This is a genomic window from Achromobacter animicus, assembly GCF_040775605.1.
GTDB classification, from domain to species: Bacteria; Pseudomonadota; Gammaproteobacteria; order Burkholderiales; family Burkholderiaceae_B; genus Achromobacter; species Achromobacter animicus.
Map to the genome: position 1 here is coordinate 6,069,721 of NZ_JAYGJK010000001.1, position 56,583 is coordinate 6,126,303.

A 56,583-nucleotide genomic window follows, 5' to 3' on the forward strand; every position below is an offset into this window, starting at 1 on the left:
GCCATCGCCAACCACGGTCAGCGCGGCAAAGCTCATGGTGCGACCACCCTTGACCACTTTGCTCACGCGGTTGACCGCGATCATCTTTTCGCGGAGGCCGTCATCGTTCTCTTTTTCCGCGGCGTTCTTGCCTTGTACTTTAGCCATTTGACAGATCCTCGCTTAGAACTTCAGGCCGGCTTCACGCGCGGCATCGGCCAGCGCCTTGACGCGGCCATGGTAACGAAAGCCCGAGCGATCGAAAGCGACCAGTTCGATACCGGCAGCCTTGGCCTTTTCGGCCACGCGCTTGCCAACCAGCGTCGCAGCGGCTTTGTTGCCACCCTGACCGGTTTGGCCGGCCAGTTGCGCACGCACTTCGGCTTCCACCGTCGAGGCGCTGACCAGAACGCGATCGCCTTCCGGCGAAATGATGTTGGCGTAGATGTGCTGGTTCGAGCGGAAAATCGAGAGGCGATGAACGCGCAGCTCGTTGATCTTCCGGCGAGTCGGAACCGCACGACGCAAACGGGAAACTTTTTTGTCCATGATTCGTCCTTGCGTGCGCCGTTATTTCTTCTTGGTTTCTTTGATGACGACGCGTTCGTCCGAGTAACGCACGCCCTTGCCCTTGTAGGGTTCGGGTTCGCGGTACGCGCGGATTTCAGCGGCCACCTGACCGACGACTTGCTTGTTGGAGCCCTTGATGACGATTTCCGTCTGGGTGGGGCATTCGGCCTTGATACCGGCCGGCAACTGATGCAAAACGTCGTGCGAGAAACCGAGCTGCAGCTTAACGGCGTCGCCTTGAACCGAGGCGCGGTAACCCACGCCGACCAGGTTCAGCTTGCGCTCGAATCCCTTGCTCACGCCGTTGACCATGTTGGCCACGAGCGCGCGCACGGTGCCCGACATGGCGTTGGCGTGACGGGAATCGTTGGCAGCGGCAAACGTGAGCTTGCCACCGTCCAGCGAGATCGTGACGTCGCCAGTCAGGGGTTGGGTCAGGGAGCCCAGCGGGCCCTTGACAGTGATCTGATCCTGCTTGATGTCAGCTTCGACACCCTTGGGCAGTTCGACCGGATACTTAGCGATACGTGACATTCGAATTTCTCCTTAGGCCACGTAGCACAGCACTTCGCCGCCGACGCCGTTGGCGCGAGCCTTACGGTCGGTCATGACGCCGCGCGAGGTCGAAACGATAGCCACGCCCAGCCCGTTCATGACCTGAGGAATGCTGGTACGGCCCTTGTAGATACGCAGACCAGGGCGCGAGACGCGTTCGATGCGCTCGATGACCGGACGGCCAGCGTAGTACTTCAGGGTGATCTCGAGCTCAGGCTTGGCCTGGGTGCCCTTGATTTCAAAGCTGTCGATGTAGCCTTCGTCTTTCAGCACAGCGGCAATGGCCGCCTTCAGCTTCGAGGAGGGCATGCTCACCGTAACTTTGTCCACTTGCTGCGCATTGCGAATGCGGGTCAGCATATCGGCGATGGGATCGCTCATGCTCATATTGTTTCTCCTACCAGCTGGCCTTGGTGATGCCGGGGATTTCACCCTTCATCGCCATTTCACGCAGTTTGTGGCGCGTCAGGCCGAACTTGCGGAACACGCCGCGAGGACGACCGGTGACCACGCAGCGGTTGCGTTGACGCGTCGGGTTGGCATTGCGCGGCAGCTGTTGCAGCTTGAGCCGAGCTTGGTAACGTTCTTCGTCGGTCTTCGACTGGTCGTCGATGATCGCCTTCAACTCAGCGCGCTTGGCAGCGAACTTGTCAGCCAGCTTGGCGCGCTTGATGTCGCGATTGATGAGGGAAAGTTTAGCCACGTCATCAGCCCCTTAGTTACGGAACGGGAAGCTGAAGGCCGTCAACAGCGCCTTGGCTTCTTCGTCGGTCTTGGCGGAGGTGGTGATGCTGATGTTCAGCCCACGCAGCGCGTCGATCTTGTCGTACTCGATTTCGGGGAAAATGATCTGCTCTTTCACCCCGATGTTGTAGTTGCCACGGCCGTCGAACGCACGACCCGAGATACCGCGGAAGTCGCGCACGCGAGGCAGCGCAACCGCCACCAGGCGATCCAGGAATTCGTACATGCGTTGACCACGCAGCGTGACCATGCAACCAATCGGGTAGTTTTCGCGGATCTTGAAACCGGCGATAGCCTTCTTGGTCTTCGTCACGACGGGCTTCTGGCCGGCGATCTTGGTCAGATCCGACACAGCGTGCTCGATGACTTTCTTGTCGGAGACCGCTTCCGAGACACCCATGTTCAGGGTGATCTTGGTGATGCGCGGCACTTCCATTGCGCTCTTGTAGCCAAACTTGGCCTGCAGGTCGCCAGCGACCTTGCTCTTGTAGAAATCTTGCAAACGAGACATGTCTATCGCCCCTTACGCCTTGGCGCCGACAACGGCACCATTGGAACGGAACACGCGGACCTTGCGACCTTCGACTTCTTGAACGCCCACGCGGTCGCCACGACCGGTTGCGGGGTTGAAGAGCGCCACATTCGAGATGTGGATCGGCATGGTCTTTTCGACAATCCCGCCCGGGTTGTTAGCCATCGGGTTGGCTTTCACGTGCTTCTTGGCAACGTTGACGCCTTCGACCAGAACGTGGTCGGCGCCAACGCGGGCCAGCACCGTGCCACGACGCTTCTTGTCGCGGCCGGTCAGGACGATGACTTCGTCGCCTTTACGAATGTTGTTCATCGTAGGGCTCCTTACAGCACTTCCGGGGCCAGCGACACGATCTTCATGAACTTCTCGGTACGCAGTTCACGCGTAACGGGTCCGAAGATGCGGGTGCCGATAGGCTCCAGCTTGGCGTTGAGCAACACGGCGGCATTGCCACCGAAACGAATCAGCGAACCGTCTTTACGGCGCACGCCCTTGGCGGTACGAACCACCACGGCATTGTAAATTTCGCCTTTCTTGACGCGTCCGCGCGGAGCCGCATCTTTGACGCTCACCTTGATGATGTCGCCGATACCGGCATAACGGCGCTTGGAGCCACCGAGCACCTTAATGCACATGACATGACGCGCACCAGTGTTATCGGCCACGTCCAGCGTGGTCTGCATTTGGATCATGATTTTTCCTGTTCCAACTTAACTGGAAATACGGTTTTCCCAACAAGGGAACACTGCAATTCCTGCCAGTTTTGGTCCCGTCAGGTCAGCCGCCCTGCTTTTTTGTCGGCAAGTCCGTACTACTGGACCAGCAACTGGTGGCAACGCAACGACCCTGGGTTGAAATCCTGCGGGTATTCCCCCCGACGCGCTCACCTAACCTTCGGCTAAGTGAATCGACAATCTGGGAAAGCTGATAATTCTAACGTGGTTAATTTTTGAGCGCAAGCACTTTGTTGGGATTGCGCACAAAAGACCACGCCCCCTGTCAAGGGGGTCGGTTTGTCGGGCCATCCGCCCCTATTTCTGGCGGTAGTAGCCCTTCTCCCAGGCGTCATGATTTGCCTTGCCGCGACGGATTTCGTCCGTGAACGGCGCGGCCATGAGCACAAGGCGATTTAGCCATTTTACAGGAGCTCGGCAGGGACGCTCGAAATCCACGAAAAGCACGGCTCTGACGCCGCCGGTGTCATTGTGCACCTCGTGGGGATACAGGTCGTCAAAGACCACCGCCTGTCCTTCGCGCCAGCTATAGCGCTGGCCGCCGACTTCTATCCAGCAGCGTTCGGGCGGGTCGGGGACGACCAGGCCGAGGTGCAGGCGCAGCACGCCGTTGTATGGCCCCGTGTGCAGCGGGATGCGCTTGCCGGCTTCGAGGATGGAGAAGAAGGCGGTGCGCAGGCCCGGGATGTCCTGCAGGGCGCGCGCGGTGGACGGACATCGGGCAAGGTTGCGTTCAGAGCGCAGGCCATAGCCCAGGAAGACGAACGTCTTCCATCGGTCGTCGGAGGTGATCATGCCCACATCCGGGGAGAGTTCGTGGAAGGCCGGAAGCGCCTGGCGGTCGGCCAGCAGGCTCATCAGTTCGGCCCGAATGGCAGGCGCCCGCGCTTCGAGGGTGGCAACCCACGGGAACTGGCTGTTCTGGAATATCGGCTTGTCGCCGACCAGCGAGGCCTGCGCAATGCGCTGACGCAGCCAGTCAATGAAGCGGAAAACAACCCGCGAATAGAGGCTGGGCTTGGCGGCCGGACGCGCATCGATGGGTTGCACGATGGATATACGGATGACAGCCGAAGATTCCTCATTTTTGTCCACGGCGATGCGCTTGTCCACGGTGGCACGCGTGCCGGCACTTGGCACGCCAATGGACCCAAGCCCGCGGCGGGGATTGGCTCCTTCCACTGCGGGGAAGCTGGTTTAGACTGCCGTGGGCGACAGCGGTCGCTCTCGCCCTTGGCTACCCATTCCTATTACGCAAGGAACGACAGGCATGTATGAACAGTTGGCGCTGTATATCGACGGCGAATTCGTCGCCGGCGAGGGCAGGCGCACCCAGGACGTCATCAACCCCGCCACGCTCGAGGTGCTGGGCCAGCTGCCTCACGCCACGCAAGCCGATCTAGACCGCGCCCTTGCCGCTGCCCAGCGCGCCTTCGAATCGTGGAAGAAGTCCTCGCCCATGGACCGCTCGGCGATCCTGCGCAAGGTCGCCACGCTGTCGCGAGAGCGCGCCCAGGAGATCGGCCGCAACATGACGCTGGATCAGGGCAAGCCGCTGGCCGAAGCCGTGGGCGAAGTCACCTCCTGCGCGGAACATGCCGACTGGCACGCTGAGGAATGCCGCCGCATTTACGGACGCGTCATCCAGCCGCGCAATCCGGATGTGCGCCAGATCGTGGTGCGCGAACCCATCGGCGTCTGCGCCGCCTTCACGCCCTGGAACTTCCCGTACAACCAAGCCATCCGCAAGATCGCCGCCGCCATTGGCGCCGGCTGCACGGTCGTGCTCAAGGGTCCCGAGGACTCGCCCAGCGCGGTCATGGCGATTGCGCGCATGTTCCACGATGCGGGTCTGCCCAAGGGCTGCCTGAACATCGTCTGGGGCGAACCCGCCACCATCTCCGATTACCTGATCCGTTCGCCGATCGTGCGCAAGGTGTCGTTCACCGGCTCCGTTCCGGTCGGCAAGCAGCTTGCGGCGCTGGCAGGCGCGCACATGAAACGCGTCACCATGGAACTGGGCGGCCACTCGCCCGTGCTGGTGTTCGACGACGCGGACATCGACCGTGCCGCCGAGATGCTGGCCAAGTTCAAGGTGCGCAACGCGGGCCAGGTCTGCGTATCGCCCACCCGCTTCTACGTGCAGGACGGCGCGTACGAGCAGTTCCTGGCGCGGTTCTCTGAGGTCCTCAAGAACATCAAGGTCGGCGACGGCCTGGAAGCCGGCACCGAGATGGGGCCGCTGGCGCATGAACGCCGCGTGCCCGCCATGAGCGCCTTTATCGACGACGCCAAGAAGCACGGCGCCAAGGTGGTGGTGGGCGGCGGTCCGCTGGACCGCAAGGGCTTCTTCTTTGCGCCGACCGTGGTCACGGAACTGCCCGACAACGCCATGCTGATGACCGAAGAGCCGTTCGGCCCCGTGGCGCCCGTCGTCCGTTTCAAAGACACTGACGAGGTGCTGCGCCGCGCCAACAGCCTTCCCTTCGGCCTGTCCTCGTACGTGTTCACGAATTCGCTGAAGACCGCGACCAAAGTGTCCAACGGCCTGGAAGCCGGCATGGTCAACATCAATCACTTCGGCAGCGCCCTGGCCGAGACCCCATTTGGCGGCATCAAGGACAGCGGCATCGGCAGCGAAGGCGGCACGGAGACCTTCGAGGGCTATCTGGTCACCAAGTTCATCACGCACGTCTGATCCTGCGGCCATCGCAAAGCAAAGCCCCGCACCTGGCGTGCGGGGCTTTTTTTTGTCTGTCGTGTGGCGCGGACCGGTCAGGGATTCATGACGCTGTCATGCGGCTCAGTGAGCATTGGGCCCGCTTACAAGCAGCTGACCCCAGCAGCTGACCCAAATCGCTTAACCGCGGCTGCCGCTTCCGCATGGCCAACGCCCATGCGCGACCGCCGCCGCACTGACCCGTGGATTCCGCCCTCGATGACGCTTCGCCCTTCCCGCCCCGTCCGCGCCGCAGCCTCCCTGCTGCTCGTTGCCCTGCTCGCCGCTTGCGGCGGCGACAAGGACGACGACAACACGCCACCGCCCGTCGCCGAGACGCCGCCACCGGCCGAAACGCCCGCGCAGCCGCCCACCCCCGTGCAGGTCGCGTTCATGCCCGACATCCACTTTCACGACGTCTACGCGGACTTCAAGGACGGCTCGTTCCCCGGCATCCCCAACCCGAAAGCGGGCGACAACGCGACCATCCGCACGATGTACGCGCAGCTGACGTCCACGCGCCTCTTCAACGAAAACTACTTCGCTTTCCTGGCCGCGCTGGACGACGCCGTGAAACGCGGCGTGAAGTACATCGCACTGCCGGGCGACTTCTCGGACGACGGCCAGCCTGTGCACATGCGCGGCCTGGTCAAGATCATGGACGACTATTCGAAGAAGCACGGCATCCAGTTCTTTGCCGCGCCCGGCAACCATGACCCCAACCGCCCCTTCAACCAGCCCGCGGGCAAGGGCGACTACCTTGGCCTGGATCCGGTAACGGGCGCGATCGGCTTTTCGCAGCCGATCTACAGCCGCGGCGCGAACGTATGCAACACCGCCTACAGCGGCGACTGGACGCGCATCGGCAACACCTATTGCACCGAGGAAGTGCTGCACATGGGCTACTCGGGCATTACGACCGCGCTCGAGCAGCATGGCTTCATGCCGCAGCCGCAGAACGTGTATTACGAAACCCCGTACAGCACCTACAAGTACGAAGACTACGATTACGCGACGGCGGTTTCGCAAGCCAACTGGATCAACCGTCAGTACGAGATCTGCGCCGAAGGCACCGGCGGTCCGAACAAGCCGCAGAACTACACGCTGTGCAAGATGGTGCCCGACACGTCGTACGTGGTCGAGCCCGTCGAGGGCGTGTGGCTGGTGGGCCTGGATGCCAACGTCTACGTGCCGACGGGTCCGGGCGCCAACGACTTCACCGGCTCGGGTGACCAGGGCTACAACAAGATGCTGACCCACAAGGCGCACGTCATCACGTGGCTGACCGACGTGGTGGCGCGCGGCAAGGCGCAGGGCAAGCAGGTCATCGCCTTCAGCCACTTTCCGATGTCCGAGTTCTTCAATGGCGCGTCCGACGACATCGAAGCGCTGCTGGGCGCGAACAAGATGCAGATGATCCGCCGTCCCGCGGAGAACACCACGCGCGCGCTGGCCGAGACCGGTTTGAAGGTGCACGTGGGCGGCCACATGCACTTCAACGACATGGCGCTGCGCAACTACGGCGGCGACCACGCGCTCTTCAACATCCAGGCGCCCTCCATGGCCGCCTATGTGCCCGCGTACAAGCTCATGACGCTGCAGAGCGCCGATGAGATCGAAGTGCAGACCATCCGACTGGACAAGGTGCCGCGCTTCGATGAGCTGTTCGACCTGTACCGCGCGGAAAACGCCTACACCGTGCCGCCGCGCTGGGACGTCTCCATCCTGGACGCCAAGGACTACGGCGATTTCACCTACCGCTACATGAGCGAACTGGTGCGCCTGCGCCTGCTGAACGACGACTGGCGCTGCGAGATGCGCGAGCTGGTCAAGAGCCCGCTGACGGGCGCCGACCTGCTGGCGTTGTCGCAACTGCAGACGACGGTCACGCTCAAGGAATTGGCGAACACCGGCGATCAGAACAATCTGACGCCCGCGTTCTTTGCATGCCTGTCTGACGGTGGCGGCAGCAGCGCCAGCAATCCGGCCTATGCCGCGGATGCCGCGAACGCGCAATCGCGCGCGCAAGCCTTGGCCCAGGCCAACGGCATGCAACTGGCGGACTTCGCGCAGTGGACGGCGCTGGAGATGGCCGGGGACTTCGTGCGCCTGGCCAATGCCGGCGACCTCGCGTTTACCGATATCCCGGCGCAGCGCGCCAGCCAGTACAAGCTGCTGGCTCAAGCACTGAACCAGACCAACGCCGCCGTGCAGATGAACGGCAACAACGTCAGCGACGCCAACACGCCCGCAGACCTGTTCAAGGCGCGCTTCAAGCCGCTGATGGCGATCATGCTCAAGCTCGCCAACGGTGCGCCGTCCGAGCACATCCGCCTGGACCTGACGACCAACAGCATCGTCAACCTGTCCAACCAGCCTTCGCCGTTCTAAGCCTGATTCGAAGGTTCCGAAAGGCCAACGGCCCGCTGATCAAGCGGGCCGTTTTTGTTTGGCGGCATTGCCTGGCGCGCAACGTTCCGCGTTCACGCCTACAAGGCGCGCCCGCCCGCGCGCAGGTCCCGCGGCGTCATGCCGAAGCGCTGCTTGAACAGCCGGCTGAAATGCGAAGGATGAGAGAAACCCACCTGATACGCCAGCTCGGCGATGCCGCGATGGCGGTGCCGCACGTCCAGCAGCAGTTCGCGGCACCGGTCCAGCCGCTGCTCGAAAATGAACGACTCCACCGACAACCCGCCCGCGCGCAGGATGCGGTGCAGATACGCGACCGAGACCCCACAGCCCTGCGCCACCCGCGCGGGCGACAGATCCGGATCGGCGAGATGCTGGCGGATATAGGCCAGCACACGCGCTCTGTGCGCCACTGTGACGCTGCTGTCCGCCTCCGAAACCTGTCCCTGTCCCGGCTGCACCAGGAAGAGCACGATGAGGTCGATCAGACGCTCGCCCAGTTCGGCGGCCTCGGTCTCGGACCAGCCGTCCATGCCTTTGAACAGGTGATCCATGTAGCCGGCCAGCAGCGCGCCGCGGGGCGACCCGTCGTCGGTGCGCAGCTTGTAGAAGGCGCCGATGCGTGAGTCCCGCTGCGACAGTGCGCTGCGCGGGAACGAGACGCTCAGGCTGCGGTAGCCCGCCGCGCCGTTCGCGGTTGCCTGATACGGCAGGCTCTGGTTCATCAGATACACGCAACCCGGTTCCACCTGGAATTCCCGGCCCGCTTGTCGCACTGCCAGCGGACCGGCCAGCGGCAGGCCAAAGGTGTAGAACTCCTGATCCAGCCGCGACACGTTGCCCGGCGTGCGTTCCAGCCGCTGGCCCTGGTAATGCAGATCGTTGAATTGAAGGCTGGCGCGTCGCGCATAGCGGACATGGCCCGCGAAATGACCGGGTTTGCCGCCATGCACCTCGAACGGCCCGAAAGCATCGGCCAGCGCGGCGCGCCACGCATCGCGCCGGTCGGCGCCGGCGCTGGCCGAAATGGCGAATTCCGTATCTGGCATGGCACGGTCTCCTGGGGGCTGCGCAAATTGATCTTGCGTCTACATATTGTTGACTCACCCTGCTGTGGGGTGGCCGGCGCATTGTGGGCGCGCTTGCCGCAAGTCTATATTCAGCCCGATAAGCACACAACCTGGACAAACCGGGAGGAGACGCATGGACGAGGCAGGGTCGGCAACCGCGCGCCATACGCCGGCGTCGCGCTATCTGCGCTGCGCAGGGCGCGAGTTGCACTACACGGACTGGGGCGCTTCTGACGCGCCGCCCATCATCATGTGGCATGGCCTGGCCCGCACCGGCCGAGACTTTGACGAGCTGGCGCAGGCACTGGCCGGCGACTACCGCGTGATCTGTCCCGACGCGATCGGGCGCGGCCTATCGCAATGGAGCCCCGATCCGGTCGCCGAGTACCGGCTCGACTTCTACGCCACGTTGGCGCGCGCCCTGCTGGACGGCCTGTCGCTGGCGCGCGTGCGCTGGGTGGGAACGTCCATGGGCGGCGCGACCGGCATGCATGCGGCCGCGACCACGTTGCGCGATCGCATTTCGCACCTGGTCGTCAACGACATCGGACCGGAACTGCCGCAGCCTGCCATCGAGCGCATCCTGGCCTATGCCGGCAACCCGCCGGCCTTCGACACGGTGACGGAACTCGAAGCCTGGCTGCGCGCCGCCTACAAACCCTATGGCTGGCAGAGCGACGATCAGTGGCGCCGGATGGCGGAAACGTCGGTGCGCCGGCTGCCCGACGGCCGCGTCACCGCCCATTACGATCCGGCCATCGTCGGGCAGTTCAGCCATCACCCGAACGACTATGACCGGTGGGCCGGCTACGACACGCTGCGCATGCCGACGTTGCTTTTGCGCGGCGCCGAATCGGACCTGCTGCTGCCCGACGTTGCGCACGCCATGACGCAGCGCGGCCCCCGCGCACAGCGCATCGACTTTCCCGATTGCGGGCACGCCCCCGCGCTGAACGTGCCCGCCCAGATCGAACCCATCCGTCAATTTCTCGCCAGGCCGGACGACACGGCCGCGCGCGCCCACTGACACCAGGAGACTTCCATGAAACGCATTCTGCTCGCCGCCATGGCCAGCCTGTGCATGAGTTCCGCGCTGGCGGCAAAGGACTTCGTTGTCGCCCATGTCTATGACAAGACCGGCCCGCTTGAGGCTTACGCCAAGCAGACCCAGAACGGGCTGATGCTGGGGCTGGAATACGCCACGCAGGGCACCATGACGGTGGCCGGGCGCAAGATCCGCGTCATCGAGAAAGACAACCAGGGCAAGCCCGACGTGGCCCGCGCGCAACTCGCGTCCGCCTATGCCGACGACAACGCCGACATCGCCGTCGGTCCGACGTCGTCGGGCGTGGCGCTGGCCATGCTGCCGATCGCGGAGGAATACGAAAAGATCCTGCTGGTGGAGCCGGCGGTGGCCGATTCCATTACCGGCGAGAAGTGGAACAAGTACATCTTCCGCACCGGCCGCAACTCCTCGCAGGACGCCATCGCGAACGCCGTGGCGTTCGACCAGGAAGGCACGTCGATCGCCATGCTGGCGCAGGACTATGCCTTTGGCCGCGACGGCGTAAAAGCCTTCAAGGGCGCGCTCAAGAACGCCAAGATCGTGCACGAGGAATACCTGCCGGCCAACGCGACCGACTTCACGGCCGGCGCGCAGCGGCTCTTCGACGCGCTGAAGGACAAGCCCGGCCGCAAGATCATCTTCATCCTGTGGGCAGGCGCCGGCAATCCGTTCAAGATCGCCGACCTTGACCCCAAACGCTACGGCATCGAGATCGCCACGGGCGGCAACACGCTGACCGCCATGACGCCGCTCAAATCCCTGGCGGGCATGGAAGGCGCCACGTATTACTACTACGGCATCCCCAAGAACCCGGTCAATGATTGGCTCGTGGCCGAGCATCAGAAGCGTTTCGGCCAACCGCCTGATTTCTTCACCGCGGGCGGCATGGCGTCGGGCATTGCGATCGTTGCCGCGTTGAACAAAACCGGCGGCGATTCAGATACCGACAAGCTCATCAAGGCGATGGAAGGCATGAGCTTCGATACGCCCAAAGGCAAGATGACCTTCCGGCCCGAGGATCACCAGGCCATGCAGTCGATGTACCACTTCCGGATCAAGAACGATCCCTCGGTGCCGTGGGCAGTCCAGGACCTGGTCAAGGAAATCACGCCGGACCAGATGGCCGTGCCTATCCAGAATAAGCGCTGATTCCCGCCGCTCATGCTTGAGACCCATTCGCTCACCGTTCGCTTCGGCGGTCATGTGGCGGTCAATGATGTCAGTTGCGCCTACGCGCCCGGCACCTTGACCGCCATCGTCGGCCCGAACGGCGCCGGCAAGACGACATACTTCAATCTGATTTCGGGGCAGTTGCGCGCCAGTGCCGGCACCGTGACATTGAACGGACGCGATCTGACCACGCTGTCCGCGCCGGCCCGCATGCACGCGGGGCTAGGCCGCGCATTTCAGCTGACGCAGCTATTCCCCCGGCTGAGCGTTCACGAAAACGTGCGGCTTGCCCTGCAGTCTCGGCAACAGGGCATGGGTTGGCGCCACATCCGATTCTGGCGCACGTGGCGCGACGATCACGGTCTCATGGAGCGTGCCGATGCCCTGCTCGCACGCACACGGCTGACCGCCCGCCGCGACCAACCCGCCGCCGACCTGCCCCACGGCGACCAGCGCAAGCTGGAGATCGCCATGCTTATCGCGCTGGAGCCTTCGGTGTTCATGTTCGACGAACCTACCGCCGGCATGAGCGTGGATGACGTGCCCGTCGTGCTGGACCTCATCCGCGAGCTGAAGGCCGACGCGTCCAAGACCATTCTGCTCGTCGAGCACAAGATGGATGTCGTGCGCGAGCTGGCGGACCGCATCGTCGTGCTGCACAACGGGCGGCTGATGGCCGACGGCGATCCGGCCACCGTAATTGCCTCGCCCATCGTGCAGCAGGCCTACCTGGGCATCAGCGCGCAGGAGGCGGCATGACGGCGCAACCGCTTCTGGAATTGAAGGACGTGCACACGCACATCGGCGCGTATCACATCCTGCACGGCGTGAACCTGTCGGTGCCGGCATCGGCGGTCACCATGCTGCTCGGGCGCAATGGCGCGGGCAAGACGACGACGCTGCGCACCATCATGGGATTGTGGCGCGCATCGCAGGGCCAGATCTGCCTGGACGCCAAGCCGATCGGTGGGCCCGGCACGCGCACGTCACCACCCGACATGGCGCGCATGGGCATGGCTTATGTGCCCGAGAACATGGGCATCTTCGGCGACCTGTCCGTGAAGGAGAACATCCTGCTCGCGGCACGCCTTGCCAGAAATGCCGCGCAACTGGACACCGCCCGGCTGGAATGGATCTTCGGGTTCTTTCCGGCGTTGAAGAAGTTCTGGCTGCACCCCGCCGGCAAACTGTCGGGCGGGCAGAAGCAGATGCTGGCGATGGCGCGCGCGATCATCGAGCCGCGGCGCCTGCTGCTGGTGGACGAACCCAGCAAGGGTCTGGCGCCGGCCATCATCCAGAACATGATCGACGCGTTCATCGAACTCAAGCAGTCCAGCACCACCATCCTGCTGGTCGAGCAAAACTTCAACTTTGCCCGCCGCGTTGGCGACTACGCGGCAATCATGGACAACGGCCAGGTCGTGCACGCAGGCGCCATGGCCGACCTGGCCGCGGACGAGGCGCTGCAGAGACGCCTTTTGGGCCTGTCACTGGGAAGCCACCAATGAGCACGCTGGACATCGAAGCGCCGCTGCCGCGCGCACGCGCCGACCTCATGCCTGTGCTGCTGGTGCTGGCGCTGGCGGTCATCGCATTGCCCCTGGTCGGGTCGTTTTCCACCTGGGTCACGCTGACTTTCGCCGGGCTGGCGATGGGCATGATCATCTTCATCGTGGCGTCGGGCATGACGCTCGTCTTCGGCCTGATGGACGTGCTCAATTTCGGCCACGGCCTGTTCATTGCCATCGGCGCCTACATGGCGGCCACCGTGCTGGGTTCCATGACTGACTGGACGCAGTCCGGCAGCCTGTGGACCAATCTGGTCGCCGTGCTGCCAGCCTTGATCGTGGGCATGCTGGTGGCGGGCGCCGTGGGCCTGGCATTTGAGCGCGTGATCGTGCGGCCGGTCTACGGCCAGCATCTGAAGCAGATCCTCATCACGATGGGCGGCATGATCATCGGCGAAGAAATCATCAAGATGATGTGGGGACCGCAAACGATCACGTTGCCGTTGCCCGAATCCCTGCGCGGCGCGTTCCTGCTGGGCGACGCCGCCATCGAGAAGTATCGCGTGGTGGCGCTGGTGGTCGGCCTGATCGTGCTGGGCGGCATGCTGTGGGTGTTGAACCGCACCAAGCTTGGCCTGCTGATCCGCGCCGGCGTCGAAGACCGTGAGATGGTCGAAAGCCTGGGCTACCGGATCCGGCATCTGTTTGTCGGGGTGTTCGTTGCCGGGTCGATGCTGGCCGGATTGGGCGGCGTGTTGTGGGGGATGTACCAGCAATCCATCGTGCCGCAGTTGGGCGCGCAGGTAAACGTGCTGATCTTCATCGTCATCATGATCGGCGGCCTGGGCTCCACGGTGGGCTGCCTGATCGGCGCGCTGCTGGTCGGGCTGATGGCCAACTACACCGGCTTTCTGATGCCGAAGGCCGCCCTCTTCTCGAACATCGCGCTGATGGTCGCCATTTTGCTGTGGCGCCCGCAAGGCGTGTACCCCGTCACGAACCGCTAGGAGCCGCCGACATGTCGTTTCGCCTGCTTTCCGGCGATCCTCCGCGCAGCGCGATCCTGGCGCTGCTGCTCATGGCAATCGTGGCCGCGCTGGCCGCAGCGCCCTTCCTGTTTCCCGGCCCCAAGGCATTGGCCGTCGCGGCGAAGATCCTCGTCTTCATCGTTCTGGTTGCCAGCTACGACCTGCTGCTGGGATACACGGGCATCGTCAGCTTCGCGCACACCATGTTCTTTGGCATCGGCGCGTACGGCGTGGCGATCGCCAGCATACGCATGGAACCCGGCTGGACGGCGGTGTTTGCCGGGACCGCGGCCGGACTGGCCGTGTCGCTCGCCTTCGCCTTGCTGATCGGCCTGGCCAGTCTGCGCGTGCGCGCCATTTTCTACGCGATGATCACCTTGGCCGTCGCTGCGGCGTTTCAGACGCTGGTGTCGCAGTTGTCGGAATTGACCGGTGGCGAGGATGGCCTGAACTTCAAGGTTCCGCAGATGTTGCGACCGGCGTTCCGTCCGCTTTCCGAACCCCTGTTTGGCGTCACAGTCGACGGACGGATCATCACTTACTACCTGATCGCGGCGGTCTGCGTGGTGCTCTTCCTGATGTTGATGCGCATCGTGAATTCGCCATTCGGCCGCGTGCTGCAGGCGATTCGCGAGAATCCTTTCCGCGCCGAAGCGATCGGCTACCGCACGGTGCTTTACCGCAGCCTGTCGAACCTGCTTGCGGCGGCGTTCGCGACGCTGGCGGGCGCGCTTTACGCGCTTTGGATGCGCTACAACGGCCCGGACACGACGTTGTCGTTCGAGATCATGCTCAACATCCTGCTGATGGTCGTGATCGGCGGAATGGGCACCATGTACGGCGCAGTGGTCGGTGCGAGCCTGTTCGTGTTCGCGCAGAGCTATCTGCAGGACGGCTTGCATGCCGTGCATGAGGTCGTGGCGGGCATCCCCCCGCTGGCCCTGCTGTTCGAGCCGGACCGCTGGCTGCTCTGGCTCGGAATTCTGTTCGTGCTGTCGGTGTATTACTTTCCGACTGGCGTCGCCGGACGGCTGCGGGAGTTTGCTCGGCGCCCATAGGCAGTGCCGCGGAACAACATCGAGTTCCGCGCGTCTGTCGTCCGGCCTAAGGCCCTGGGCTAGCGTCCGCTCTGCCTGAGCGCATCGGCACCACGCCTCAACTCATCGACGCGCCGCTGCATGTCGTCCACGCTGCGCTGCGTCTGAGTGCTGGTGCGATTCAGTTGAGAACCCGACGGCGTGGGCATCAAGGGCGGCATGGTCATCTGACCGCCGGGGATCAGCGGAATCATGGCCGGTGGGTGCGGATCCGCATTTGGCGGCGGGGCGTTCAGCACGCGCTCCAATACCTTCAGCTGGTCTCGCTGCGCCTGCAATGCGCGTTCCTGGTCCAGCAAACCCTGCTCGTCTTCGTCTTCGGTACCGAAGATGGCGGCATGATCTTTGGATCTTCCATCCAATTGAACCCGCGGATCCGGCCCGGCATTGAGCAGTTGCTTGCCGAGCGTCGTCGTATCCGTCGGCGGTGGCGTGGAACCGCGCGCCGCAGGCGGTGCACCCTCGGTTGCGTTCGCGCCACGTACGCCGGCAGTGGAGCTTGGCAACATCGGAGCGGGAAACGTGCCGGCAATGGCAGCCTCGCCCGCACCAGGCGCGGCGCTGCCGGCGGACGGCATGGGCGCGCCTCGCTCCTGCGCGAACGCGGCGCCGGCGGCCATTGCCATCAAGCACGCGATGGCGACGGCAAGCCCGGCTGATTTGCGGACGATGACCATGCTTCCCTACAGAATTCCCAAATGCGAGACATAAAAAAACGGCAAGGGTTTTGGCCCTTGCCGTTTTATATCAGAACGGCGAACCGTTCCGAGGTGCAGCTTTCACTTAGATAATACGTGCGGCTTCAACCAGACGCACCACACGCCACGACTTCGAGCGCGAGATGGGACGGCCTTCAGCGATTTCAACCGTATCGCCTTCGTTGTACTGGTTCGATTCATCGTGCGCCTTGTACTTCGCGGAACGCATGATGATCTTGCCAAAGATGGGGTGCTTGACGCGGCGCTCAACCAGAACGACGACAGTCTTGTCCATCTTGTTGCTGACGACCTTGCCAACCAGCGTGCGCTGGCGCTTGGCCACTTGGGTGTTTTGAGTTTCGCTCATCTTTATTTCCCTGCCTTCTCGGTCAGCAAGGTGCGGACGCGAGCGATGTCGCGGCGCACGTTGCGCAGCTGGCTGGTGTTGGCCAGTTGCTGCGTGGCTTTCTGCATGCGCAGACCGAATTGGGCCTTCAGCAGGCTTTCGAGCTCTTTGCCGAGCTCGGCGGCGTCTTTCGAACGGAGTTCGCTAGCTTTCATGTTAGTACTCCTTAAGCACCGATATGACGCGCGACGAACGTGGTCGAAATCGGCAGCTTGGCAGCGGCCAGGCGGAAAGCTTCACGCGCGAGCTCTTCGCTAACCCCTTCCATTTCGTAGAGCACCTTGCCGGGCTGGATTTCAGCAACCCAGTACTCCGGGTTGCCCTTACCGTTACCCATACGGACTTCGGCAGGCTTCTGCGAGATGGGCTTATCCGGGAAAATGCGAATCCAGATACGGCCGCCACGCTTGATGTGACGATTGATGGCGCGACGAGCAGCTTCGATCTGACGGGCGGTCAGACGGCCACGGCCGGTAGCCTTCAGGCCGAACTCGCCGAACGACACGTGGGTGCCACGAGTCGCCAGACCGGTGTTGCGGCCCTTCTGCTCTTTGCGATACTTTCTGCGGGAGGGTTGCAGCATGGTTATTCTCCTTCAGGCGCCGGAGCAGCGTCCGCCTTGCGGGGAGCGCGGCCACGACCACCCGGACGACCGGTGCGAGCACCGTCCGGACGATCACCACGCGGAGCGCGGCGCGGACGACGTTCTTCTTCACGCGGGGCTGCGGTTTCCGGCGGCAATTCGCCGTTGGCCAGCATGTCGCCCTTGTAGACCCAGACCTTGATGCCGATCACGCCGTACGTGGTGTGGGCTTCCGAGGTGCCGTAGTCGATGTTGGCCTTGAGGGTGTGCAGCGGCACACGGCCTTCGCGATACCACTCGGTGCGAGCAATTTCGATACCGTTCAGACGGCCCGAGCTCATGATCTTGATGCCTTGGGCACCCAGACGCATGGCGTTCTGCATCGCGCGCTTCATGGCGCGGCGGAACATGATGCGCTTCTCGAGCTGTTGCGAGATCGAGTCGGCGATCAGTTGAGCATCGGTTTCCGGCTTGCGGATTTCTTCGATGTTGACGTGCACGGGCACGCCCATCAGACGCTGCAGATCAGCCTTCAGGCTTTCGATGTCCTCGCCGCGCTTGCCGATCACCACGCCCGGACGAGCCGAGTAGACGGTGATGCGGGCATTCTTGGCGGGACGCTCGATGATCACGCGACCAACGGAGGCGCTCTTGAGCTTCTTCTTCAGGTACTCGCGAACGCGAATGTCTTCGGCCAGCATCGAGCCGAAGGCCTTGTCGTCGGCGAACCAACGCGAGGACCAATTACGGGTGACCGCGAGACGGAACCCAGTGGGGTGAATTTTCTGACCCATCGTGACTCCTTAAGCTCCGACCTTGACCGTGATGTGGCAGGTCTGCTTCTCGATACGGTTGCCGCGGCCCTTGGCGCGAGCGGAGAAGCGCTTCATCGACTGAGCCTTGTCCACGAAGATCGTGGTGACTTTCAGTTCGTCGATGTCGGCGCCGTCGTTGTGCTCGGCGTTGGCGATGGCGGACTCGACAGCCTTCTTCAGGATGACGGCAGCCTTCTTCGGCGAGAAGGTGAGGATTTCCAGCGCACGGCCGACCTTCTGGCCACGGATCAGGTCCGCAACCAAACGGGTCTTCTGAGCGGAGATGTGAACCCCACGGATAATGGCAGTAGTTTCCATCGCTTACCTCTTCGCCTTCTTGTCCGCGGCGTGACCCTTGAACGTACGGGTCAGCGCGAACTCGCCCAGCTTGTGACCGACCATGTTCTCGTTGATATAAACGGGAACATGCTGCTTGCCGTTGTGCACAGCGATCGTCAGACCGATGAACTCGGGCAGGATCGTGGAACGACGCGACCAGGTCTTGATCGGCTTCTTGTCTTTGCCCGCGACGGCCGTGTCCACCTTTTTGATCAGGTGAGCATCGACAAACGGGCCTTTCTTGATCGAACGTGACATAGTGTTCGCCTCTTACTTGCGCTTGCGCCGTTGGACGATCATATTGTTCGTCCGCTTGTTGCGACGGGTCTTGTAACCCTTCGACGGAGTGCCCCACGGGCTGACCGGCTCGCGTGCTTCACCGGTACGGCCTTCGCCGCCACCGTGCGGGTGATCCACCGGGTTCATGGCAACGCCACGAACGGTCGGGCGGACACCGCGCCAACGCATTGCACCGGCCTTGCCGATTTGGCGCAGGCTGTGTTCTTCGTTACCGACTTCACCGATGGTGGCGCGGCATTCGATGTGCACACGGCGGACTTCACCCGAGCGCAGACGCACCTGAGCGTAGATGCCTTCGCGAGCCAGCAGGACGGCGGAAGCGCCAGCCGAGCGGACCATCTGGGCACCCTTGCCGGGGAGCATTTCGACGCAGTGGATCGTCGTACCGACCGGGATGTTGCGGATCGGCAGCGTGTTGCCAGCGCGGATCGGAGCATCGGTGCCCGACAGCACGGTCGCACCGACTTCCAGGCCACGGGGAGCGATGATGTAACGACGTTCGCCGTCGGCGTAGCACAGCAGAGCGATGTGCGCCGTACGGTTGGGGTCATATTCCAGACGCTCGACCTTTGCCGGGATGCCGTCCTTATCGCGACGGAAGTCGACGATACGGTAGTGCTGCTTGTGACCACCGCCACGATGACGGATCGTGATGTGACCGTTGTTGTTACGGCCAGAACCACGGGTCTTCTTTTCGAGCAGCGGCGCGTAGGGCTCACCCTTGTGCAGGTTCGGGCTGACAACCTTCACCATGCCACGGCGGCCTGCCGAAGTCGGCTTAACTTTTACGAGGGCCATTTACTTCACCTCCGCAAAGTCGATTTCCTGGCCGTCCTTGAGCGAGACGTAAGCCTTGCGCTCATTACGGCGACGGCCAACGAATCGGCCAAAGCGCTTGACTTTGCCCTTACGGTTGAGGACCTGCACGGACTCGACCTGCACCTTGAAGAGCAGTTCGACGGCAGCCTTGATTTCCGGCTTGGTAGCGTCAGCCACGACACGGAAAGCGACTTGCTGATTCTTCTCAGCGACGAACGTGGCCTTTTCGGTCACGATCGGAGCCAGAATGACTTGCATCAAGCGTTCAGCGTTCATCCCAGCATCTCCTCGAGTTGAGCGATGGCCGGCTTGGTGATCAGCACTTTCTTGTAGTGGACCAGCGACAACGGATCGGCATAACGGGGCTCGACAACGGCAACGTGCGGCAGGTTGCGGGTGGCGAGGTAAACATTTTCATCGACGCTGTCGGTGATGATCAGGACCGAGTCCAGGCCCAGGCTCTTCAGCTTTGCAGCGGCAGCCTTGGTCTTGGGCGATTCCAGATCAAACGATTCAACGACGGCGATGCGGTCTTCGCGAGCGAGCTGCGACAGGATCGAACGGATCCCGGCGCGGTACATCTTCTTGTTGACCTTCTGGCTGAAGTTCTCTTCGGGCGAGTTCGGGAAAGTCCGACCACCACCACGCCACAGCGGCGACGAAGTCATACCAGCGCGAGCGCGGCCGGTACCCTTTTGACGCCAGGGCTTCTTGGTGGAGTGCTTGACTTCCGTACGGTCCTTCTGAGCACGATTGCCGGAACGCGCGTTGGCTTGGAAAGCCACGACGATCTGGTGAATCAGCGCTTCGTTGAAGTCACGGCCGAAGATCGTGTCCGGCGCGCTGAACGTAGCAGCGGCCTGACCTTGGTCGTTCAGGAGCTTGAGATCCATTTACTTACGCTCCCTTCTTGGCCGGGGCCTTGATGGCCGGGCGCACAACGATGTCGGCGCCAGCGTGGCCGGGGACAGCGCCCTTGACCAGCAGCAGGCCGCGCTCAACGTCAACGCGAACGACGTCGAGGTTTTGAACGGTGCGGGTGACGTCACCCAGGTGACCGGCCATGCGCTTACCCGGGAAAATGCGGCCCGGATCTTGTGCTTGACCAATCGAGCCCGGAACGCGGTGCGAACGGGAGTTACCGTGCGACGCGCGCTGCGAACCGAAGTTGTGACGCTTGATGGTACCGGCGAAGCCTTTACCAATGGTCGTGCCCGTGACGTCGACCTGTTGGCCGGCTTCGAACACGGATTCCACGGCGATCACGGAACCGGCCGCAAATTCAGCGGCGCGAGCGGGATCAAGGCGGAATTCTTTGAGGATGCTACCGGCTTCAGCGCCGGCCTTGGCGTAGTGGCCCGTTTGCGGCTGAGCCACACGCGAGGCACGACGAGTGCCATAAGCCACCTGGATGGCGGCGTAGCCGTCGGTTTCCAGCGACTTAACTTGGGTCACGCGGTTGTTGGACACGTCCAGCACGGTCACCGGGATGGATTCACCTTCCTCGGTAAAAATGCGGGTCATGCCGACCTTGCGACCCACCAGCCCCAGCCGGTGAGCGGCGGGCGTGGGTGTCGAATTCGACATCGTTTTCTCCATTCCCGACTGCGATTGGTCGGGGCTAATCAGGCAAAAGGTAACGGCCTTTGCCCTACGACTATGTTCAACCTGGACTAGGCGCAGCGCCCTCAAACAGCAAGGTGGCCTGGGCTTTGTCCATAGTTAGACTTGCCACAAAATGGCAAGCTTCGCATATTAGCATGTTTTTTCTAAGCGGCACAAGCACTTAGCGGATTCAAGCCATGCCTCGGTGGGCATTTTTGCCACGGTTTGCGCGGCCTGGCGGGCACGCTGCCTTCCAGCGTCGTTTGAGCAGGTAGTGAGCACATGCTTACATGCTGGTCCGGGCCGGAACGCCAAAACAAAATGGCCGCAATCCCGAGGGAGTGCGGCCATTTTTTTTACGAACCTGCCGGCGAAGGTAGCAGGCCCGGAGCGTCTTACTGCAGCGCGATTTCGACGTCGACGCCGGCCGGCAGGTCCAGACGCATCAGGGCGTCAACGGTCTTGTCGGTGGGATCAACGATGTCCATCAGGCGCTGATGGGTACGGATTTCGAACTGGTCACGCGACGTCTTGTTGACGTGCGGCGAACGCAGAACGTCGTAGCGACGGATACGCGTGGGCAGCGGCACCGGACCGCGGACGACAGCGCCCGTGCGCTTGGCGGTGTCGACGATTTCGGCGGCCGATTGATCGATCAGCTTGTAATCGAAGGCTTTCAAGCGGATGCGGATCTTTTGGTTTTTCATGGCGTTTCCTAAAGAACGAGACGCGAGGGCGGGATCACGCCCTCGCTGGTTGGGTGCTGCTTAATAGATCCGAATTACTTCAGGATCTTGGCGACGACGCCGGCGCCGACGGTACGACCGCCTTCACGGATGGCGAAACGCAGACCTTCTTCCATGGCGATCGGGGCCAGCAGCTTGACGGTCATCGTCACGTTGTCGCCCGGCAGAACCATTTCCTTGTCGGCCGGCAGGTCGATCGTGCCGGTCACGTCCGTCGTGCGGAAGTAGAACTGGGGACGATAGCCGTTGAAGAACGGGGTGTGGCGTCCGCCTTCTTCCTTGGACAGGATGTACACCTCGGACGTGAAGTCCGTGTGCGGGGTGATCGAGCCCGGCTTGGCCAGAACTTGACCGCGCTGGACGTCTTCACGCTTGGTGCCGCGCAGCAGGATGCCCACGTTGTCGCCGGCTTGACCTTGGTCCAGCAGCTTGCGGAACATTTCCACGCCCGTGCAGGTCGTCTTGACCGTCGGAACGATACCGACGATTTCGATTTCTTCGCCGACCTTGATGATGCCGCGTTCGATACGGCCGGTCACCACGGTGCCGCGCCCCGAGATCGAGAACACGTCTTCCACGGGCATCAGGAACGCGCCGTCGATGGCACGCTCAGGCGTCGGGATGTACGAATCCAGCGCAGCAGCCAGCGACAGGATGGCCTGTTCGCCCAGTTCGCCCTTGTCGCCTTCCAGCGCCAGCTTGGCCGAACCCTTGACGATCGGGGTGTCGTCGCCCGGGAAGTCGTACTTGGACAGCAGTTCGCGAACTTCCATTTCCACCAGCTCGAGCAGCTCGGCGTCGTCAACCATGTCAGCCTTGTTCAGGAAGACGATGATGTACGGCACGCCAACCTGGCGGCTCAGCAGGATGTGCTCACGCGTTTGCGGCATGGGGCCGTCAGCGGCCGACACGACCAGGATCGCGCCGTCCATCTGGGCGGCGCCCGTGATCATGTTCTTGACGTAGTCAGCGTGGCCCGGGCAGTCAACGTGCGCGTAGTGACGCGTTTCCGTTTCGTACTCGACGTGAGCCGTGTTGATCGTGATGCCGCGGGCCTTTTCTTCAGGAGCTGCATCGATCTGGTCGTAGCCCTTGGCTTCGCCGCCGAACTTGGTCGACAGAACGGTCGTGATCGCCGCCGTCAACGTCGTTTTGCCGTGGTCAACGTGACCAATCGTACCCACGTTCACGTGCGGCTTGGTACGTTCAAACTTGCCTTTTGCCATGATCTCTATCCTTTGACTTTCAAGGAAACTTGATTTCTGCCGGGGCCGTCCGGATGGACGGACCCGGCAAGGGTTATTTACTTGGCCCGAGCGGCGATGACTTCGTCAGCGACGTTCTTGGGAGCCTCGGAGTAATGCTTGAATTCCATCGTGTACGTAGCACGGCCTTGCGTCAGCGAACGCAGGTTCGTGGCGTAACCGAACATCTCGGCCAGGGGCACTTCAGCCTTGATGGTCTTGCCACCGCCAACCATGTCGTCCATGCCTTGGACCATGCCGCGACGCGAGGACAGATCGCCCATCACGGTGCCAGCGTAGTCTTCCGGCGTTTCGACTTCGACGGCCATCATCGGTTCCAGCAGCACGGGGCTAGCCTTGCGCATGCCTTCCTTGAATGCCATCGAACCGGCCATCTTGAACGCGTTTTCGTTCGAGTCGACGTCGTGGTACGAACCGAAGAACAGCGTGACCTTGACGTCCACGACCGGGTAGCCGGCCAGGATGCCCGAAGGCAGCGTTTCCTGGATGCCCTTGTCCACCGCGGGGATGTATTCGCGAGGAACCACACCGCCCTTGATGGCGTCCACGAATTCGTAGCCGCCGCCAGGAGCCAGGGGCTCGACCTTCAGGACAACGTGACCGTACTGACCACGACCGCCCGACTGCTTGACGAACTTGCCTTCGACTTCTTCGCAGACCTTGCGGATGGTTTCGCGGTAGGCCACTTGCGGCTTGCCGACGTTGGCTTCCACGCCGAATTCGCGCTTCATGCGGTCGACCAGAATTTCCAGGTGGAGCTCGCCCATGCCGGAAATGATGGTTTGGCCGGATTCTTCGTCGCTGCGCACGCGGAACGACGGATCTTCCTGAGCCAGACGCGACAGCGCCAGACCCATCTTTTCCTGGTCAGCCTTCGACTTGGGTTCGACGGCCTGCGAAATCACGGGCTCCGGGAAAATCATGCGTTCGAGCAGGATGTGGGAGTCGATGTCGCACAGCGTTTCGCCGGTGGTCACGTCCTTCAGGCCGACCACGGCGGCGATGTCGCCTGCCAACACTTCCTTGATTTCTTCGCGGTTGTTCGCGTGCATCTGCAGAATGCGGCCGATACGTTCCTTCTTGCCCTTGATGGGGTTGTAGACCGTATCGCCCGACTTCAGGACGCCCGAGTACACACGCACGAAGGTCAATTGACCCACGAACGGATCGCTCATCAGCTTGAATGCCAGGGCCGAGAACTTCTCGGTGTCGTCGGCATTGCGCTTGATGGCGTTGCCATCGTCGTCCTGACCGTCGACCGGGGGGATGTCCACGGGCGAAGGCAGGTAGTCGATGACCGCGTCCAGCATGCGCTGCACGCCCTTGTTCTTGAAGGCGGTGCCGCACAGCATCGGCTGGATTTCGCCAGCGATGGTGCGTTGACGGATGGCCAGGTTGATTTCGGCTTCTTCCAAGGAACCCGTTTCCAGGTACTTGTTCATCAGCTCTTCCGACGACTCAGCGGCGGCTTCAACCAGCTTTTCACGCCATTCGTTCGCCAGACCTTCCAGCTCGGCCGGAACGTCCTTGTAGTCGAACTTGGTGCCTTGGCTGGCTTCGTCCCAAATGATCGCCTTCATCTTGACCAGGTCGACCACGCCTTGGAACGTGTCTTCGGCGCCAATGGGAATGACGATCGGCACGGGATTGGCGCGCAGGCGGTTCTTCAGCTGGTCATAGACCTTGAAGAAGTTGGCGCCGGTGCGGTCCATCTTGTTGACGAAGGCCAGACGCGGCACGCCGTACTTGTTGGCTTGACGCCACACGGTTTCGGACTGGGGCTGAACACCGCCCACCGCGCAGTAGACCATGCAAGCACCATCCAGGACGCGCATGGAACGTTCCACCTCGATGGTGAAGTCCACGTGTCCCGGGGTGTCGATGATGTTGATGCGGTGCTCGGGGTAGTTGCCGGCCATGCCACGCCAAAACGCCGTCGTAGCAGCCGACGTAATGGTGATGCCACGCTCTTGCTCTTGCTCCATCCAGTCCATGGTGGCTGCGCCATCATGCACTTCGCCAATCTTGTGATTGACGCCGGTGTAGAACAGGATACGTTCGGTCGTGGTGGTCTTCCCTGCATCGATGTGCGCAGAGATACCAATGTTGCGATAGCGCTCGATCGGGGTTTTGCGGGCCATGGTGGATTAGTCCTTAAATTACCAGCGGAAATGGCTGAAGGCCTTGTTGGCCTCTGCCATCTTGTGCGTGTCTTCGCGCTTCTTCATCGCGGCGCCACGACCTTCGGAGGCGTCGATCAGTTCGCCAGCAAGACGCAGATCCATCGACTTCTCGCCACGCTTCTTGGCGGCTTCACGGAGCCAACGCATAGCCAGGGCCAGGCGGCGCACGGGGCGCACTTCAACCGGCACTTGGTAGTTGGCACCGCCAACGCGGCGGCTCTTGACTTCGACGATCGGCTTGATGTTGTTGATCGCCAGGCTGAAAACCTCGATCGGCTCTTTGCCGGTCTTGGTGGCGACTTGCTCGAGGGCGCCGTAAACGATGCGCTCGGCGACGGCCTTCTTGCCGTCCAGCATGACGACGTTCATGAACTTGGCGAGCTCGACGCTGCCGAACTTGGGATCGGGCAGAATCTCGCGCTTGGGTACTTCGCGACGACGGGGCATTGTTGCTTCCTTGTGTCTGTTCAGTTGAACCGTGTTTCGTTACACGGCCATGGCCGTCCATTGGGACGACCCCTTACGTGCCGCGCACCTTCCCATCATCTGGACGGCGCGGTCGCACTTCCCGGGTGACGGACTTCCGTCACGTGGGGGTACTGCCGACTTGCTATTAAGCCTTCTTCGGGCGCTTGGCGCCGTACTTCGAGCGGGCTTGCTTACGGTCCTTGACGCCTTGCAGGTCAAGGGAACCGCGCACGATGTGATAACGCACACCGGGCAAGTCCTTCACACGGCCGCCACGCACCAGAACCACCGAGTGCTCTTGCAGGTTGTGGCCTTCACCGCCGATGTACGAAATGACTTCGTAACCGTTGGTCAGACGCACTTTGGCAACCTTACGCAGAGCGGAGTTCGGCTTCTTGGGGGTGGTGGTGTACACGCGAGTGCACACGCCGCGGCGTTGCGGGCAGTTTTCGAGCGCGGGGCTCTTGCTTTTGATGATGCTGACTTCGCGCGGCTTGCGCACGAGTTGGCTAATGGTAGGCATGACCTTTGAAATCCCTTTTACGTACCACTGGTAAGTACTTACGTACTCGTCTCCTGGAGCGGGTGAGCTTTCGGAGAAGGCAGTTCGCGCAAAACCGCCTCAAACGTTCAAATACGTAAAAGAGCGGGCTTGCCAACAAACCATGACAAACGCACAAAATCGGGTGCAGCCAGAAAAACAGTTGGTGCTAGCTGGGCCAAGGACAAAGGTTCGTGACGCGCCTTTGGGCCCTGATCCTGAACTGTCTGCCTGAGCGTGCGGATTTTGCGCGCGAAATAAAGCAGTAAGCCCTTTAGCATAACTGAGATCAAGGGCTACTGTCAAAGTTTTTTGTAAGTGTCGCGCAGCGGCGAGTTGGCGCGAAAAGCGGGGCATTTGAGCGCCGCTGGCGAAAATTGGGGCCACGTAGCGGGCAGATCGAGGACCGGCAAGTGCGGCCGGCCGTGACGCCCTATCCGGGCAATCCCTGCCCTCCGGCATGGATCCGCGGAGTGTACAGCGTGCGCGTTTAGCGGTCTGTAAAAAGATAGCCGCTGCCGTATACCGTGCGGATCGGCAACACCACGCCTGCCTGTTCGGCCTTGCGCCGCAGCCGGCTGACGATAACGTCGATGCTGCGCGCGCTGCTGGCTCGTGCAGCGCCCCCCTCCACCTGCAATTCGTTCCCCAGGGCTTCCCGGTCGACCGCCTTTCCCGCCACGTTCAGCAGGGCGCGAACGATGAGGCGCTCGTTGGCGGACAGCGACAGCGTGACGCCATTCGGGGCGGCCAGCGTCCAGCCCTGGTCGTGGAGCTCCCAGCGGCCGCTGCCGGCGTCCTGCGGCTCGGCGGGATCGGCGGCCGCCGGCAGGCGGCGCGCCAGCGCCAGCAAGATGCAGACGAGTTCCCGAGGATCCTGGGGATCGGGCAGGCAGGCATCGGCGCCGCTCTGCAGGCAGCGCAAGCGGCTGTCCACCGGCATGCCCTTGCCGACAACCACGATGCCCAGCGGTGCGGAGCCATGCAGCCGCGCAATGAGGGCGTAACCGATTTCGCCCGACGCGCCGATGTCCAGAACCACGGCGTCGTGGTGGCCGCTGCTGAGCAGGCCGAACAATTCCAACGAGGTCGAGCACCCGCGAGCCGAGATGCCGGCCTGCAACAGCGTGGACACGGACGAACCGCGCACGGTTTCGTCCGGTGACATCACAAGTATGCGCAATTGATTCATATCTGTTCCGGTCTGCATTCCCTCCCCTTGCACCGCCTGCTGTGCCGCGGCTGGTGACATCGTTGGAACAGTTTGGCTTCGCCCTATGCAACAACTCCAGTCAAGATTCGTCAACTTTGCAATGTTTGACAGTTCTTGCCATAACGTAGCCGCCGAAGGGTTTTCCCGAGTTATCATTCGTTTACATAAATCTCCCCTTCGTTTTGCTAGGTCGCCACACGCGCGCCTGCGCAGCCAACTTTCGCGAGAACTCGTCTAATGAAAATCGCGTCGCTGGAAGACGACCTGGACCAGGCTCGGCGCATCCAGCAAGTTCTGACCGCCGCCGGCTATGCTTGCACCAGCTATCACCAGAGCCGGGATCTGCTCGCCGCCCTTCGCACTGAAACGTATGACCTGGTGCTGCTGGACTGGCACCTGCCCGACATCGACGGCGACGACGTCGTCCGCTGGCTGCGCACACACATCGGCGCGCGCATTCCCGTGATTTTCCTGACCAACCGGTCGGCCGAGGATGATCTGGTCGAAGGCCTGCGTGCAGGCGCGGACGACTACATCGTCAAGCCGATGCGTCCGCTCGAGCTTCTGGCACGGGTCGCGGCGCTGCTGCGCCGCAGCCAGATCGCCGAGTCCGTCGACCAGACCATTGAAGTCGCGCGGTATCGGGTCGACCCCGCGGCGCGCGCCATTTCGCTGGACGACGTCGCGATTTCGCTGGCCCCGAAGGAATTCGAGCTGGCGCTGCTGTTCTTTCGCAATGTCGGCCGGCTCATGTCGCGCGACGTGCTCGCCGAGTGCGTCTGGAACCGCGAAATCCCCGCCACCTCGCGCACGTTGGATACGCACCTGTCGAACATCCGGCAGAAGCTGCAGCTCCGTCCGCAGCACGGCGTGCGCCTGACCTCCTCTTATGCGCTTGGCTACCGGCTCGAACTGGTCAGCCCGTCCGACGACGGCCAGAACCTCTCGCCGTAACGGCGTCGCCCGAATCCCTGGAGAATCGTTTGCCATGAGCCGCTTCCGCGCGCTTTCTCTGCTTGTCCTGGCTTCCTGCATGATGCTGGCCGCCCCCGCGCACAGCCAGCCCGCCGGCGCATTGGGCGACGACTTCATCCATCGCGTGCGCCAGGGCGAGACGCTGATCGAACTGGCCACGCAGTACACACGCAACCAAGGCAACTGGAACCGGTTGCAGACGCTCAACAAGGTCACCATCCCGGAACTGCTGCCAATCGGGCTGGAACTGCACATCCCGCTGGCGATGATTCCGGTGCGCGACGCGCAGGCGCAGGTCGTGCACGTCAGCGGTCAGGCCAGCCTGAATGGCAAGTCCGTGCAGCCCGGAACGCCCGTGTCCGAAGGCAGCACGCTGGAAACCGCCCCCAACGGTTTCGTCACCCTGCAGCTTGCCGACGGATCGCGGCTCACGTTGCCGTCCAACGGCGCGGTGGACCTCACACGCCTGCGCCAGTTCGAAGGCACTGCGCTGACGGATTCGGTGATCAATGTGCGGCGCGGCAGCGTGGAATCCAGCGTCGCGCCAGCGGGCCAGGGCGTGGGCCGTTTCGAGATCCGCACGCCGGTCGCCGTGACGGGCGTGCGCGGCACGCGATTCCGCGTGCAGAGCAGCGCGCAAGGCGTCCATAGCGAAGTCCTGGAAGGCAGCGTGCGCTTGCAGGCGCACGCGCCCGGCGATTCGCCCGCCAAGCCGGTCGCGGTGGCGCAAGGTTACGGCGCCGCGGTGGGCGCCGACGGCGCCATGTCCGCCCTGCGTCCGCTGCTCGCCGCGCCGCAATTGGGCGATCCGGTACGCGCCGGCGGCACGTGGTCGGTGCCGTTTGCGCCGGTCCAAGGGGCGCAAAGCTATCTGGTTCGCGTCTCGCGCGATGCCGATGGCGCGCTGCCCGTGTCGTCCGCCAGCTTTCCCGCCAACGACATCCGCTTTTCCGCGCCGGGCCCCGGCACGTTCTACGTGTCGGTGCGCGCCGTCGATGCGCTTGGCCTGCACGGGGCTGATTCGGTCCGATCCTTCGAGGGCGCGAACATGTTGATGACGTCGTACGGCCTTGGCGTTGGCAGCGGCTCTGGCGGGCTTGTGACGCTGACCGCGTACTAGGACAGGCGCCATGGCCGCCCCCGCCGACTCGCTCGACCGGTCCTGGCGGTCCGGATTGTGGCTGACGTTGGCGTTGGCGGCGCTGGCCGCTTTCCTGGGCACTTTCAACGGGCTCGGCCGTCTTGATCAGGTCTTCTACGACCGCGCGGTGATGATGACGGGCCGTCCGGCTGATCCGGACATCCTGGTCGTGGCGATCGACGACGCGAGCATCGACGCGCTGGGACGCTGGCCGTGGCGGCGTGCCATCCACGCGGCCTTGCTCGACCGGCTGACGGGCGCGCGGGCTGTGGGGGTGGATCTCATCTTTGCCGAGCCAGACAAGATCAATGCCGCAGACGATGCCATCCTGGCGGACAGCATCCGGCGCAACGCGCACACCGTGCTGCCCGTGGTTCTGGACCGTCTGAAAAACCCGACGGCCATCGGCCTGCCGATCCCCGAATTGGCGCAGGCATCGGCCTCCACCGGCTTCATCAATGCAGTCATCGACCCGGACGGCGTCGTGCGCGAAGCCGCCCTCACCGCGCAATTTGCCGGCGACCGCAGAAATCATCTGGCCATCTCGATGCTCGAGGTCGGCGGCGAAGCTGATCGCGCCCAACGGTTGCTCAAGCGTGCAAACGCCGACGGACGGATCCTGATCCCGTACGCAGGCCCGCCCGGCCACGTGCGGACCGTCTCCTATCTTTCGGTGCTGCGGGGCGATTGGACGCCCGAGGAGCTGCGCGGCAAGTACGTGCTGGTGGGCGCCTGGGCGACGGGCCTGGGCGACGAATATCCGACGCCGGTGTCGCACGACGTCAGCGGCATATCGGGCGTGGAGATCATCGCCAACGTTCTGCAGGCCGCGCGGGACGACATCGCCTTCCAGCGGCCGCCTGCCTGGTGGAGCGCGCTTTTCGCGCTATTGCCGGTGTTGCTCGCCAGCCTGGCCTTGTGGCGCCTGTCGCCCAAGAAGGCGCTGCTGGTCAGCCTTGCGCTGCTGGCCGCCATCCCGCTTGCATCGTGGCTGCTGCTTGCCCAGGCCTATCTGTGGTTTGCACCGACCGCAGCGTTGGCAGGCGTGGCCTTGTGCTATCCGCTCTGGAGCTGGCGCAATCAGGAAGCCGCGCTGCGCTATATGGATACGGAACTGCAACGCCTGCAGCGCGAATACCCCCCGATCCTGAACGAAGCCCGCGTGCAGCTTGCCAATCCCAATGCGTCGCTGGAGAGCCGGGTCGGCGAACTTCGGCGTGCGCTGGCGCGAGTGCGCAACCTGCGGCGGTTCCTGGCTGACGGGCTGGACGGCATGCCGGATGCGACGTTGGTGTTCGACCAGGAAGGCCGCATGCGATTCCGCAACCAGGCCGCCATCCTGTTCTTCCAGCGGCTTGGCATCCGTCCGCCTCGGATCGGCCGGCCGGCAGCGCACCTGCTGGAACATACCCTCGCCGACGAGGCGGCGCGGACACGCGTGGCAGAGGCATTAAGCGGCCGTCCGCCCGCCGACGCCGCCTCGCCTTGGAGCGCGGACGTCGAAGTGCGCGACCGCGCCGGCCGCGACCTGATCCTGAAATGCGCCCCTATCCACACGGCCGAGGGCCAGTTCGCAGGCACGGTCGCCACGCTGACCGACATCTCAAGCATTCGCCAGGCCGAGCGTCAACGCGAAGAAACGCTGCGCTTCATCTCGCACGACATGCGCGCGCCGCAAAGCTCGATCCTTGCGTTGGTGGAGCTATCGCGGGAAGGCGGGCAGCAGGAAGTGCGGCCCGACACGCTCGAGCGCATTGCGATGCTGGCCAATCGCACGCTCACGCTGGTCGATGACTTCGTGCATCTGACACGTGCCGAATCGATGCCGATCAGCACCATCGAGCTGGATCTGGGCAGTTTGCTGCAGGACGCCGTCGACGATCTCTGGCCGTCTGCCAACAAACGCGGCATCGCATTGGAGACCCGGATGCCGCTCCCGGTTGCCTACACCCGCGGCGAACAGACGCTGCTGATACGCGCGCTCTGCAATCTGGTCGACAACGCCATCAAGTACAGCGCCAGCGGCACGCGGATCGAATGCGGCATTGATGAACAGCCCAGCTTCTGGCGCGTGCGCATCAAGGATCAAGGCCAGGGAATCGCGGCCCAGGACGTAGCCCGGTTGTTCGAACCGTTTGCGCGAGTGGGCGTTGAAACGCGGGGGGATGTGGGCGGTGCCGGGTTGGGACTGGCTTTCGTGCACACCGTCGCCAAACGGCATGGCGGGCGCATCGAGGTGCAGAGTGAACCGGGCGTCGGCTCCGAGTTCATCCTGCACCTGCCGAAGGTGTAGTCCGCCTTATTTACTGGAAGGTGTGCGAGATGACCGCCGGCTTGCCCGGCTTGACCTCGAGCGTCATGCGCAACGGCGGCAGGTCGGCGTTGCGCACGACCACCTGGTACTTGCCCGGAATCAGCTTGAGGTCCTTCACGGGCGGGCTGATGCCGCGCGCCACGCCGTTGATCCAGACTTCACCCCATGGACGGATGTCCAGCCGCACGGTGACCGGCACCGGCTTGGGCTTGGGCGCTTCTTCAGTCGCGGCGGGAGGCGCCGGTCCCTGCACTTCGGGGGTTGGCGGCGCCTCGGCGGTACTCGCCGGATTTGACTGCGCCCCCGCGGATGAGGCGGCGGCCGTCGCGGCAGACCCGGCGGCGGCTGGCTGGCCGGATGCGGCGCCGCTGGCCGTCAACGACGGCAGATCCGCAGGCGCCTGGGTGGCCGCTGGCGCCGGCGGTGGCGCGGGCGGCGGAGTCTGCGGCAACGGATGCACGACGGGCGGATTCGGCTGCACGACTTCCGAGCGCGTGATGAGGGCGTTGGGCGTACCCTTGCCCCACTGAAACCACGCGTAGACGCCTGCGCCGATGAGCGCCAGGATCAACAGCCAGAACAGCAACGGTCCCCGCCGGCGGGCGGGCTCGCGCCGTTCCGGCAAACCCGCCATGGGCGCGACCTTGGCCACTTCGTCCAATTCGTCTTCGGGCGCTTCGGGTTCGTCGTAGGCCGCAACGCCCAGCAGGCTGGCCAGCTCTGCCAACGACTGCGGCCGCGCCTTGGTGTCCATCGACATTCCGGCATCGATGACACGCAGGAATTCCTGGCTGTACTTGGGCAGCCCCATGTCCGCCAGCGCTTCGTATTCGTCGTGGGCGCGGCGTTCCGGCGCCGGCGGCGGCCGACTGCCGATCACCAGGGCGTACGCCACCGCGCATAGGGAGTAGATGTCCGACCAGGGGCCGCGCGGCCATTCCATTGAATCGGTGTACAGCTCGAACGGCGCGAAGCCGGCGGCCGGCGTCCGGCTGGAACGGCGCGACCGCGCCACCGCCAGTTCGGGCAGCAGATGCGCGCGCGCGTTCTCGTCCATGCCGACGGTTTCGAGCGAAATGTCGCCACAGATTTCGCCCTGCGCATGCAGTGCGACGAGAGACGGCAGAAGGTCCGAGAGAAGCCGCTTGATGCGCGACTCCGGCACCCCGCCTGCCGCGCTGGCGGCAATGGCGCTCAACGGGCGCAGGGCCAACGGCGCGGCGCCGGAAAAGGGGCCACGCGGCGTCAACAAGCCGGCGGGAGTAGACATCATCGAAGCTGCGCGTGCGCGCCAAAACGGGTTCAGGGGCTATTTAGGCGGAATATTATCCAATCCGCAAGGTCAGGACATTGCCGAAAATGTCCGAGCGCATCAGGCTGTGGCACGATAGCGTACTGCGTCATCACCCTACATCTTTGGAAGCCATGAAAATTCGCATCCTGAGCAGTCTGCTTGGCGTATCGGCCCTCCTGGCCGGTTGCGCGGGCATCTCTAAACCGAAACCCGAGAGCCCTCCGACGGCCGAAGCCCTGGCCGAGCTGCAGCAGGTGCGCGACCAATACAGTGCCGGTCAATATGGCGAAGTCATCCGCGGCGTTGCCCGGTCCGATACCCTGGCCAACTCGTCCAAAGCAGTACGCATAGAGGCCTATAAGCTTCAGGCGTTCAGCTATTGCGTGACGCGTTATACCCAGCTTTGCGAGGACAGCTTCGCGCGTATCCTGGTGCTGGATCCGGCATTTGAACTCGCCCCCGCCGAAGCCGGTCATCCGGTCTGGGGACCGGTCTTCCAGCGCGCCCGCGCGCAGGCCGCCAGGTAGTCCTGCCGCACCCGTTCTTTTCGCAAGCAAAAAGGCCGCTGATTCGCATCAGCGGCCTTTTTTATTTTCAGGCTTCCACCGCAGCCTCGCGGTGGAACCTGTCCAGACGATCCGCTTATTCGGCGGCGTCGTCGGTACCCACGTCGGAAGCAGGCGTCTCGGCGTCCGAACCCACCGTGACCGGTGCGTCTTCGAACGGGTTGGCCTGCTGGCGAGCGGCTTCGCGTTCCGCCGCCTCCAGCTGTTCCTTGTCGCGGCGTGCATGGTGGTAAGCCAGGCCGGTACCCGCCGGGATGAGGCGGCCGACGATGACGTTTTCCTTCAAGCCACGCAGGTCGTCGCGCTTGCCCATGATGGCGGCTTCGGTCAGGACACGGGTGGTCTCCTGGAACGAAGCAGCCGAGATGAACGAGTCGGTCGACAGCGAGGCCTTCGTGATACCCAGCAGCACGTTGTCGTACGTAGCCGGACGCAGGTCGGCAGCCGTGACGCGGTCGTTTTCGTTCAACAGCTCGGAGCGCTCGACCTGCTCGCCCGGGATGAACTCGGTGTCGCCCGCGTCAACGATGTTCACACGGCGCAGCATCTGACGAACAATCACTTCGATGTGCTTGTCGTTGATCTTCACGCCCTGCAGACGGTAAACGTCCTGCACTTCGTCGACGATGTACGTCGCCAGCTTCTCGATGCCTTGCAGGCGCAGGATGTCGTGGGGATCGGCCGGGCCGTCCACGATCATTTCGCCCTTGTTCACCACCTGGCCGTCGTGCACCAGCACCTGCTTTTCCTTCGGAATCAGGAACTCGTGGCTCACGCCTTCCAGGTCGGTGATGACCAGACGCTGCTTGCCCTTGGTGTCCTTGCCGAACGAAACCGTACCGGTGACGTCGGCGAGCATGCCGGCGTCCTTCGGCGAACGGGCTTCGAACAGTTCGGCCACACGCGGCAGACCGCCGGTAATGTCGCGGGTCTTTTGCGATTCTTGCGGAATACGCGCCAGAACTTCACCGACGGCAACCTGCTGGCCGTCACGCACCGTGATCAGCGCACCCACCGGGAACGAGATGTTCACCGAGTGATCGGTGCCGGCGATCTTGACGTCTTCGCCATTCTCGTTGACCAGCTTGATCTGCGGACGCATGACGATCTTGCCGCCACGGGTCTTCGGCGTGATGACGACGAGCGTCGACAGGCCGGTGACTTCGTCCACCTGCTTGGCAACGGTCACGCCTTCTTCGATGTTCTCGAAGCGGACGGCGCCGCCGTATTCGGACACGATCGGACGGGTCAGCGGATCCCACGTTGCCAGGCGCGCGCCAGCCTTCACGGCTTCGCCATCGCCCACCAGCACGGTCGCGCCGTACGGGATCTTGTGACGTTCGCGTTCGCGGCCGTTGTCGTCGAAGATCGCCAGTTCGCCCGAGCGCGAGATCGCGACACGTTCGCCCTTGGCGTTCGTGACGTAGCGCATCGTGCTGGCAAAACCGACGGTACCGGTCGACTTGGTTTCCACCGCGCTGGCCAGGGCCGAACGCGACGCCGCGCCACCGATGTGGAACGTACGCATCGTGAGCTGCGTGCCCGGTTCACCGATGGACTGGGCAGCGATAACGCCAACTGCCTCGCCCTGGTTGACCGGCGAACCACGACCCAGGTCGCGGCCGTAGCAGTGCGCGCACAGACCATGACGCGTTTCGCAGGTCAGCGGCGTGCGGACCTTGACTTCGTCCACGCCGATGCGGTCGATGGTGTCGACCAGATCTTCGTCCAGCAGGGTGCCGGCGACGATGGCCGTTTCCTGCGTGTCCGGGTTGACGATGTCCACGGCAGCGACGCGGCCGAGGATACGGTCGCGCAGCGGTTCGATGACTTCACCGCCTTCGACCAGGGCCTTCATGTTGTAGCCCTGCGACGTGCCGCAGTCGTCTTCGGTAATGACCAGATCCTGCGTCACGTCGACCAGACGACGGGTCAGGTAACCCGAGTTCGCGGTCTTCAGTGCCGTATCGGCCAGACCCTTACGCGCACCGTGAGTGGAAATGAAGTACTGGAGTACGTTCAGGCCTTCACGGAAGTTTGCGGTAATGGGCGTTTCGATAATCGAGCCGTCCGGCTTGGCCATCAGGCCGCGCATACCGGCCAGCTGGCGGATCTGGGCAGCCGAACCGCGGGCGCCCGAGTCAGCCATCATGTAGATGGAGTTGAAGGACTCCTGGCGCACTTCCTCGCCGTGACGGTTGATCACGGGCTCGGTGGCCAGTTGTTCCATCATCGCCTTGCCGACCTTGTCGCCAGCCTTGCCCCAGATGTCCACAACGTTGTTGTAGCGCTCTTGGGACGTGACCAGACCCGACGAGTACTGCTTGTCGATTTCCTTCACTTCGCGGCTGGCTTCGGCCAGGATGCCTTCCTTGGCGGTCGGGATCAGCATGTCGCCCATGGCGATCGAGATACCGCCGCGCGTGGCCAGGCGGAAGCCCGACTGCATCAGCTTGTCGGCGAAGATCACCGTGTCGCGCAGGCCGCAGCGGCGGAACGACTGGTTGATCAGACGCGAGATTTCCTTCTTCTTCAGCGCCTTGTTCAGGACGGTGAAGGGCAGGCCCTTGGGCAGGATCTCGGACAGCAGCGCGCGGCCGACCGTCGTCTCGTGACGGCGGATGACCGGTTGCCATTCGCCGTTCTCGTCGCGCTCATGTTCCTTCAGGCGCACGGTGATGCGGCTTTGCAGCTCGACTTCGTTGTTGTCGTAGGCGCGCTGGACTTCAGCGACGTCCATGAAGAAGATGCCTTCGCCACGGCCGTTGATGCGCTCGCGGGTCGTGTAGTACAGACCCAGCACGATGTCTTGCGACGGCACGATCGACGGTTCGCCGTTGGCCGGGAACAGCACGTTGTTGGACGCGAGCATCAGCGTGCGCGCTTCCAGCTGGGCTTCCAGCGACAGCGGCACGTGAACGGCCATCTGGTCACCGTCGAAGTCGGCGTTGAACGCCGCGCAAACCAGCGGGTGCAGCTGGATGGCCTTGCCTTCGATCAGCACCGGCTCGAACGCCTGGATGCCCAGACGGTGCAGCGTCGGCGCACGGTTCAGCATGACCGGGTGTTCGCGGATGACTTCTTCCAGGATGTCCCAGACCACCGGTTCCTGGCTTTCGACCAGTTTCTTGGCAGCCTTGATGGTCGTGGCCAGGCCCATCATCTCCAGACGATTGAAGATGAACGGCTTGAACAGTTCCAGGGCCATCAGCTTGGGCAGACCGCACTGATGCAGCTTGAGCTGCGGACCCACCACGATGACCGAACGGCCCGAGTAGTCGACGCGCTTGCCCAGCAGGTTCTGACGGAAACGACCGCTCTTGCCCTTGATCATGTCGGCCAGGGACTTGAGCTGGCGCTTGTTGGCGCCCGTCATGGCCTTGCCACGGCGGCCGTTGTCCAGCAGCGAGTCGACTGCTTCCTGCAGCATGCGCTTTTCGTTGCGCAGGATGATTTCAGGCGCCTTGAGCTCGAGCAGACGCTTCAGACGGTTGTTGCGGTTGATGACGCGGCGGTACAGGTCGTTCAGGTCGGAGGTCGCGAAGCGGCCGCCGTCCAGCGGCACCAGCGGACGCAGGTCCGGCGGCAGCACGGGCAGCACTTCCATGACCATCCACTCGGCCTTGATGCCAGACTTCTGGAAGCCTTCCAGCACCTTCAGGCGCTTGGAGATCTTCTTGATCTTGGCTTCCGAGCTGGTGGCCTTCAGTTCGCCGCGCAGCGTTTCCACTTCGCGGTCGATGTCGATGGTGCGCAGCAGTTCGCGCACGGCTTCGGCGCCCATCAGGGCACGGAAGTCGTCGCCGTATTCCTCGGTCTTGGCCAGGAAATCGTCGTCCGACATGATCTGGCCGCGCTTGAGCGGCGTCATGCCGGGTTCGATCACGCACCAGGCTTCGAAGTACAGCACGCGTTCGATGTCGCGCAGGGTCATGTCGAGCACCATGCCCAGACGCGACGGCAGGCTCTTCAGGAACCAGATGTGCGCGACGGGGCTGGCCAGCTCGATGTGGCCCATGCGTTCACGGCGAACCTTGGCGACGGTGACTTCAACGCCGCACTTTTCGCAGATCACGCCACGGTGCTTCAGGCGCTTGTACTTGCCGCACAGGCACTCGTAGTCTTTGATCGGGCCAAAGATCTTGGAGCAGAACAGGCCGTCACGCTCGGGCTTGAACGTGCGGTAGTTGATCGTCTCGGGCTTGCGGACTTCGCCGTAGGACCACGAACGGATCTTCTCGGGCGAGGCGATGCCGATCTTGATGGCATCGAACTGCTCGTCTTGAGAGACTTGCTTAAAGAGGTCGAGTAGCGCTTTCATTAGTTACGCTCCAAATCCATGTCCAGGGCCAACGAGCGGATTTCCTTGACCAGAACGTTGAACGATTCCGGCATGCCGGCGTCGATCACGTGGTCGCCCTTGACGATGTTCTCGTAAACCTTGGTACGACCGTTGATGTCGTCCGACTTCACCGTCAGCATTTCCTGCAGGGTGTAGGCGGCGCCGTATGCTTCCAGCGCCCACACTTCCATTTCCCCGAAACGCTGGCCGCCGAACTGCGCCTTGCCGCCCAGCGGCTGCTGGGTCACGAGCGAGTACGGGCCGGTGGAACGGGCGTGCATCTTGTCGTCGACCAAGTGGTGCAGCTTCAGGTAGTGCATGTAGCCGACAGTCACGGGGCGCTCGAATTGCTCGCCCGTGCGGCCGTCGAACAGCCATGCCTGCGTACGCGAAGGCGTCAGCGCCATGCGCTCGGCGACGTCATCCGGATAGGCCAGTTCCAGCATCTTGGTGATTTCCTCTTCGGTCGCGCCGTCGAAGACGGGCGTCGCGAACGGCACGCCGTTCTTGAGGTTCTGGGCCATCTCCATGACTTCGTCATCGGTCAGTTCGTCGATGCGCGCGCCGGAGCCGGTCGTGTTGTAGACCTTGTCCAGATAAGCGCGGACGTTCTTGACCTGCGCCGTGCGCTCGTCACGCAGCATGTCGGCGATGCGATGGCCAACACCCTTGGCAGCCCAGCCCAAGTGAACTTCCAGCACCTGGCCGACGTTCATCCGCGAGGGCACGCCCAGCGGGTTCAGAACGATGTCGGCCGGCGTGCCGTCAGCCATGTGGGGCATGTCTTCCACCGGGGTGATGCGCGAGACCACACCCTTGTTGCCGTGACGACCTGCCATCTTGTCGCCAGGCTGCAGACGACGCTTCACGGCCAGGTAGACCTTGATCATCTTCAGCACGCCCGGGGGCAGCTCGTCGCCTTGCGTCAGCTTCTTGCGCTTCTCTTCGAAGGCCAGATCGAACTGGTGACGCTTCTGCTCGAGCGATTCCTTGGCCTGTTCCAGCACGACAGCGTGCGGCTCATCGGCCAGACGGATGTCGAACCACTGCCAGCGATCCAGGTCGGCCAGGTAGGCCTTGGTGATCGTCGCGCCCTTGGCCAGCTTGCGCGGGCCGCCGTTGACGGTCTTGTTGACCAGCATCTTTTCGATACGGTCAAACTGGTCGTTTTCAACGATGCGCAGCTGGTCGTTCAGGTCCTGGCGATAGCGGCGCAGTTCATCGTCGATGATGGACTGAGCGCGCTTGTCGCGCACGATGCCTTCACGCGTGAACACCTGCACGTCGATCACGGTGCCGGTCATGCCCGAAGGCACGCGCAGCGAGGTGTCCTTAACGTCGGACGCCTTTTCACCGAAGATGGCGCGCAGCAGCTTTTCTTCCGGCGTCAGCTGGGTTTCGCCCTTGGGCGTGACCTTGCCGACCAGCACGTCGTCGGCGCTGACTTCGGCGCCGATGTAGGTGATGCCGGAATCGTCCAGACGGTTCAACTGCGTTTCAGCCAGGTTGCTGATGTCGCGGGTGATTTCTTCCGGTCCGAGCTTCGTGTCGCGAGCGACAACCGTCAGTTCCTCGATGTGCACCGAGGTGTAGCGGTCATCCGCCACGACCTTTTCGGAGATCAGGATCGAGTCTTCGAAGTTGTAGCCGTTCCAGGGCATGAACGCGATCAGCATGTTCTGACCCAGGGCGAGTTCGCCCAGGTCGGTCGATGCGCCGTCAGCCAGCACGTCGCCCTTGGCAACGCGGTCGCCACGCTTGACGATCGGACGCTGGTTGATGTTCGTGTTCTGGTTGGAACGCGTGTACTTGATCAGGTTGTAGATGTCGACGCCCACTTCGCCGGCGACGTTTTCTTCGTCGTTCACGCGAATCACGACGCGCTCGGCGTCGACGTGGTCGACCAGACCGCCACGCAGCGCCTGCACGGTGGTGCCCGAGTCAACGGCCACGGTGCGCTCGATACCCGTACCCACGACCGGCTTTTCCGGGCGCAGGCAAGGCACGGCCTGACGTTGCATGTTGGCGCCCATCAGTGCGCGGTTCGCGTCGTCGTGCTCGAGGAACGGAATCAGCGAGGCAGCGACCGACACGATCTGCGACGGAGCAACGTCCATGTAGTGCACGTTGGCCGGGGCGGTCAGCATCGTTTCGCCAGCTTCACGGCAGGCGACCAGGTCGTCAACGAAACGGCCTTCTTCGTCGAGCGCGGCGTTGGCCTGCGCGATGACGTAGTGGCTTTCTTCGATGGCCGACAGGTAGTCGATCTGGTCGCTGACGCGGCCATCGACAATCTTGCGGTAAGGCGTTTCCAGGAAGCCGTACTCGTTCAAGCGAGCGTACAGCGCCATGGAGTTGATCAGACCGATGTTCGGGCCTTCCGGCGTTTCGATCGGGCAGACGCGGCCGTAGTGGGTCGGGTGCACGTCGCGGACTTCAAAGCCGGCGCGCTCGCGGGTCAGACCGCCCGGGCCCAGTGCGGAAACACGACGCTTGTGCGTGATTTCCGACAGCGGGTTGGTCTGGTCCATGAACTGCGAGAGCTGGCTCGAACCGAAGAACTCCTTGATGGCAGCCGAGATCGGCTTGGAGTTGATCAGGTCGTGCGGCATCAGGTTTTCCGTCTCGGCCTGGCCCAGACGTTCCTTGACGGCGCGCTCGACGCGCACGAGACCGGCGCGGAACTGGTTTTCGGCCAGTTCGCCCACGCAACGCACGCGGCGGTTGCCCAAGTGATCGATGTCATCGATCTGGCCACGGCCGTTACGCAGCTCAACCAGCACCTTGATGGTTTCAAGGATGTCTTCGTTGGTCAGCGTCATCGGACCGGTGATGTCCTCACCACGGCCCAGACGGCTGTTGACCTTCATGCGGCCGACGCGCGACAGGTCGTATGTCTCTTCGCTGTAGAACAGACGCTGGAACAGCGCTTCCACCGCTTCTTCGGTGGGCGGCTCGCCAGGACGCATCATGCGGTAGATGGCAACGCGCGCGGCCATCTGGTCGGCGGTTTCATCGGTACGCAGCGTTTGCGAGATGTAGGGACCGCGGTCCAGGTCGTTGGTGTACAGCGCCTGGAAATCGTGCACGTTGGCGGCGCGCAGGGCGCCCAGCACGCTTTCCGTGATCTCGTCGTTGGCGTTGGCGATGACTTCGCCGGTGTCTTCATCGACGATGTTCTTGGCCAGCACGCGGCCGTACAGGAAATCTTCCGGCACGGAGATGCGCTGGATGCCGCCGGCAGCCAGGTCGCGCAGGTGCTTGGCGTTGATGCGTTTGTCTTTTTCGACGATCACCTTGCCCGAACGGTCGGCGATGTCGAAACGGGCCATTTCGCCCTTCCAGCGCTCAGGCACGAATTCCATCATCGCGCCTTCGCTCTTCAGTTCGAAGTTGTCGAAGTCGAAGAAGTTGGCCAGGATGGATTCCGGCGTCATGCCGATGGCCTTGCACAGGATCGTGACAGGCATCTTGCGACGGCGATCGACGCGGAAGAACAGGACGTCCTTCGGGTCGAATTCGAAGTCCAGCCACGAGCCGCGGTAAGGAATCACGCGGGCCGAGAACAGGAGCTTGCCCGAGCTGTGCGTCTTGCCGCGGTCGTGTTCGAAGAACACGCCCGGCGAACGGTGCAGCTGCGAAACGATGACACGCTCCGTGCCGTTGATGACGAAGGAACCCGTGCCCGTCATGAGCGGAATTTCGCCCATGTAGACTTCCTGTTCCTTCACTTCCTTCACGGTGGGCTTGCTGACTTCGCGGTCAAGCAGCACCAGGCGGACCTTGGCTCGCAGGGGCGAGGCATAGGTCAGGCCACGTTGCTGACATTCCTTGACATCGAACACCGGTTCGCCGAGCACGTAGCTCACGAACTCCAAGCGCGCCATACCGTTGTGACTAACGATCGGGAAAATCGACGAGAACGCCGCCTGCAAACCGTCGGCTACGCGTTCGGACGGGGCGGTATCCGCCTGCAGGAAAGTTAGGTAGGATTGAAGCTGAGTCGCCAAAAGGAAGGGAACGTTTTGAACGTCTTCACGCTTGGCGAAGCTTTTGCGGATGCGCTTTTTTTCGGTGTACGAGTAAGGCATGAGCACTCCGACTCGAGGTTGCATGGGCCGTCAACCACGGCCCCAGGTGATACGACTCCAGGAAACCCCACTGAATGGGCATACCCTCAGTAGGGGTTTCCTGGAAACGCAAAAGCCCGGGGACTGCAAACTGTGCTGTCCCCGGGCAGTTGACGCAGGTCTTACTTGACTTCGACCTTGGCGCCAGCTTCTTCCAGCTTCTTCTTGGCGGCTTCGGCGTCAGCCTTGGCCACAGCTTCCTTGACGGGCTTCGGAGCGCCGTCGACCAGGTCCTTGGCTTCCTTCAGACCCAGACCGGTCAGCTCGCGCACGGCCTTGATGACGCTGACCTTGTTCGCGCCGGCTTCTTGCAGGACGACGGTGAACTCGGTTTGCTCTTCAGCAGCGGCGGCAGCGCCACCAGCGGCGGGAGCAGCAACAGCGACGGCAGCGGCAGCAGCCGACACGCCGAACTTCTCTTCCATTTCCTTGATCAGCTCGGACAGCTCGAGCACGGTCATGCCAGCGATGGCGTCAAGGATTTCAGCTTTGTTAAGTGCCATTTTTCAGAACTCCAAATATTTTGGTAATGCCAGGGTTTGGGTGTCGCTTCGTCGTTCAGCGAATTCCGGACAGCAGGGCGATTAGGCCGCTGCCTTCTGGTCGCGCACGGCAGCGAGGCCACGGGCGAACTTGGTCGGAACTTCGTTGAGCGTACGCACGAATTGCGCGATGGGGGCTTGCATGGTGCCAAGCAGCTTCGACAGCAACTCTTCGCGCGAGGGCATGGTGGCCAGAGCCTTCACACCTTCTTGGTTCAGCAAGTTGTTGGGCAGAGCGCCCGCCTTGATGACCAGCTTGTCGTTGCTTTTCGCGAAGCCAGCGATGACCTTGGCCGCCGCGACCGGATCGGTGCTGATGCCATAGATCAGCGGACCGGTCAGTTGCTCAGCCAACGGCTCGAAAGCCGTGCCGGCAACAGCACGACGGGCCAGCGAGTTCTTCAGAACACGCAGATACACGCCCGATTCACGCGCAGTTTTGCGCAGTACGGTGACAGAGGCGACGTCCAGACCACGGTACTCAGCGATAACAATCGATTGGGCCTTGGCGACTTCCGCCGAGACTTCCTCGATTACCACCGCTTTCTCTTGACGATTGAGACTCACGGTTTGAACACTCCATCAAAAGACGCCTGGGGCCGGAGCCTTGCGCGTCAACCGAATGCGGCGCCTGGACGAGTTCTTCGGGTAAAGAAATCTTCCTGGGGACGCCGTCTACGCTGGATCCGGACTATGCGAGCTCCGGGATTAAGCGGGGCAGCGGCGATGCTGCTTTCCTTGCGGAAGGAAGAATCCCTTCCACTGCCCTGCTCCAGCGGTCTTTGACAGCAACATCCGGAGGGGTCCGGATGCAGCCCAAAGTACGTTTACTGCTGTTGGCTTAGTTGGAAGCCGACAGCGAGGCAATTTCCACACGCGCACCGCCGCCCATCGTGGACGAAACGGCGAGCTTGCGCAGGTAAATGCCCTTGGCAGCTGCGGGACGCGCCTTTTGCAGGGCGTCGACCAGAGCGGCCAGGTTGGTTTGCAGCTGTTCCACGCCGAACGACGCACGGCCGATCGTCGCGTGGATGATGCCGGCCTTGTCGGTACGGTACTGAACCTGACCGGCCTTGGCGTTCTTGACAGCGGTTGCGACGTCGGGGGTCACGGTGCCGACCTTCGGGTTCGGCATCAGGCCGCGCGGGCCCAGGATCTGACCCAGGGCGCCGACGACACGCATCGTGTCGGGCGAGGCGATGACGACGTCAAAGTCCATTTGACCGGCCTTGATGCTGTCAGCCAGGTCGTCCAGACCAACGATGTCAGCGCCAGCAGCCTTGGCGGCTTCAGCCTTGTCGCCTTGGGCGAACACGGCGACGCGAACCGACTTGCCGGTGCCGGCGGGCAGCACAACCGAACCGCGGACCAGTTGGTCCGACTTCTTCGGGTCGATGCCGAGTTGCACGGCCACGTCAATGGATTCATTGAACTTGGCGACGGCGGTTTCCTTGACCAGGGTCAGGGCTTCAGCGACCGGGTACAGCTTGGTGCGGTCGATCTTTTGTGCAATAGCGGCGGCGCGCTTGGACAACTTTGCCATGATTAGATCCCCTCAACCGTGATGCCCATGCTGCGGGCGCTGCCAGCGATCGTGCGCACTGCGGCTTCCAGATCGGCGGCGGTCAGGTCGGGACCCTTGGCCTTGGCGATTTCTTCAGCTTGTGCGCGCGTCAGCGTGCCGACCTTGTCGGTATGCGGCTTGGGCGAACCCTTTTGCACGCCAGCGGCCTTCTTGATGAGGACCGTCGCGGGCGGGGTCTTCATGATGAAGGTGAAGCTCTTGTCCGCGAAGGCGGTGATCACCACCGGAATCGGCAGACCAGGCTCCATGCCTTGGGTCTTGGCGTTGAACGCCTTGCAGAATTCCATGATGTTCAGGCCACGCTGACCCAGAGCCGGGCCAATCGGGGGGGAGGGGTTAGCCTTACCAGCCGGCACTTGCAGCTTGATAAAGCCGACGATCTTCTTCGCCATGCTTTGCTCCTTGCGGGTTATATCGCCCTGGCCTGTGCGGACGGGGCTCCCCGGGGGTTAATTTCAGGTCTTTTCGACCTGGCTGAAATCGAGCTCGACGGGCGTGGCGCGACCAAAAATGGTGACGGACACACGAACCTTGCTCTTTTCGTAGTTGACTTCTTCGACGTTGCCGTTGAAGTCCGCAAACGGACCTTCCTTGACCCGAACCATCTCGCCCACTTCGAACAGGATCTTGGGGCGGGGTTTCTCGACGCCCTCTTCCATCTGGGAGAGGATCTTTTCGACTTCCTTTTCGGAAATCGGGGTCGGACGATTGCCCGAGCCGCCCAAAAAGCCGGTGACTCGGTTGGTGTTCTTGACCAAATGCCACGTTTCGTCGGTCAGGTCCATTTCAACCAGGACGTAACCGGGGAAAATGCGGCGCTCGGTAATCGACTTCTGACCGCCCTTGACCTCGACGACTTCTTCGGAGGGCACAAGAATGCGGCCAAAAGACGTTTGCAGGCCCGCGCGCTCGATGCGCTCGTTCAGGGCCTTGTGTACGCTTTTTTCCATGCCGGAGTACACATGGACGACATACCAACGCTTACTCATTTGCCGTCCTTATTTCCAGCCCAGCAGCAGGCCGTAGAGAATCCATTCGATGCCCTTGTCGAGCACCCACATGAAAATGCCCATGACCGCGACAAACGCAAAAACGATACCCGTCATCTGGGTCGTTTCCTTGCGAGTGGGCCACGCGACACGCTTGACTTCGTTGTAGGACTCGCTGGCAAAGCTCAGGGTACGGCGACCGGGTTCGCTGAACCAGGCGATCGCAGCTGCGATCACGAGGCCGCCGACGAACACACCGATACGAGCGGGCATCGGCTGTGCGCTAAGCACGGAAAACCCGACGATGCCAGCAATAACGACGAGAACCGCCAGCCCGAGCTTGACCCGGTCGGCGGTACTGGTTACGGTTTCAACGCTGGTATTAGACATATTGCGACGCGAGCCGCCGTGAATGCGTAACTCGCGATGATCTCCCGCGGGTTTATCCTGGCGGTGGCAGGGGCAGTAGGAATCGAACCTACAACCTTCGGTTTTGGAGACCGACGCTCTGCCAATTGAGCTATGCCCCTAAACACATCAAACTCTTGTTCCGCCTGCATCGGCTCGCGGAACCATACATAGTACTACTTTTACAGCAAAGATGGATAGAGGGGCATGAATGCCCACCCTACCCATCCGGGTATTGCTTACTTCAGGATCTTGGCGACGACGCCGGCGCCGACGGTACGACCGCCTTCACGGATGGCGAAACGCAGACCTTCTTCCATGGCGATCGGGGCCAGCAGCTTGACGGTCATCGTCACGTTGTCGCCCGGCAGAACCATTTCCTTGTCGGCCGGCAGGTCGATCGTGCCGGTCACGTCCGTCGTGCGGAAGTAGAACTGGGGACGATAGCCGTTGAAGAACGGGGTGTGGCGGCCGCCTTCTTCCTTGGACAGGATGTACACCTCGGACGTGAAGTCCGTGTGCGGGGTGATCGAGCCCGGCTTGGCCAGAACTTGACCGCGCTGGACGTCTTCACGCTTGGTGCCGCGCAGCAGGATGCCCACGTTGTCGCCGGCTTGACCTTGGTCCAGCAGCTTGCGGAACATTTCCACGCCCGTGCAGGTCGTCTTGACCGTCGGAACGATACCGACGATTTCGATTTCTTCGCCGACCTTGATGATGCCGCGTTCGATACGGCCGGTCACCACGGTGCCGCGACCCGAGATCGAGAACACGTCTTCAACGGGCATCAGGAACGCGCCGTCGATGGCACGCTCAGGCGTCGGGATGTACGAATCCAGCGCAGCAGCCAGCGACAGGATGGCCTGTTCGCCCAGTTCGCCCTTGTCGCCTTCCAGCGCCAGCTTGGCCGAACCCTTGACGATCGGGGTGTCGTCGCCCGGGAAGTCGTACTTGGACAGCAGTTCGCGAACTTCCATTTCCACCAGCTCGAGCAGCTCGGCGTCGTCAACCATGTCAGCCTTGTTCAGGAAGACGATGATGTACGGCACGCCAACCTGGCGGCTCAGCAGGATGTGCTCACGCGTTTGCGGCATGGGGCCGTCAGCGGCCGACACGACCAGGATCGCGCCGTCCATCTGGGCAGCGCCCGTGATCATGTTCTTGACGTAGTCAGCGTGGCCCGGGCAGTCAACGTGCGCGTAGTGACGCGTTTCCGTTTCGTACTCGACGTGGGCCGTGTTGATCGTGATGCCGCGGGCCTTTTCTTCAGGAGCTGCATCGATCTGGTCGTAGCCCTTGGCTTCGCCGCCGAACTTGGTCGACAGAACGGTCGTGATCGCCGCCGTCAACGTCGTTTTGCCGTGGTCAACGTGACCAATCGTACCCACGTTCACGTGCGGCTTGGTACGTTCAAACTTGCCTTTTGCCATGGCTGACTCCTGACCTGGATTGCGCTTCTGACTGAAGAAAAGAATTTGGAATTTGTGGTGCCCATGGCGCGGATCGAACGCGCGACCTCTCCCTTACCAAGGGAGTGCTCTACCACTGAGCCACATGGGCATTTAAAAATCTTGGAGCGGGTGAAGGGAATCGAACCCTCGTCGTAAGCTTGGAAGGCTTCTGCTCTACCATTGAGCTACACCCGCGGCAAACCCTTTCACCTTCTCGCTTCCCAACCCTTCGAAACGTAGGCCCTTTAAACTTTGCCGCCTTCTTTGCGAAGGCCGCCCAGTTTTTCGGGCCTTACATTGCAAATCCAGGCTAACCGCGCCTGGATTTAGGTATGGGTCTCTGGTGGAGGAGGTTGGATTCGAACCAACGTAGGCGCAAGGCCAACAGATTTACAGTCTGCCCCCTTTAACCACTCGGGCACCCCTCCAGCGGAGAACTTGAGATTATGAACACTTTCAAATCCGCTGTCAAACCATTCGGACGAAGAATTCAAAATTTCAGTTCCACCTCCGCCGCGTTTCCGCGCAGAGGGGGCGAAGCTTACAGGTTTCCGCGAATTGCTGCACGGAAAAGCTGAGAATATTTTTCTGCGGAGAAATTTACCGGGTTGGTTCCGGCGGACGGATCCTGGCTCGCCATGTGCCCTACCCGCTCGGCCTGGGCATCGTCCAAGCCGATTTCCGCCAGCGTGTGGGGGATGCCGACTGCCTGGCGCAGCCCCAGCACCCACTCAAGCACCGCCCCGGGTCCCTGCTGCGGCAGGCCGAGGTAGCGAGCGAGCGCTTCAAGACGCGGCGCGACCGCATGCTCGTTGGCTTTCAAGACATAAGGCATGAGGATGGCGTTGAGCATCCCGTGGTGTGCGTCATACAGCGCGCCAAGCGGATGTGCGAGCGCGTGCATCGCGCCCAGGCCGCGCTGAAACGCGGTGGCGCCCATACATGAGGCGGTAAACATCTGCTGACGCGCCTGCAGGTCGGCGCCATCGGCGACGGCCTGCGGCAGATACTCCTTGATGAGGCGCATGCCTTCGAGAGCGATGCCGGCCGCCATGGGATGAAAGACCGGCGAACAATAGGCCTCGAGATTGTGCGATAGCGCATCCATGCCCGTGGCAGCCGTGATTTTCGGCGGCAGGCCGACCGTGAGTTCGGCGTCCAGGATCACGATGGACGGCAGCATGCGGGCGTGGAAGATGATGCGCTTTACTTGCGCGGCCTCATCGGTGATGACGGAGGCGCGCCCGACTTCGGAACCCGTGCCCGCGGTGGTGGGCGCGGCCACGACGGGCGCCATGGCGGCGGCATTGACGCGCAGGTGGTTGTCGCCGATGTCTTCGAAGTCCCATAGGGGCCGGTCCTGCCCGGCCATCAATGCAATGGCCTTTGCCGCATCAAGCGCGGAGCCGCCGCCGAATGCGATCACACCATCATGTTGCCCTCGCCTGAACGCAGCCACGCCGTCATCGACGTTGCGACCGGTCGGATTGCCCTTGATGTCGTGGAACACCACGCAATTCAGCTCTGCATCGCGGCATGCGCTTACCGCGTCGCGAACCATGGGCAACGCAGCGAGCCCTGGATCCGTCACGAGCAATGGGCGTGTCATGCCGAGCTCGCGGCAATAGCCCGCAAGCTCCTTGATGCGCCCGGGGCCTGCCTTGATGTTGGTGGGATAGTTCCAGTTGACGGCGGGGACGGTCATGATGCGAATCCTGATGGCGCGGCGTCAGAGGCTGCGCAGATGAAAAGACTTGGGCTGCGTGAGCTGTTCGTATCCGACGGCCGACAAGGACACGCCCCGTCCCGATTGTTTGACGCCCGTCCACGCCAGCGCCGGATCGAGGTAGTCGCAGCGGTTCATGAAGAACGTGCCGGTGCGCAGCTGCCTGCCGATACGCAACGCGGCGGCTTCGTCCTGCGTATAGGCCGCGGCGGTCAATCCATACGGACTGTCGTTCATCAGCGCAATGGCTTGATCGTCGCTGTCGACCGGCATGATGCCAACCACCGGACCAAAGCATTCGTCGCTCATGATGCGCATCCGGTGGTCAACCTGAGTCAGTAAAGCGGGCGCCACATAACACGAGCTTTTGCTCATAGATGAGCCTTCACTCGCATTTTTGAAATGCGAGTGATCAATCAGATTTACCGCACCTGAACTGACCGCCTGTTCGATGACGTCGAGAATCTCTGCCGCCGCGCGGGCACGCACAACGGGACCAAGCGTCGTGTCCGGCTGCAGCGGATTGCCCAGCACGTAGCGGTGCGTCAAGGCAACAGCGCGCTCGACAAACGCGTCATGTACGCCGCGCGCCACGTAAATGCGCTGGATGCCGCAACAGGACTGGCCGGCATTGAAGAAAGCGCCGTCGACCAAAGACTCTGCCGCCGCGTCAAGGTCGGCGTCTTCTCGCACATAGGCCGGATCGTTTCCGCCCAACTCCAGCCCGACGCCGATGAAGCGGCCCGCCGCACTTTTCTCGACGACGCGCCCTCCCCGCACCGAGCCGGTAAAGGACACATGGCCGATCTCGGGAGCGCAAATCAGCCGCTGGGTGATGTCGTGGCTGGCGTGCAGGTATTGAAAGACGCCTCTCGGCGCCCCCGCGTCTCGAAACGCGCGATCGATGAGTTCCGCGCACAGCGGCGTCTGGTCCGAATGCTTGAGGATGACGGTGTTGCCCGCCATCAACGCGGGCACGATGCTGTTCACCGCGGTCAGCAAGGGATAGTTCCACGGCGCGATGGTGAGCGCCACGCCGATGGGCTCGCGGCTGATGAAACGTGTGAAGCCGGCTTGCGCGGGCGCGGCGATGGGTGCGAGCGCTGTTTCCGCGATGTCGATCATGTGACGCGCCCGGGCCGCAAAGCCGTCCACCTCGCCGGGCGCGTGGCGCAACGGGCGGCCCATCTGGATGGTGATGGCGCGCGCGATCTCATCCTTGGCCGCCACGAAATGCGCCACGGCGGCCTCGACGATGCGCCCCCGCGCGGTGATGCCGAGCGCGTGCCATTCCGGCTGCGCGCCCTGTGCGTTGGCCAGCGCCTGCGCGATCTGCGCATCGCTGGCATATGCGCGGCGGACGACCTCGCGTCCGTCTATCGGGCTGATGGTGATCAGTTCGTCGGTCATGGCGGCCCTGGTGGCGATGAACAGTTCAGATGATTTCGAAGTAGCGCGCCAACTCCCAATCGGTCACATGGCGCCGGAACTGCCGCTCTTCCCACTCGCGCGTCGCGGCATAGTGCTCGACGAACGCGTCGCCAAACAGCTGACGCGCCGCTTCAGATGCGCGGAGACGCTGCGCGGCCTCCCACAAGGTGGTGGGCAGATGCAGATGCGCCGGAAACTCCTGCGTGTAGGCGTTGCCCTGCACCATCGGCTCGGGCGTCAGTCCCTGTTCGATGCCGTGCAACCCGGACGCCAGCGCCGCGGCCAGGGCCAGATAGGGATTGGCGTCGGCCGAGCCGATGCGCACTTCGACGCGCTGCGATTTGTCGCTGCCCGGAATGAGCCGCAGCGCCGTCGTCCTGTTTTCCATGCCCCAGGTGGCGTCCAGCGGGGCCCAGTAGCCGGGCACCAGGCGCGAATAGCTGTTGATGGTCTGCGCGTACAACGCGGTGAACTCGGGCAGATAGTGCTGCACACCCGCCATGAAGGCGGCCTGCGTGCTGCTGACCCCATGCGGCTGCGACTCGTCGAAGAAGGCCGATCGATCCGTGTCGTGGTGGCGCAGCGACAGATGGATGTGGCCGCTCTGTCCGGGATGCTCGTGCGACCACTTCGCCATGAAGGTAGCCATCAGTCCGTTCTGCTGCGCGAGCGCCTTGGTGAAGGTCTTGAACAGAAATGCCTTGTCGGCCGCGGCCGCCGCCCGGTCCACGGCAAGCGCCGCTTCCAGCACGCCCGGGCCGGTTTCGGTGTGGAGGCCTTCGATGGGCATGTCCATGCGTTCGCACAGGTCGAGCAGCTTGCGGTAGAAGTCTCCCTCGACCGTGCTGCGCAGCACCGAGTATCCGAAATTGCCCGGCGTCCAATTCTCCATGTTGCGGTAGTGCTTTGCGCGGACCGAGTGCGGTGTCTCGCGGAACATGAAGAACTCATATTCCAGTGCGGCGTAGACGTCATAGCCCATGTCCGCGGCGCGATCGATCACGCGGTGCAGCAGGCGGCGCGGGCAGATGGCGGCGGCATCGCCTTCGAATTCGGCCAGGAACAGCAGCATGTCCTCGCCGCCGGGGCCTTGCTCCAAAGGAAGCCGCCGCGCGCTCTGCGGCACGATCCGCATTTTTGCATCGGGGTATGCCGTGTGCCAGCCGGTGTAGCGAGTGTTGTCGTAGAGCTGGTCGTCGAGGTCCCATCCAAGGACCACGTCGCAAAACGCGAGGCCGGATCGCAATGCGCCCAGAAACTTGTCGCGCCGCAGGTACTTGCCCAGCATGACGCCGTCAACGTCGGACAGGCCCACCTTGATATGCGAGAGCGGGCTGGATTGGACCAGCCGCTCTGCGTCTTCCAGCGTTGCTACCCCTAGTGCGTGCATGCTTGTTCACCTTGTGGCTGAAGCGTTGCGCGGGACTGCACGTTTTTCCAGTCTAGTCACGATGCCACATGTTGGCAAACGTGCCGTGCCCTGTAATTGAACGGCATCCCTGCTGGCTCGCCCTGCACACACACGCCGCTCCCCGGGGTTTCCCTAGGGTGCGCAAACGCGTTCAGTCCAGCGACACGCCCGCCGTCTTCACCATTTCGGCCCAGTACGCGGTGTCCTGCTGCAGCCGGCTCTTGAAGGCGTCCGGCGCGCTGCCGACGGGTTGGCTTCCGCCGCTGTTGATCTTGGCGATCACGGCGGGCGACTTCATGGCGCGGTCCACGGCCTGCGCCAGGTACGCAACGCGCTCGGGCGGCGTGCCGGCGGGTGCGAAGAGGCCGTACCAGTCGTCGGCGGTGATGCCTTCAAGTCCGGCCTGCTTCAACGTGGGTGCGCGCTTGAACACGCCGACGCCGTCGCCATGGCTCATGGCGAGGATCTGCAGTTTTCCGGCGGCCACCATAGGCTCGGCCGATGCAGGTGACGTGATCAGCATGTCGACGGTACCGCCCAGGAGATCCGTCACGGCGGGCGCGGCGCCGCGGTACGGCACATGCACCAGCTTGACGTCGGCCTTCTTGGACACCAGCGCGCCCATCAGGTGGCTCATCGTGCCGTTGCCGGGCGTGGCATACGTAATGACACCCGGCTGCTTGCGTGCCGCTGCCAGATAGGCGTCCAGCGTCTTGTACGGCCCGTCCGCGCGCGACACGAGCACGAGCGGCGCCGAGGTGATCTGCGAGATCGGCACGAAGTCCTTGAGCGGATCGAAGCCCACATTCTTGTACAAGCGCGGATTGACGGCCATGACACTGGTCTGCGACATCACGAGCGTGTAGCCGTCGGGCTTGGCGCGCGAGACCTGCGCGGTGCCGACGTTGCCGCCCGCCCCCGAACGGTTCTCGACCACCACGCTCTGGCCCGTGATGGCGCCCAGTTCCTGCGCGATCAGACGCGCAACGCCGTCGTTGCCGCCGCCGGGAGGAAACGGCGAGACCACGGTGATGGCCTGCTTCGGATAGTCCGCCAACGGCGCTGGCGCCTGCGCGTGCGCCGTGACGCTCCACAACAAGCCGGCCATCGCGGCGGCGGCGGTCTTGCAAGCGTGCAATGCGTGTTGCTTCATCTGGATTTCCCCTTGAGTTGGCGGCCGGATACTCGACCGTCCTTTGCATTCCGGTTCGCCATGAACCGTCCGCACCCCGCCGGCAAAGGCCGCCGGGGCGTACTGATCAGGTTGAAGCGTGGGTATCGCCGCGCGTGTCGGCGCGGCGGCGGGCGTCAGCCGGCCGGCGCCCCGGGGAACCGGTAGGTGGCACGTTCCCGCTCGTCGATCTGCTTGACGAGGTTGGTTTCCCAGGCCAGGTACTGTCGCGCCGCCGCTTTGTTGCCGTCGTGGCGGTCATGCACGAAAAAGAGGTAGTCGATGCAGTCGCTGTCGGGTGGGTCGGCGGGCGTGGATTCCAGCGCAATCCCTTGCGCGGTCCAGCTTTCGGGCGTGCCCGTGTTCGCCTTGACGTCTGAAACGCCCAATGCGCGAAGATCGTTCGCCGCCCAGGCCGCCAGTGCGGCGTCCTCGGCCAGCAGGATGACGGGACGTGCGGGATCGAGGGTCAGCCGTTCCAGACGCGGCCGGATCGACCAGCGCGCGCCGGCGACGTGGCGCGCCCGATACCGCATGCTGGGGCGGATATCGATCGCCTGCGCGCCGTGCGCGAGCGCGTCCGCAAGCTGCGTATCGGACAACACGGTGATTGGCGGCACCAGCGCCGCGGCCACGTCGTTCCGCAGCGACGCGTCGCTTCCTTCTTCAAGTGTGCAAGCGTCCCAGCCCATCTGCCGCAACCAGCTCGCGACGACTGGGGCGCGCACGCCTTCCGCATCGAACACGACGATGCGTGCGCCGCGCACGGCGATGTACTGGTCCGTCGCCTGGATAAGCTGGCCGCCCGGTGCGTGCTGCGCGCCCGGCAGCGAGCCTTGCGCGAATTCCTCGGCGCTGCGCACATCGCACAGGAACGTCGTGCGCGCGGAATCGCCTAGCCAGGCCTGTACCTGCGCCGCGTTTGCCGACGGCACGCCATGGCGCCGGGCGAGCTGCGCGGAGCGCTGCGCCAGCGCCGGAACGTCGTCCTGCGGAACGTCGTCGGCATAGCGGCGGCGCGCGCCGTGCTCGAGCTGCAGATCTTCGAGGTACCAGCCTTGCGTGCCGTTTTCGAGCGCGTAGACGGGATTGGGAACGCCAAGATTGATCAGCGTCTGCGCGCCGATAATGCTGCGGGTGCGGCCGGCGCAGTTGATCACGATGGTGGTGTCCGGCCGCGTCGCGAGCGTATGAGCGCGCAGCGCCAGTTCGCCGTTGGGGCAGCAGATGCCGCCCGGGATGCTCATCTTCTGGTATTCCGCAAACGGACGGCCATCCAGCACGATCAGGTCGTCGCCGCGGCGTTGACGTTCGGCCAGTTCGCGGGCGCCGATGCGGGGGGTGTGGAAAACCTCTTCGGCCAGTTCGCCGAAGGTCTTGCTGGGCACGTTGACGCCCGCGAATGCCGCGTAGCCATCACGCTGCCACTGCGCCAGCCCGCCCGCCAATCGGTGCACGTTGGTGTAGCCCAACGCGGCCAGTGCGCGCGCGGCACGCGCCGCGGTGTCGTCATCGCCGCCGTTGTCGTAGACGACAACGCGCACGCCACGGCGCGGCGCAAGACGCACGATGTCGATTTCGAGCCTGCTGTACGGCACCGGCGCGGCGTAAAAGAGATGGGACTCGCCATACTGGCCATGTTCGCGCACGTCCAGCAGCGCGATCTCGCCGCCATCGTGCAGCCACTGCTTGAGCATATGCGAATCGACGCTGGCGGATTGTTGGTTGTGAGAGGACTGCATCATGAGATTCGGAGGGAGCGAAGGGGTTGGGTCAGCGCGGCAAGACCGCGTTCCAGGTCGGCGATGAGGTCGTCAGGATCTTCCAGGCCGATATGCAGGCGCAGCATGGGACCGCTGGCCTGATAGCCGGGAAGCGATCGCGAGTTCTGCAGAAAGACCGGAATCACCAGGCTTTCGAAGCCGCCCCACGATGCGCCGATGCCAAAGAGCTGAAGGCTGTCGATAAGCCTTTCGGCATCGGCCTCGGTGTAGGCGTCCGACAGTTCGATCGTCAGGAGGCCATTGGCGCCATTGCAATCGCGCCGCCAGATGGCGTGGGAGGGATCGCCCGGCAAGGCGGGATTCAAGACGCGCGAGACTTCGGGCCGCGCCTGCAACCACTGCGAGATCTGCAGCGCGCTGCGCGCGTGCTGCGTCATGCGCAACGGCAGCGTGCGCATGCCGCGCAGCACCAGGTAAGCGTCGTCGGCCCCAACCGTCTGGCCGAAGTCGATCGTTGCGCGTTCCAGTGCACGCCAAGCACGATCGTTGGTGATGACCGCGCCCATCATCACGTCGGCATGGCCGCCGAGGTATTTGGTGGCGGCCAGGATGGAAATGTCGGCGCCCAATGCGAGCGGTTTTTGCAGCAAACCGGACGCCCACGTGTTATCCACAGCCAGCCAGCAGCCGTGTTTTTTTGCAGTTGTGGATAACTCGGTGAGGTCCGGCATCTCGTACGTCAGGGACCCGGGCGACTCGGCGTAGATCATGCGGGTATTGGGCCGGATCAGCGGCTCGATGCCCTGGCCGTCGGGGCGGTAGTACGTGAATTCGATGCCCAGGCGCGTCAGGTGTTCGGCGCAGAACCGGCGCACCGGCTCGTAGACGGCATCGGTCAGCAGTACGTGATCGCCCGCGCGAAGATAGGCGAGCAGCACAGTGGCGATCGCGGCCTGCCCCGTGGGGTACAGCTTGGCGCGATAGCCCACTTCCAGTTCGATCAGCGCATCTTCCAATGCGTGCGTGCTGTCGGTGCCGCGCGCGCCGTAGGATGGCAGGCGCTCCTGTTCGCGGCGCGCCCGCGTATCGCGCCACGCCTGCACACTGTCAAAGACATATGTGCTGGCGCGCGTGACCGGGGTATTGACCCAGCCTTGATGAGGACGTCCCGCGCGCAGCAGGCGCGTTGCGGACCGGAAGGGTTTGCTCATGATCAGCGCCGCGTCTGCACGCCGATGGGCATGATCTTGCAGGTGCCGGTCTCCAGGTCGAAGCCCAGGCGTTGGTCCAAAGTTTCCAGCGCGCGCCCGTACATGTGCAGGTGGCGGATGACGCTGTCGCCCTGGATCTCCACGGCGTGGATGTCTTCGGGCATCAAGGCGATGCCGCTGCCGGGGCCGACGACGACGGTGTCGACCTTTTCCAGCTTGCCGACGCCGGGTTGCGAGCCGTCGTCGATGCGGTCGTACACGTAGTTGTATTCCACGCCCTCGACCGCGGCGATACACGCCCAGGTGGTGTGGTTGTGCGGCACGATCTTCTTGCCCGGGTGCATCACGTTCAGATAAAGCGCGTAGCTCTTGTCGGCGTCCTCGGCGATGAGGTAACGGGCCTGGCGTTCGTCGCCTTCAGGCGGCGGGTAGCGGTCGGCGCCCCACCACGCGGTGTTGCCGGCCAGGGCAACCAGCTCGTCCAGGACAGATTGCAGGCTGTCGCGGTTCAGGCCCTTATTTCCTACAGTTTTTTTAATATTTTCGACCGCGCTATCGATGCCGGCCTGTTGAGGATGTGCAGTGCTCACGTCGACGTTCCCTCTTGTTTCATGAGTTATTGCACTCACTGTATCGCCGGGTTCACGCGTCAACAATTTAAATTGCTTGAACATTCCATTAGGGCTGCTAATGTGTCGGGTTATCCCTGAACCCATTTTCAACGCCCTGATGCGGAACCTTGACCTTGACCTGCTACGCACGCTGACGGCAATCGCCCAGCATGAAACATTCTCGGAAGCCGCCAACCGGCTGCACAAGACGCAGTCGGCCATCACGCAGCAGATGCAGCGGCTCGAGTCCATGATCGGCCTGCCCCTATTTGAAAAGCAGGGCCGCAACAAGGTGCTGTCTTCCCACGGCCGGCGGCTGGTCGAATACGCGCGGCACATGCTGGCCATCAATGACGAAGCGTTGCGGGCGCTGCAGGCCGGGCCGTTGGAAGGCGATCT

Annotated in this window: 57 protein-coding genes and 4 tRNA genes (2 of these 61 cut by a window edge); 13 read left to right on the forward strand and 48 right to left on the reverse strand. The window is 63.0% G+C overall.

The genetic code is table 11. From position 1 onward, the window contains the following. The 9 genes from rpsE to AB3147_RS27830 form a co-directional block, all read right to left on the reverse strand. Window positions 1-147: the start of a 30S ribosomal protein S5 gene (gene rpsE, locus AB3147_RS27790; RefSeq protein ID WP_008168987.1), read on the reverse strand. 375 nt of this gene lie to the left of the window's left edge; the window shows 147 of its 522 coding nt (coding positions 1-147); it begins with the start codon at window positions 145-147; the stop codon falls past the left edge of the window. A gap of 15 nt (window positions 148-162) precedes the next feature. Further along, window positions 163-528, reverse strand: a complete 366-nt coding sequence (gene rplR, locus AB3147_RS27795) for a 50S ribosomal protein L18 (RefSeq protein ID WP_008168985.1) — start codon at window positions 526-528, stop codon at window positions 163-165. Window positions 529-549: 21 nt separating this feature from the next. Then, window positions 550-1,083: a 50S ribosomal protein L6 gene (rplF, locus tag AB3147_RS27800; RefSeq protein WP_062838799.1), complete on the reverse strand. Its 534-nt coding sequence runs from the start codon at window positions 1,081-1,083 to the stop codon at window positions 550-552. Window positions 1,084-1,095: 12 nt separating this feature from the next. Further along, entirely contained in the window at window positions 1,096-1,491 is a 396-nt protein-coding gene (rpsH, locus tag AB3147_RS27805) for a 30S ribosomal protein S8 (protein ID WP_006216525.1), read from the reverse strand. Between the two features lie 10 nt (window positions 1,492-1,501). Beyond that, the gene (gene rpsN, locus AB3147_RS27810) at window positions 1,502-1,807 is read right to left on the reverse strand and encodes a 30S ribosomal protein S14 (protein ID WP_006216527.1); all 306 of its coding nucleotides are present in this window, start codon (window positions 1,805-1,807) and stop codon (window positions 1,502-1,504) included. Window positions 1,808-1,819: 12 nt separating this feature from the next. After that, window positions 1,820-2,359 (reverse strand): 50S ribosomal protein L5, encoded by a 540-nt coding sequence (gene rplE, locus AB3147_RS27815; protein ID WP_008168978.1) that lies wholly within the window; start codon window positions 2,357-2,359, stop codon window positions 1,820-1,822. 12 nt (window positions 2,360-2,371) lie between these two features. Then, window positions 2,372-2,692 carry a 50S ribosomal protein L24 gene (rplX, locus tag AB3147_RS27820; protein ID WP_008168975.1) on the reverse strand — a complete coding sequence of 107 codons (321 nt, stop codon included), beginning with the start codon at window positions 2,690-2,692 and terminating at the stop codon, window positions 2,372-2,374. Window positions 2,693-2,703: 11 nt separating this feature from the next. Next, window positions 2,704-3,072 carry a 50S ribosomal protein L14 gene (gene rplN / locus AB3147_RS27825; protein ID WP_006216531.1) on the reverse strand — a complete coding sequence of 123 codons (369 nt, stop codon included), beginning with the start codon at window positions 3,070-3,072 and terminating at the stop codon, window positions 2,704-2,706. Window positions 3,073-3,411: 339 nt separating this feature from the next. Further along, window positions 3,412-4,164, reverse strand: a complete 753-nt coding sequence (locus tag AB3147_RS27830; RefSeq protein ID WP_367353603.1) for an aspartyl/asparaginyl beta-hydroxylase domain-containing protein — start codon at window positions 4,162-4,164, stop codon at window positions 3,412-3,414. A 220-nt stretch (window positions 4,165-4,384) separates the two neighbouring features. Between AB3147_RS27830 and AB3147_RS27835 the strand changes: the two genes are divergently transcribed. Beyond that, window positions 4,385-5,812: an NAD-dependent succinate-semialdehyde dehydrogenase gene (locus tag AB3147_RS27835; RefSeq protein ID WP_175124782.1), complete on the forward strand. Its 1,428-nt coding sequence runs from the start codon at window positions 4,385-4,387 to the stop codon at window positions 5,810-5,812. Between the two features lie 240 nt (window positions 5,813-6,052). Continuing rightward, window positions 6,053-8,224, forward strand: coding sequence for a metallophosphoesterase (locus AB3147_RS27840; RefSeq protein WP_367353473.1), 2,172 nt, complete (start codon window positions 6,053-6,055; stop codon window positions 8,222-8,224). Between the two features lie 98 nt (window positions 8,225-8,322). On the opposite strand, the gene AB3147_RS27845 is transcribed toward AB3147_RS27840, so the two are convergent. Further along, window positions 8,323-9,291: an AraC-like ligand-binding domain-containing protein gene (locus AB3147_RS27845; protein ID WP_286891714.1), complete on the reverse strand. Its 969-nt coding sequence runs from the start codon at window positions 9,289-9,291 to the stop codon at window positions 8,323-8,325. Between the two features lie 154 nt (window positions 9,292-9,445). On the opposite strand from AB3147_RS27845, the gene AB3147_RS27850 reads away from it, so the two are divergent. The 6 genes from AB3147_RS27850 to AB3147_RS27875 are packed head-to-tail and all read left to right on the forward strand — an operon-like array spanning window position 9,446 to window position 15,142. Further along, window positions 9,446-10,339, forward strand: a complete 894-nt coding sequence (locus AB3147_RS27850; RefSeq protein WP_367353474.1) for an alpha/beta fold hydrolase — start codon at window positions 9,446-9,448, stop codon at window positions 10,337-10,339. 15 nt (window positions 10,340-10,354) lie between these two features. Beyond that, entirely contained in the window at window positions 10,355-11,527 is a 1,173-nt protein-coding gene (locus AB3147_RS27855; protein WP_056571020.1) for a substrate-binding domain-containing protein, read from the forward strand. Window positions 11,528-11,539: 12 nt separating this feature from the next. After that, window positions 11,540-12,307 (forward strand): ABC transporter ATP-binding protein, encoded by a 768-nt coding sequence (locus AB3147_RS27860; RefSeq protein WP_367353475.1) that lies wholly within the window; start codon window positions 11,540-11,542, stop codon window positions 12,305-12,307. Continuing rightward, window positions 12,304-13,056, forward strand: a complete 753-nt coding sequence (locus tag AB3147_RS27865) for an ABC transporter ATP-binding protein (protein ID WP_367353476.1) — start codon at window positions 12,304-12,306, stop codon at window positions 13,054-13,056. Before AB3147_RS27860 ends, AB3147_RS27865 begins: the two co-directional genes overlap by 4 nt. Next, on the forward strand, window positions 13,053-14,063 hold the full coding sequence (locus tag AB3147_RS27870) for a branched-chain amino acid ABC transporter permease (protein WP_367353477.1): 1,011 nt from the start codon (window positions 13,053-13,055) through the stop codon (window positions 14,061-14,063). The genes AB3147_RS27865 and AB3147_RS27870 overlap by 4 nt, the downstream gene beginning before the upstream one ends. 11 nt (window positions 14,064-14,074) lie before the next feature. Beyond that, complete coding sequence (locus AB3147_RS27875; RefSeq protein ID WP_367353478.1) at window positions 14,075-15,142, forward strand: branched-chain amino acid ABC transporter permease; 1,068 nt, start codon at window positions 14,075-14,077, stop codon at window positions 15,140-15,142. A gap of 59 nt (window positions 15,143-15,201) precedes the next feature. Here AB3147_RS27875 and AB3147_RS27880 read toward each other — a convergent pair whose 3' ends face one another. The 17 genes from AB3147_RS27880 to AB3147_RS27960 form a co-directional block, all read right to left on the reverse strand. Further along, a complete protein-coding gene (locus AB3147_RS27880) occupies window positions 15,202-15,858 on the reverse strand; it encodes a hypothetical protein (RefSeq protein WP_367353479.1) in 657 nt (218 codons plus the stop codon). A gap of 106 nt (window positions 15,859-15,964) precedes the next feature. Further along, entirely contained in the window at window positions 15,965-16,246 is a 282-nt protein-coding gene (gene rpsQ, locus AB3147_RS27885; protein WP_006216549.1) for a 30S ribosomal protein S17, read from the reverse strand. Window positions 16,247-16,248: 2 nt separating this feature from the next. Further along, entirely contained in the window at window positions 16,249-16,440 is a 192-nt protein-coding gene (rpmC, locus tag AB3147_RS27890) for a 50S ribosomal protein L29 (RefSeq protein WP_003806912.1), read from the reverse strand. An 11-nt stretch (window positions 16,441-16,451) separates the two neighbouring features. Further along, the gene (gene rplP, locus AB3147_RS27895; protein WP_006389610.1) at window positions 16,452-16,868 is read right to left on the reverse strand and encodes a 50S ribosomal protein L16; all 417 of its coding nucleotides are present in this window, start codon (window positions 16,866-16,868) and stop codon (window positions 16,452-16,454) included. Between the two features lie 2 nt (window positions 16,869-16,870). Further along, window positions 16,871-17,662, reverse strand: a complete 792-nt coding sequence (gene rpsC / locus AB3147_RS27900) for a 30S ribosomal protein S3 (RefSeq protein WP_008168950.1) — start codon at window positions 17,660-17,662, stop codon at window positions 16,871-16,873. A 9-nt stretch (window positions 17,663-17,671) separates the two neighbouring features. After that, a complete protein-coding gene (gene rplV / locus AB3147_RS27905; RefSeq protein WP_006227021.1) occupies window positions 17,672-18,001 on the reverse strand; it encodes a 50S ribosomal protein L22 in 330 nt (109 codons plus the stop codon). 3 nt (window positions 18,002-18,004) lie between these two features. Continuing rightward, window positions 18,005-18,280, reverse strand: a complete 276-nt coding sequence (rpsS, locus tag AB3147_RS27910; protein ID WP_006216555.1) for a 30S ribosomal protein S19 — start codon at window positions 18,278-18,280, stop codon at window positions 18,005-18,007. Between the two features lie 12 nt (window positions 18,281-18,292). Further along, a complete protein-coding gene (rplB, locus tag AB3147_RS27915) occupies window positions 18,293-19,120 on the reverse strand; it encodes a 50S ribosomal protein L2 (protein ID WP_056327037.1) in 828 nt (275 codons plus the stop codon). Further along, a complete protein-coding gene (gene rplW, locus AB3147_RS27920) occupies window positions 19,121-19,417 on the reverse strand; it encodes a 50S ribosomal protein L23 (RefSeq protein ID WP_006216557.1) in 297 nt (98 codons plus the stop codon). Continuing rightward, window positions 19,414-20,034 carry a 50S ribosomal protein L4 gene (rplD, locus tag AB3147_RS27925; RefSeq protein WP_008168948.1) on the reverse strand — a complete coding sequence of 207 codons (621 nt, stop codon included), beginning with the start codon at window positions 20,032-20,034 and terminating at the stop codon, window positions 19,414-19,416. Before rplD ends, rplW begins: the two co-directional genes overlap by 4 nt. Before the next feature lie 4 nt (window positions 20,035-20,038). Beyond that, window positions 20,039-20,728, reverse strand: coding sequence for a 50S ribosomal protein L3 (gene rplC, locus AB3147_RS27930; RefSeq protein ID WP_008168945.1), 690 nt, complete (start codon window positions 20,726-20,728; stop codon window positions 20,039-20,041). Between the two features lie 413 nt (window positions 20,729-21,141). Then, window positions 21,142-21,453, reverse strand: a complete 312-nt coding sequence (rpsJ, locus tag AB3147_RS27935; protein WP_003806903.1) for a 30S ribosomal protein S10 — start codon at window positions 21,451-21,453, stop codon at window positions 21,142-21,144. A gap of 74 nt (window positions 21,454-21,527) precedes the next feature. Further along, on the reverse strand, window positions 21,528-22,718 hold the full coding sequence (gene tuf, locus AB3147_RS27940; protein WP_063953628.1) for an elongation factor Tu: 1,191 nt from the start codon (window positions 22,716-22,718) through the stop codon (window positions 21,528-21,530). A gap of 77 nt (window positions 22,719-22,795) precedes the next feature. Next, window positions 22,796-24,898, reverse strand: coding sequence for an elongation factor G (fusA, locus tag AB3147_RS27945; RefSeq protein ID WP_175124791.1), 2,103 nt, complete (start codon window positions 24,896-24,898; stop codon window positions 22,796-22,798). 18 nt (window positions 24,899-24,916) lie between these two features. Continuing rightward, window positions 24,917-25,387, reverse strand: a complete 471-nt coding sequence (gene rpsG / locus AB3147_RS27950) for a 30S ribosomal protein S7 (RefSeq protein WP_006389600.1) — start codon at window positions 25,385-25,387, stop codon at window positions 24,917-24,919. A 166-nt stretch (window positions 25,388-25,553) separates the two neighbouring features. Continuing rightward, a complete protein-coding gene (gene rpsL, locus AB3147_RS27955) occupies window positions 25,554-25,931 on the reverse strand; it encodes a 30S ribosomal protein S12 (RefSeq protein ID WP_005017264.1) in 378 nt (125 codons plus the stop codon). A gap of 508 nt (window positions 25,932-26,439) precedes the next feature. Then, entirely contained in the window at window positions 26,440-27,117 is a 678-nt protein-coding gene (locus tag AB3147_RS27960) for a winged helix-turn-helix domain-containing protein (RefSeq protein WP_438861014.1), read from the reverse strand. Window positions 27,118-27,399: 282 nt separating this feature from the next. Here AB3147_RS27960 and AB3147_RS27965 point away from each other — a divergent pair, with 282 nt between their 5' ends. From AB3147_RS27965 to AB3147_RS27975, 3 genes are read left to right on the forward strand one after another with little or no spacing between them, the layout of a single operon-like run. Further along, window positions 27,400-28,116, forward strand: coding sequence for a response regulator transcription factor (locus AB3147_RS27965; RefSeq protein ID WP_367353480.1), 717 nt, complete (start codon window positions 27,400-27,402; stop codon window positions 28,114-28,116). A 34-nt stretch (window positions 28,117-28,150) separates the two neighbouring features. Then, entirely contained in the window at window positions 28,151-29,257 is a 1,107-nt protein-coding gene (locus AB3147_RS27970; RefSeq protein WP_367353481.1) for a FecR domain-containing protein, read from the forward strand. 10 nt (window positions 29,258-29,267) lie between these two features. Beyond that, window positions 29,268-31,571: a CHASE2 domain-containing protein gene (locus AB3147_RS27975; protein ID WP_218342497.1), complete on the forward strand. Its 2,304-nt coding sequence runs from the start codon at window positions 29,268-29,270 to the stop codon at window positions 31,569-31,571. A 10-nt stretch (window positions 31,572-31,581) separates the two neighbouring features. Here the strand turns inward: AB3147_RS27975 and AB3147_RS27980 are convergent, their stop codons facing one another. Then, the gene (locus AB3147_RS27980) at window positions 31,582-32,862 is read right to left on the reverse strand and encodes a serine/threonine-protein kinase (RefSeq protein WP_367353604.1); all 1,281 of its coding nucleotides are present in this window, start codon (window positions 32,860-32,862) and stop codon (window positions 31,582-31,584) included. Window positions 32,863-33,017: 155 nt separating this feature from the next. Between AB3147_RS27980 and AB3147_RS27985 the strand changes: the two genes are divergently transcribed. Continuing rightward, complete coding sequence (locus AB3147_RS27985; protein ID WP_367353605.1) at window positions 33,018-33,413, forward strand: TssQ family T6SS-associated lipoprotein; 396 nt, start codon at window positions 33,018-33,020, stop codon at window positions 33,411-33,413. A gap of 115 nt (window positions 33,414-33,528) precedes the next feature. Here AB3147_RS27985 and rpoC read toward each other — a convergent pair whose 3' ends face one another. From rpoC to AB3147_RS28085, 20 genes are all read right to left on the reverse strand, one after another. After that, window positions 33,529-37,773: a DNA-directed RNA polymerase subunit beta' gene (rpoC, locus tag AB3147_RS27990; RefSeq protein WP_367353482.1), complete on the reverse strand. Its 4,245-nt coding sequence runs from the start codon at window positions 37,771-37,773 to the stop codon at window positions 33,529-33,531. After that, complete coding sequence (gene rpoB / locus AB3147_RS27995; protein WP_175124797.1) at window positions 37,773-41,885, reverse strand: DNA-directed RNA polymerase subunit beta; 4,113 nt, start codon at window positions 41,883-41,885, stop codon at window positions 37,773-37,775. Before rpoB ends, rpoC begins: the two co-directional genes overlap by 1 nt. A 161-nt stretch (window positions 41,886-42,046) precedes the next feature. Continuing rightward, on the reverse strand, window positions 42,047-42,427 hold the full coding sequence (gene rplL / locus AB3147_RS28000; RefSeq protein ID WP_008157777.1) for a 50S ribosomal protein L7/L12: 381 nt from the start codon (window positions 42,425-42,427) through the stop codon (window positions 42,047-42,049). Between the two features lie 81 nt (window positions 42,428-42,508). Next, window positions 42,509-43,033: a 50S ribosomal protein L10 gene (gene rplJ / locus AB3147_RS28005; protein WP_056320723.1), complete on the reverse strand. Its 525-nt coding sequence runs from the start codon at window positions 43,031-43,033 to the stop codon at window positions 42,509-42,511. A 274-nt stretch (window positions 43,034-43,307) separates the two neighbouring features. After that, window positions 43,308-44,009 (reverse strand): 50S ribosomal protein L1, encoded by a 702-nt coding sequence (rplA, locus tag AB3147_RS28010; RefSeq protein ID WP_056320726.1) that lies wholly within the window; start codon window positions 44,007-44,009, stop codon window positions 43,308-43,310. A 2-nt stretch (window positions 44,010-44,011) separates the two neighbouring features. Beyond that, window positions 44,012-44,443, reverse strand: coding sequence for a 50S ribosomal protein L11 (gene rplK / locus AB3147_RS28015; protein WP_056320728.1), 432 nt, complete (start codon window positions 44,441-44,443; stop codon window positions 44,012-44,014). Window positions 44,444-44,506: 63 nt separating this feature from the next. Continuing rightward, entirely contained in the window at window positions 44,507-45,040 is a 534-nt protein-coding gene (gene nusG / locus AB3147_RS28020; RefSeq protein ID WP_006389586.1) for a transcription termination/antitermination protein NusG, read from the reverse strand. 9 nt (window positions 45,041-45,049) lie between these two features. After that, entirely contained in the window at window positions 45,050-45,430 is a 381-nt protein-coding gene (gene secE, locus AB3147_RS28025; protein WP_046806052.1) for a preprotein translocase subunit SecE, read from the reverse strand. A 64-nt stretch (window positions 45,431-45,494) separates the two neighbouring features. Continuing rightward, window positions 45,495-45,570, reverse strand: a tRNA-Trp gene (locus tag AB3147_RS28030). A gap of 117 nt (window positions 45,571-45,687) precedes the next feature. Further along, window positions 45,688-46,878, reverse strand: a complete 1,191-nt coding sequence (gene tuf / locus AB3147_RS28035) for an elongation factor Tu (protein ID WP_063953628.1) — start codon at window positions 46,876-46,878, stop codon at window positions 45,688-45,690. Window positions 46,879-46,933: 55 nt separating this feature from the next. Further along, window positions 46,934-47,008 (reverse strand) — tRNA-Thr (locus tag AB3147_RS28040). 12 nt (window positions 47,009-47,020) lie between these two features. Next, a tRNA-Gly gene (locus AB3147_RS28045) sits at window positions 47,021-47,094 on the reverse strand. A 146-nt stretch (window positions 47,095-47,240) separates the two neighbouring features. After that, window positions 47,241-47,327, reverse strand: a tRNA-Tyr gene (locus tag AB3147_RS28050). Between the two features lie 113 nt (window positions 47,328-47,440). Continuing rightward, a complete protein-coding gene (locus tag AB3147_RS28055) occupies window positions 47,441-48,604 on the reverse strand; it encodes an iron-containing alcohol dehydrogenase (RefSeq protein ID WP_367353483.1) in 1,164 nt (387 codons plus the stop codon). Window positions 48,605-48,628: 24 nt separating this feature from the next. Next, window positions 48,629-50,035, reverse strand: coding sequence for an aldehyde dehydrogenase family protein (locus tag AB3147_RS28060; RefSeq protein ID WP_218342495.1), 1,407 nt, complete (start codon window positions 50,033-50,035; stop codon window positions 48,629-48,631). Between the two features lie 25 nt (window positions 50,036-50,060). Continuing rightward, window positions 50,061-51,446, reverse strand: a complete 1,386-nt coding sequence (locus AB3147_RS28065; protein ID WP_175124801.1) for a glutamine synthetase family protein — start codon at window positions 51,444-51,446, stop codon at window positions 50,061-50,063. A 172-nt stretch (window positions 51,447-51,618) separates the two neighbouring features. Next, on the reverse strand, window positions 51,619-52,620 hold the full coding sequence (locus AB3147_RS28070) for a Bug family tripartite tricarboxylate transporter substrate binding protein (protein ID WP_286896497.1): 1,002 nt from the start codon (window positions 52,618-52,620) through the stop codon (window positions 51,619-51,621). Between the two features lie 155 nt (window positions 52,621-52,775). Continuing rightward, window positions 52,776-54,380 (reverse strand): rhodanese-like domain-containing protein, encoded by a 1,605-nt coding sequence (locus tag AB3147_RS28075; protein ID WP_367353606.1) that lies wholly within the window; start codon window positions 54,378-54,380, stop codon window positions 52,776-52,778. Then, entirely contained in the window at window positions 54,380-55,573 is a 1,194-nt protein-coding gene (gene metC, locus AB3147_RS28080; RefSeq protein WP_367353484.1) for a cystathionine beta-lyase, read from the reverse strand. Before metC ends, AB3147_RS28075 begins: the two co-directional genes overlap by 1 nt. Window positions 55,574-55,575: 2 nt before the next feature. Beyond that, a complete protein-coding gene (locus AB3147_RS28085; RefSeq protein ID WP_367353485.1) occupies window positions 55,576-56,163 on the reverse strand; it encodes a cysteine dioxygenase family protein in 588 nt (195 codons plus the stop codon). 139 nt (window positions 56,164-56,302) lie between these two features. On the opposite strand from AB3147_RS28085, the gene AB3147_RS28090 reads away from it, so the two are divergent. Continuing rightward, a protein-coding gene (locus tag AB3147_RS28090) for a LysR substrate-binding domain-containing protein (RefSeq protein WP_175124805.1) crosses the window boundary here: on the forward strand, window positions 56,303-56,583 show its 5' portion. The gene runs 595 nt beyond the window's last position; the window shows 281 of its 876 coding nt (coding positions 1-281); its start codon is at window positions 56,303-56,305; the stop codon falls past the right edge of the window.

Coding starts and splice junctions, on each gene's coding strand:
- rplR (WP_008168985.1), bottom strand. CDS start 528: ATGGACAAAAAAGTTTCCCGTTTGCGTCGTGCGGTTCCGACTCGCCGG.
- rplF (WP_062838799.1), bottom strand. CDS start 1,083: ATGTCACGTATCGCTAAGTATCCGGTCGAACTGCCCAAGGGTGTCGAA.
- rpsH (WP_006216525.1), bottom strand. CDS start 1,491: ATGAGCATGAGCGATCCCATCGCCGATATGCTGACCCGCATTCGCAAT.
- rplE (WP_008168978.1), bottom strand. CDS start 2,359: ATGTCTCGTTTGCAAGATTTCTACAAGAGCAAGGTCGCTGGCGACCTG.
- rplX (WP_008168975.1), bottom strand. CDS start 2,692: ATGAACAACATTCGTAAAGGCGACGAAGTCATCGTCCTGACCGGCCGC.
- rplN (WP_006216531.1), bottom strand. CDS start 3,072: ATGATCCAAATGCAGACCACGCTGGACGTGGCCGATAACACTGGTGCG.
- AB3147_RS27835 (WP_175124782.1), top strand. CDS start 4,385: ATGTATGAACAGTTGGCGCTGTATATCGACGGCGAATTCGTCGCCGGC.
- AB3147_RS27840 (WP_367353473.1), top strand. CDS start 6,053: ATGACGCTTCGCCCTTCCCGCCCCGTCCGCGCCGCAGCCTCCCTGCTG.
- AB3147_RS27845 (WP_286891714.1), bottom strand. CDS start 9,291: ATGCCAGATACGGAATTCGCCATTTCGGCCAGCGCCGGCGCCGACCGG.
- AB3147_RS27850 (WP_367353474.1), top strand. CDS start 9,446: ATGGACGAGGCAGGGTCGGCAACCGCGCGCCATACGCCGGCGTCGCGC.
- AB3147_RS27855 (WP_056571020.1), top strand. CDS start 10,355: ATGAAACGCATTCTGCTCGCCGCCATGGCCAGCCTGTGCATGAGTTCC.
- AB3147_RS27860 (WP_367353475.1), top strand. CDS start 11,540: ATGCTTGAGACCCATTCGCTCACCGTTCGCTTCGGCGGTCATGTGGCG.
- AB3147_RS27865 (WP_367353476.1), top strand. CDS start 12,304: ATGACGGCGCAACCGCTTCTGGAATTGAAGGACGTGCACACGCACATC.
- AB3147_RS27870 (WP_367353477.1), top strand. CDS start 13,053: ATGAGCACGCTGGACATCGAAGCGCCGCTGCCGCGCGCACGCGCCGAC.
- AB3147_RS27875 (WP_367353478.1), top strand. CDS start 14,075: ATGTCGTTTCGCCTGCTTTCCGGCGATCCTCCGCGCAGCGCGATCCTG.
- AB3147_RS27880 (WP_367353479.1), bottom strand. CDS start 15,858: ATGGTCATCGTCCGCAAATCAGCCGGGCTTGCCGTCGCCATCGCGTGC.
- rpsQ (WP_006216549.1), bottom strand. CDS start 16,246: ATGAGCGAAACTCAAAACACCCAAGTGGCCAAGCGCCAGCGCACGCTG.
- rpmC (WP_003806912.1), bottom strand. CDS start 16,440: ATGAAAGCTAGCGAACTCCGTTCGAAAGACGCCGCCGAGCTCGGCAAA.
- rplP (WP_006389610.1), bottom strand. CDS start 16,868: ATGCTGCAACCCTCCCGCAGAAAGTATCGCAAAGAGCAGAAGGGCCGC.
- rpsC (WP_008168950.1), bottom strand. CDS start 17,662: ATGGGTCAGAAAATTCACCCCACTGGGTTCCGTCTCGCGGTCACCCGT.
- rplV (WP_006227021.1), bottom strand. CDS start 18,001: ATGGAAACTACTGCCATTATCCGTGGGGTTCACATCTCCGCTCAGAAG.
- rpsS (WP_006216555.1), bottom strand. CDS start 18,280: ATGTCACGTTCGATCAAGAAAGGCCCGTTTGTCGATGCTCACCTGATC.
- rplB (WP_056327037.1), bottom strand. CDS start 19,120: ATGGCCCTCGTAAAAGTTAAGCCGACTTCGGCAGGCCGCCGTGGCATG.
- rplW (WP_006216557.1), bottom strand. CDS start 19,417: ATGAACGCTGAACGCTTGATGCAAGTCATTCTGGCTCCGATCGTGACC.
- rplD (WP_008168948.1), bottom strand. CDS start 20,034: ATGGATCTCAAGCTCCTGAACGACCAAGGTCAGGCCGCTGCTACGTTC.
- rplC (WP_008168945.1), bottom strand. CDS start 20,728: ATGTCGAATTCGACACCCACGCCCGCCGCTCACCGGCTGGGGCTGGTG.
- rpsJ (WP_003806903.1), bottom strand. CDS start 21,453: ATGAAAAACCAAAAGATCCGCATCCGCTTGAAAGCCTTCGATTACAAG.
- tuf (WP_063953628.1), bottom strand. CDS start 22,718: ATGGCAAAAGGCAAGTTTGAACGTACCAAGCCGCACGTGAACGTGGGT.
- fusA (WP_175124791.1), bottom strand. CDS start 24,898: ATGGCCCGCAAAACCCCGATCGAGCGCTATCGCAACATTGGTATCTCT.
- rpsG (WP_006389600.1), bottom strand. CDS start 25,387: ATGCCCCGTCGTCGCGAAGTACCCAAGCGCGAGATTCTGCCCGATCCC.
- rpsL (WP_005017264.1), bottom strand. CDS start 25,931: ATGCCTACCATTAGCCAACTCGTGCGCAAGCCGCGCGAAGTCAGCATC.
- AB3147_RS27960 (WP_438861014.1), bottom strand. CDS start 27,117: ATGTCACCGGACGAAACCGTGCGCGGTTCGTCCGTGTCCACGCTGTTG.
- AB3147_RS27965 (WP_367353480.1), top strand. CDS start 27,400: ATGAAAATCGCGTCGCTGGAAGACGACCTGGACCAGGCTCGGCGCATC.
- AB3147_RS27970 (WP_367353481.1), top strand. CDS start 28,151: ATGAGCCGCTTCCGCGCGCTTTCTCTGCTTGTCCTGGCTTCCTGCATG.
- AB3147_RS27975 (WP_218342497.1), top strand. CDS start 29,268: ATGGCCGCCCCCGCCGACTCGCTCGACCGGTCCTGGCGGTCCGGATTG.
- AB3147_RS27980 (WP_367353604.1), bottom strand. CDS start 32,862: ATGTCTACTCCCGCCGGCTTGTTGACGCCGCGTGGCCCCTTTTCCGGC.
- AB3147_RS27985 (WP_367353605.1), top strand. CDS start 33,018: ATGAAAATTCGCATCCTGAGCAGTCTGCTTGGCGTATCGGCCCTCCTG.
- rpoC (WP_367353482.1), bottom strand. CDS start 37,773: ATGAAAGCGCTACTCGACCTCTTTAAGCAAGTCTCTCAAGACGAGCAG.
- rpoB (WP_175124797.1), bottom strand. CDS start 41,885: ATGCCTTACTCGTACACCGAAAAAAAGCGCATCCGCAAAAGCTTCGCC.
- rplL (WP_008157777.1), bottom strand. CDS start 42,427: ATGGCACTTAACAAAGCTGAAATCCTTGACGCCATCGCTGGCATGACC.
- rplA (WP_056320726.1), bottom strand. CDS start 44,009: ATGGCAAAGTTGTCCAAGCGCGCCGCCGCTATTGCACAAAAGATCGAC.
- rplK (WP_056320728.1), bottom strand. CDS start 44,443: ATGGCGAAGAAGATCGTCGGCTTTATCAAGCTGCAAGTGCCGGCTGGT.
- nusG (WP_006389586.1), bottom strand. CDS start 45,040: ATGAGTAAGCGTTGGTATGTCGTCCATGTGTACTCCGGCATGGAAAAA.
- secE (WP_046806052.1), bottom strand. CDS start 45,430: ATGTCTAATACCAGCGTTGAAACCGTAACCAGTACCGCCGACCGGGTC.
- tuf (WP_063953628.1), bottom strand. CDS start 46,878: ATGGCAAAAGGCAAGTTTGAACGTACCAAGCCGCACGTGAACGTGGGT.
- AB3147_RS28055 (WP_367353483.1), bottom strand. CDS start 48,604: ATGACCGTCCCCGCCGTCAACTGGAACTATCCCACCAACATCAAGGCA.
- AB3147_RS28060 (WP_218342495.1), bottom strand. CDS start 50,035: ATGACCGACGAACTGATCACCATCAGCCCGATAGACGGACGCGAGGTC.
- AB3147_RS28065 (WP_175124801.1), bottom strand. CDS start 51,446: ATGCACGCACTAGGGGTAGCAACGCTGGAAGACGCAGAGCGGCTGGTC.
- AB3147_RS28070 (WP_286896497.1), bottom strand. CDS start 52,620: ATGAAGCAACACGCATTGCACGCTTGCAAGACCGCCGCCGCCGCGATG.
- AB3147_RS28075 (WP_367353606.1), bottom strand. CDS start 54,380: ATGCAGTCCTCTCACAACCAACAATCCGCCAGCGTCGATTCGCATATG.
- metC (WP_367353484.1), bottom strand. CDS start 55,573: ATGAGCAAACCCTTCCGGTCCGCAACGCGCCTGCTGCGCGCGGGACGT.